The sequence below is a fragment of the Terrabacter sp. R4-6 genome (assembly GCF_057529065.1).
The window spans coordinates 2149515-2204068 of record NZ_CP197224.1 but is presented as its reverse complement, the minus strand read 5'-3'; the positions used below and the strand labels follow the sequence as shown (position 1 = coordinate 2204068).

59 protein-coding genes (2 of these 59 cut by a window edge) are annotated in these 54554 nt (G+C 72.6%); 35 read left to right on the top strand and 24 right to left on the bottom strand.

Annotated features, from left to right (window positions below; translation table 11 throughout):
• Nucleotides 1–877 carry the 5' portion of a metallophosphoesterase gene (locus tag ACSSS0_RS10420; RefSeq protein ID WP_487231098.1) on the bottom strand. 248 nt of this gene lie to the left of the window's left edge, so only the first 877 of its 1125 coding nucleotides appear in the window; the start codon lies at nucleotides 875–877; its stop codon lies beyond the left edge, outside the window.
• Between the two features lie 19 nt (nucleotides 878–896).
• A complete protein-coding gene (locus tag ACSSS0_RS10415) occupies nucleotides 897–1172 on the bottom strand; it encodes a DUF2277 domain-containing protein (RefSeq protein WP_020141684.1) in 276 nt (91 codons plus the stop codon).
• Between the two features lie 189 nt (nucleotides 1173–1361).
• On the opposite strand from ACSSS0_RS10415, the gene ACSSS0_RS10410 reads away from it, so the two are divergent.
• From ACSSS0_RS10410 to ACSSS0_RS10365, 10 genes are all read left to right on the top strand, one after another.
• Nucleotides 1362–1493: a hypothetical protein gene (locus ACSSS0_RS10410; RefSeq protein ID WP_435984051.1), complete on the top strand. Its 132-nt coding sequence runs from the start codon at nucleotides 1362–1364 to the stop codon at nucleotides 1491–1493.
• A gap of 253 nt (nucleotides 1494–1746) precedes the next feature.
• Nucleotides 1747–2883, top strand: coding sequence for an ROK family transcriptional regulator (locus tag ACSSS0_RS10405; RefSeq protein ID WP_487231097.1), 1137 nt, complete (start codon nucleotides 1747–1749; stop codon nucleotides 2881–2883).
• A 153-nt stretch (nucleotides 2884–3036) separates the two neighbouring features.
• Nucleotides 3037–4395 carry an extracellular solute-binding protein gene (locus tag ACSSS0_RS10400; protein ID WP_487231096.1) on the top strand — a complete coding sequence of 453 codons (1359 nt, stop codon included), beginning with the start codon at nucleotides 3037–3039 and terminating at the stop codon, nucleotides 4393–4395.
• An 81-nt stretch (nucleotides 4396–4476) separates the two neighbouring features.
• Nucleotides 4477–5424, top strand: coding sequence for a carbohydrate ABC transporter permease (locus ACSSS0_RS10395; protein ID WP_487231095.1), 948 nt, complete (start codon nucleotides 4477–4479; stop codon nucleotides 5422–5424).
• A complete protein-coding gene (locus tag ACSSS0_RS10390) occupies nucleotides 5421–6284 on the top strand; it encodes a carbohydrate ABC transporter permease (protein ID WP_435984055.1) in 864 nt (287 codons plus the stop codon). The genes ACSSS0_RS10395 and ACSSS0_RS10390 overlap by 4 nt, the downstream gene beginning before the upstream one ends.
• Before the next feature lies 1 nt (nucleotide 6285).
• Nucleotides 6286–7716, top strand: coding sequence for a beta-N-acetylhexosaminidase (nagZ, locus tag ACSSS0_RS10385; protein ID WP_487231094.1), 1431 nt, complete (start codon nucleotides 6286–6288; stop codon nucleotides 7714–7716).
• Nucleotides 7713–8870, top strand: coding sequence for an ROK family protein (locus ACSSS0_RS10380; protein ID WP_487231093.1), 1158 nt, complete (start codon nucleotides 7713–7715; stop codon nucleotides 8868–8870). Before nagZ ends, ACSSS0_RS10380 begins: the two co-directional genes overlap by 4 nt.
• Nucleotides 8870–9649: a glucosamine-6-phosphate deaminase gene (locus ACSSS0_RS10375; protein ID WP_487231092.1), complete on the top strand. Its 780-nt coding sequence runs from the start codon at nucleotides 8870–8872 to the stop codon at nucleotides 9647–9649. Before ACSSS0_RS10380 ends, ACSSS0_RS10375 begins: the two co-directional genes overlap by 1 nt.
• A gap of 436 nt (nucleotides 9650–10085) precedes the next feature.
• Nucleotides 10086–12752, top strand: coding sequence for a replicative DNA helicase (locus ACSSS0_RS10370; RefSeq protein ID WP_487231091.1), 2667 nt, complete (start codon nucleotides 10086–10088; stop codon nucleotides 12750–12752).
• Between the two features lie 85 nt (nucleotides 12753–12837).
• Nucleotides 12838–13272 carry a VOC family protein gene (locus ACSSS0_RS10365; protein ID WP_487231090.1) on the top strand — a complete coding sequence of 145 codons (435 nt, stop codon included), beginning with the start codon at nucleotides 12838–12840 and terminating at the stop codon, nucleotides 13270–13272.
• 68 nt (nucleotides 13273–13340) lie between these two features.
• On the opposite strand, the gene ACSSS0_RS10360 is transcribed toward ACSSS0_RS10365, so the two are convergent.
• From ACSSS0_RS10360 to ACSSS0_RS10335, 6 genes are all read right to left on the bottom strand, one after another.
• Nucleotides 13341–13577: a DUF1059 domain-containing protein gene (locus ACSSS0_RS10360; protein ID WP_487231089.1), complete on the bottom strand. Its 237-nt coding sequence runs from the start codon at nucleotides 13575–13577 to the stop codon at nucleotides 13341–13343.
• 98 nt (nucleotides 13578–13675) lie between these two features.
• Nucleotides 13676–14449: a MerR family transcriptional regulator gene (locus ACSSS0_RS10355; protein WP_487231088.1), complete on the bottom strand. Its 774-nt coding sequence runs from the start codon at nucleotides 14447–14449 to the stop codon at nucleotides 13676–13678.
• A 4-nt stretch (nucleotides 14450–14453) separates the two neighbouring features.
• Nucleotides 14454–14792, bottom strand: coding sequence for a DUF1048 domain-containing protein (locus ACSSS0_RS10350; RefSeq protein ID WP_487231087.1), 339 nt, complete (start codon nucleotides 14790–14792; stop codon nucleotides 14454–14456).
• Nucleotides 14793–14833: 41 nt separating this feature from the next.
• Nucleotides 14834–15595, bottom strand: coding sequence for an ABC transporter permease (locus ACSSS0_RS10345; RefSeq protein WP_487231086.1), 762 nt, complete (start codon nucleotides 15593–15595; stop codon nucleotides 14834–14836).
• Nucleotides 15592–16374: an ABC transporter ATP-binding protein gene (locus ACSSS0_RS10340; RefSeq protein WP_487231085.1), complete on the bottom strand. Its 783-nt coding sequence runs from the start codon at nucleotides 16372–16374 to the stop codon at nucleotides 15592–15594. The genes ACSSS0_RS10345 and ACSSS0_RS10340 overlap by 4 nt, the downstream gene beginning before the upstream one ends.
• A gap of 78 nt (nucleotides 16375–16452) precedes the next feature.
• On the bottom strand, nucleotides 16453–17349 hold the full coding sequence (locus tag ACSSS0_RS10335) for a hypothetical protein (RefSeq protein ID WP_487231084.1): 897 nt from the start codon (nucleotides 17347–17349) through the stop codon (nucleotides 16453–16455).
• A 172-nt stretch (nucleotides 17350–17521) separates the two neighbouring features.
• Here ACSSS0_RS10335 and ACSSS0_RS10330 point away from each other — a divergent pair, with 172 nt between their 5' ends.
• From ACSSS0_RS10330 to ACSSS0_RS10305, 6 genes are all read left to right on the top strand, one after another.
• Entirely contained in the window at nucleotides 17522–18202 is a 681-nt protein-coding gene (locus tag ACSSS0_RS10330) for a DUF4396 domain-containing protein (RefSeq protein ID WP_487231083.1), read from the top strand.
• 162 nt (nucleotides 18203–18364) lie between these two features.
• A complete protein-coding gene (locus ACSSS0_RS10325; RefSeq protein ID WP_487231082.1) occupies nucleotides 18365–19147 on the top strand; it encodes a metal-dependent transcriptional regulator in 783 nt (260 codons plus the stop codon).
• A gap of 247 nt (nucleotides 19148–19394) precedes the next feature.
• Nucleotides 19395–19961 (top strand): TMEM165/GDT1 family protein, encoded by a 567-nt coding sequence (locus ACSSS0_RS10320; protein WP_487231081.1) that lies wholly within the window; start codon nucleotides 19395–19397, stop codon nucleotides 19959–19961.
• Between the two features lie 110 nt (nucleotides 19962–20071).
• A complete protein-coding gene (locus ACSSS0_RS10315; protein WP_487231080.1) occupies nucleotides 20072–20908 on the top strand; it encodes a DinB family protein in 837 nt (278 codons plus the stop codon).
• 167 nt (nucleotides 20909–21075) lie between these two features.
• Complete coding sequence (locus ACSSS0_RS10310) at nucleotides 21076–21423, top strand: twin-arginine translocase TatA/TatE family subunit (RefSeq protein ID WP_487231079.1); 348 nt, start codon at nucleotides 21076–21078, stop codon at nucleotides 21421–21423.
• A 9-nt stretch (nucleotides 21424–21432) separates the two neighbouring features.
• Complete coding sequence (locus tag ACSSS0_RS10305) at nucleotides 21433–21870, top strand: cupin domain-containing protein (protein ID WP_487231078.1); 438 nt, start codon at nucleotides 21433–21435, stop codon at nucleotides 21868–21870.
• A gap of 22 nt (nucleotides 21871–21892) precedes the next feature.
• On the opposite strand, the gene ACSSS0_RS10300 is transcribed toward ACSSS0_RS10305, so the two are convergent.
• The gene (locus ACSSS0_RS10300; RefSeq protein ID WP_435984073.1) at nucleotides 21893–23086 is read right to left on the bottom strand and encodes a RimK family alpha-L-glutamate ligase; all 1194 of its coding nucleotides are present in this window, start codon (nucleotides 23084–23086) and stop codon (nucleotides 21893–21895) included.
• A gap of 24 nt (nucleotides 23087–23110) precedes the next feature.
• On the opposite strand from ACSSS0_RS10300, the gene ACSSS0_RS10295 reads away from it, so the two are divergent.
• A complete protein-coding gene (locus tag ACSSS0_RS10295; RefSeq protein WP_435984074.1) occupies nucleotides 23111–23587 on the top strand; it encodes an ATP-dependent zinc protease family protein in 477 nt (158 codons plus the stop codon).
• A gap of 70 nt (nucleotides 23588–23657) precedes the next feature.
• Here the strand turns inward: ACSSS0_RS10295 and ACSSS0_RS10290 are convergent, their stop codons facing one another.
• Both ACSSS0_RS10290 and ACSSS0_RS10285 read right to left on the bottom strand, forming a co-directional pair.
• Nucleotides 23658–23858, bottom strand: a complete 201-nt coding sequence (locus ACSSS0_RS10290) for a hypothetical protein (protein WP_487231077.1) — start codon at nucleotides 23856–23858, stop codon at nucleotides 23658–23660.
• A 47-nt stretch (nucleotides 23859–23905) separates the two neighbouring features.
• Complete coding sequence (locus tag ACSSS0_RS10285) at nucleotides 23906–25165, bottom strand: MFS transporter (protein WP_487231076.1); 1260 nt, start codon at nucleotides 25163–25165, stop codon at nucleotides 23906–23908.
• A gap of 69 nt (nucleotides 25166–25234) precedes the next feature.
• Here ACSSS0_RS10285 and ACSSS0_RS10280 point away from each other — a divergent pair, with 69 nt between their 5' ends.
• Nucleotides 25235–25801, top strand: coding sequence for a CGNR zinc finger domain-containing protein (locus ACSSS0_RS10280; RefSeq protein WP_487231075.1), 567 nt, complete (start codon nucleotides 25235–25237; stop codon nucleotides 25799–25801).
• A 288-nt stretch (nucleotides 25802–26089) separates the two neighbouring features.
• Here ACSSS0_RS10280 and ACSSS0_RS10275 read toward each other — a convergent pair whose 3' ends face one another.
• A complete protein-coding gene (locus tag ACSSS0_RS10275) occupies nucleotides 26090–27094 on the bottom strand; it encodes an NAD-dependent epimerase/dehydratase family protein (protein WP_487231074.1) in 1005 nt (334 codons plus the stop codon).
• Between the two features lie 89 nt (nucleotides 27095–27183).
• Nucleotides 27184–27621 carry a MerR family transcriptional regulator gene (locus ACSSS0_RS10270; RefSeq protein ID WP_487231073.1) on the bottom strand — a complete coding sequence of 146 codons (438 nt, stop codon included), beginning with the start codon at nucleotides 27619–27621 and terminating at the stop codon, nucleotides 27184–27186.
• Between the two features lie 107 nt (nucleotides 27622–27728).
• Here ACSSS0_RS10270 and ACSSS0_RS10265 point away from each other — a divergent pair, with 107 nt between their 5' ends.
• The 5 genes from ACSSS0_RS10265 (at nucleotide 27729) to ACSSS0_RS10245 (ending at nucleotide 32458) form a co-directional block, all read left to right on the top strand.
• Nucleotides 27729–28637, top strand: coding sequence for an NAD(P)/FAD-dependent oxidoreductase (locus ACSSS0_RS10265; RefSeq protein ID WP_487231072.1), 909 nt, complete (start codon nucleotides 27729–27731; stop codon nucleotides 28635–28637).
• 19 nt (nucleotides 28638–28656) lie between these two features.
• On the top strand, nucleotides 28657–29256 hold the full coding sequence (locus ACSSS0_RS10260; RefSeq protein ID WP_487231071.1) for an ATP-binding protein: 600 nt from the start codon (nucleotides 28657–28659) through the stop codon (nucleotides 29254–29256).
• Nucleotides 29257–29385: 129 nt separating this feature from the next.
• Complete coding sequence (locus tag ACSSS0_RS10255) at nucleotides 29386–30720, top strand: C1 family peptidase (protein WP_487231070.1); 1335 nt, start codon at nucleotides 29386–29388, stop codon at nucleotides 30718–30720.
• A gap of 195 nt (nucleotides 30721–30915) precedes the next feature.
• Entirely contained in the window at nucleotides 30916–31467 is a 552-nt protein-coding gene (locus tag ACSSS0_RS10250) for a hemerythrin domain-containing protein (RefSeq protein ID WP_487231069.1), read from the top strand.
• A gap of 46 nt (nucleotides 31468–31513) precedes the next feature.
• Nucleotides 31514–32458 carry an amidohydrolase family protein gene (locus ACSSS0_RS10245; RefSeq protein WP_487231068.1) on the top strand — a complete coding sequence of 315 codons (945 nt, stop codon included), beginning with the start codon at nucleotides 31514–31516 and terminating at the stop codon, nucleotides 32456–32458.
• A 24-nt stretch (nucleotides 32459–32482) separates the two neighbouring features.
• Here the strand turns inward: ACSSS0_RS10245 and ACSSS0_RS10240 are convergent, their stop codons facing one another.
• The 3 genes from ACSSS0_RS10240 to ACSSS0_RS10230 all read right to left on the bottom strand — a co-directional run bounded on the left by ACSSS0_RS10240 (nucleotide 32483) and on the right by ACSSS0_RS10230 (nucleotide 35928).
• The gene (locus ACSSS0_RS10240) at nucleotides 32483–33301 is read right to left on the bottom strand and encodes a hypothetical protein (protein WP_487231067.1); all 819 of its coding nucleotides are present in this window, start codon (nucleotides 33299–33301) and stop codon (nucleotides 32483–32485) included.
• 175 nt (nucleotides 33302–33476) lie between these two features.
• Complete coding sequence (locus ACSSS0_RS10235) at nucleotides 33477–34595, bottom strand: alpha/beta hydrolase family protein (protein WP_487231066.1); 1119 nt, start codon at nucleotides 34593–34595, stop codon at nucleotides 33477–33479.
• Between the two features lie 181 nt (nucleotides 34596–34776).
• Complete coding sequence (locus ACSSS0_RS10230) at nucleotides 34777–35928, bottom strand: glycoside hydrolase family 76 protein (protein WP_487231065.1); 1152 nt, start codon at nucleotides 35926–35928, stop codon at nucleotides 34777–34779.
• 140 nt (nucleotides 35929–36068) lie between these two features.
• On the opposite strand from ACSSS0_RS10230, the gene ACSSS0_RS10225 reads away from it, so the two are divergent.
• From ACSSS0_RS10225 to ACSSS0_RS10205, 5 genes are all read left to right on the top strand, one after another.
• Nucleotides 36069–36464, top strand: a complete 396-nt coding sequence (locus ACSSS0_RS10225; protein ID WP_487231064.1) for a YciI family protein — start codon at nucleotides 36069–36071, stop codon at nucleotides 36462–36464.
• Between the two features lie 13 nt (nucleotides 36465–36477).
• Nucleotides 36478–37716: an RNA polymerase sigma factor gene (locus tag ACSSS0_RS10220; protein WP_487231063.1), complete on the top strand. Its 1239-nt coding sequence runs from the start codon at nucleotides 36478–36480 to the stop codon at nucleotides 37714–37716.
• Nucleotides 37713–38696, top strand: coding sequence for an alpha/beta fold hydrolase (locus tag ACSSS0_RS10215; RefSeq protein WP_487231062.1), 984 nt, complete (start codon nucleotides 37713–37715; stop codon nucleotides 38694–38696). The genes ACSSS0_RS10220 and ACSSS0_RS10215 overlap by 4 nt, the downstream gene beginning before the upstream one ends.
• 118 nt (nucleotides 38697–38814) lie before the next feature.
• Complete coding sequence (locus tag ACSSS0_RS10210) at nucleotides 38815–39639, top strand: SDR family oxidoreductase (protein ID WP_487231061.1); 825 nt, start codon at nucleotides 38815–38817, stop codon at nucleotides 39637–39639.
• A gap of 151 nt (nucleotides 39640–39790) precedes the next feature.
• Complete coding sequence (locus ACSSS0_RS10205; RefSeq protein WP_487231060.1) at nucleotides 39791–40897, top strand: SGNH/GDSL hydrolase family protein; 1107 nt, start codon at nucleotides 39791–39793, stop codon at nucleotides 40895–40897.
• Between the two features lie 141 nt (nucleotides 40898–41038).
• On the opposite strand, the gene ACSSS0_RS10200 is transcribed toward ACSSS0_RS10205, so the two are convergent.
• Entirely contained in the window at nucleotides 41039–41494 is a 456-nt protein-coding gene (locus tag ACSSS0_RS10200) for a GNAT family N-acetyltransferase (RefSeq protein ID WP_487231059.1), read from the bottom strand.
• Nucleotides 41495–41531: 37 nt separating this feature from the next.
• The gene (locus ACSSS0_RS10195) at nucleotides 41532–42455 is read right to left on the bottom strand and encodes a DUF429 domain-containing protein (RefSeq protein ID WP_487231058.1); all 924 of its coding nucleotides are present in this window, start codon (nucleotides 42453–42455) and stop codon (nucleotides 41532–41534) included.
• 90 nt (nucleotides 42456–42545) lie between these two features.
• Between ACSSS0_RS10195 and gndA the strand changes: the two genes are divergently transcribed.
• From gndA to ACSSS0_RS10165, 6 genes are all read left to right on the top strand, one after another.
• Nucleotides 42546–43997: an NADP-dependent phosphogluconate dehydrogenase gene (gene gndA, locus ACSSS0_RS10190; protein WP_487231057.1), complete on the top strand. Its 1452-nt coding sequence runs from the start codon at nucleotides 42546–42548 to the stop codon at nucleotides 43995–43997.
• 186 nt (nucleotides 43998–44183) lie between these two features.
• Complete coding sequence (locus ACSSS0_RS10185) at nucleotides 44184–44630, top strand: hypothetical protein (RefSeq protein ID WP_487231056.1); 447 nt, start codon at nucleotides 44184–44186, stop codon at nucleotides 44628–44630.
• Between the two features lie 98 nt (nucleotides 44631–44728).
• Nucleotides 44729–46126, top strand: a complete 1398-nt coding sequence (locus ACSSS0_RS10180; RefSeq protein ID WP_487231055.1) for a sigma 54-interacting transcriptional regulator — start codon at nucleotides 44729–44731, stop codon at nucleotides 46124–46126.
• Nucleotides 46127–46135: 9 nt separating this feature from the next.
• On the top strand, nucleotides 46136–48136 hold the full coding sequence (locus ACSSS0_RS10175) for a vWA domain-containing protein (protein ID WP_487231054.1): 2001 nt from the start codon (nucleotides 46136–46138) through the stop codon (nucleotides 48134–48136).
• A gap of 47 nt (nucleotides 48137–48183) precedes the next feature.
• Nucleotides 48184–48774 carry a dihydrofolate reductase family protein gene (locus tag ACSSS0_RS10170; protein WP_487231053.1) on the top strand — a complete coding sequence of 197 codons (591 nt, stop codon included), beginning with the start codon at nucleotides 48184–48186 and terminating at the stop codon, nucleotides 48772–48774.
• A gap of 49 nt (nucleotides 48775–48823) precedes the next feature.
• Nucleotides 48824–49588 (top strand): GNAT family N-acetyltransferase, encoded by a 765-nt coding sequence (locus tag ACSSS0_RS10165; RefSeq protein WP_487231052.1) that lies wholly within the window; start codon nucleotides 48824–48826, stop codon nucleotides 49586–49588.
• A gap of 300 nt (nucleotides 49589–49888) precedes the next feature.
• Here the strand turns inward: ACSSS0_RS10165 and ACSSS0_RS10160 are convergent, their stop codons facing one another.
• Nucleotides 49889–50869, bottom strand: a complete 981-nt coding sequence (locus ACSSS0_RS10160) for a thermonuclease family protein (protein ID WP_487231051.1) — start codon at nucleotides 50867–50869, stop codon at nucleotides 49889–49891.
• Nucleotides 50870–51014: 145 nt separating this feature from the next.
• Between ACSSS0_RS10160 and ACSSS0_RS10155 the strand changes: the two genes are divergently transcribed.
• Entirely contained in the window at nucleotides 51015–51401 is a 387-nt protein-coding gene (locus ACSSS0_RS10155; protein ID WP_435984106.1) for an iron chaperone, read from the top strand.
• A gap of 16 nt (nucleotides 51402–51417) precedes the next feature.
• Here ACSSS0_RS10155 and ACSSS0_RS10150 read toward each other — a convergent pair whose 3' ends face one another.
• The 5 genes from ACSSS0_RS10150 to ACSSS0_RS10130 form a co-directional block, all read right to left on the bottom strand.
• Nucleotides 51418–51699: a DUF427 domain-containing protein gene (locus tag ACSSS0_RS10150; protein ID WP_487231050.1), complete on the bottom strand. Its 282-nt coding sequence runs from the start codon at nucleotides 51697–51699 to the stop codon at nucleotides 51418–51420.
• A 90-nt stretch (nucleotides 51700–51789) separates the two neighbouring features.
• A complete protein-coding gene (locus ACSSS0_RS10145) occupies nucleotides 51790–52491 on the bottom strand; it encodes a class I SAM-dependent DNA methyltransferase (protein WP_487231049.1) in 702 nt (233 codons plus the stop codon).
• Nucleotides 52488–52745, bottom strand: a complete 258-nt coding sequence (locus ACSSS0_RS10140; protein WP_487231048.1) for a DUF4287 domain-containing protein — start codon at nucleotides 52743–52745, stop codon at nucleotides 52488–52490. Before ACSSS0_RS10140 ends, ACSSS0_RS10145 begins: the two co-directional genes overlap by 4 nt.
• A gap of 89 nt (nucleotides 52746–52834) precedes the next feature.
• Nucleotides 52835–54151: an NAD(P)/FAD-dependent oxidoreductase gene (locus ACSSS0_RS10135; protein WP_487231047.1), complete on the bottom strand. Its 1317-nt coding sequence runs from the start codon at nucleotides 54149–54151 to the stop codon at nucleotides 52835–52837.
• A protein-coding gene (locus ACSSS0_RS10130) for a saccharopine dehydrogenase NADP-binding domain-containing protein (protein WP_487231046.1) crosses the window boundary here: on the bottom strand, nucleotides 54148–54554 show its 3' portion. The gene runs 694 nt beyond the window's last position; 407 of the gene's 1101 nt are visible here — the last part of the coding sequence; the start codon falls outside the window, past its right edge; it ends in the stop codon at nucleotides 54148–54150. The genes ACSSS0_RS10135 and ACSSS0_RS10130 overlap by 4 nt, the downstream gene beginning before the upstream one ends.

The window sequence follows — 54554 nt, the reverse complement described above, 5'->3', positions numbered from 1 at the left end:
CGGCGAGCATCGTGAACGTCGAGGCGGGGACGCCCGAGAGGGCCCGGTCGATGTTGGGTGCGTCGGGGCCCCGGCCGGTCTCGTCGTGGATGCCGGCCATCCGGATGGTCGCGGAGCCCTGTGTCAGCGTGACGTTCTCGTTGCGCAGGACGTCGATGCCGAGGGTCTCCCAGTGGTCCATCCACGCGTCGGCCTCCTGCGAGATGAACTCGTGGTTGCCGCTCACGGCGAAGACCCCGAGCGGGGCCTCGAGGTCGGCGAGCGGGGCGAGCGCGTCGGACACCTGGCTCACCTTGCCGTCGATGAGGTCGCCCCCGAGCACGACGACGTCGGGACGCTGCGCGTTGACCTGGTCGACGACGCGGCGGGTGAAGGAGGCGTCACGGATCGGGCCGACGTGGAGGTCGGTGACGAGCGCGACGCGCAGGCCGTCGAACTCGGCCGGGAGCTCGGCGTCAGTGACCGTGACCGGAGTGACCGTCGGTTCGGACGCCTCGTGGAGGCCGTATGCCGTCGTGCCGAGTGCCAGGGCGACGACGAGCGGGGTGCCCACCCGCAGCACCGAGCGCCGGGCCTGTGGGCGACGCGCGAGTCTCGTTGCGAGAGCGAGGATCCCGAGCACGACGGCGAGCAGGAGGTACCACGCCAGCGCGAGCCACGTCATGCCCGCCCAGGCGAGCCATCGGGTGCCGCGCGGGTCGATGACGCCGCTCTGGACGGCGAAGGCGCACAGGGTCGCGGCCCAGCCGAGCGTGAGCACGACGGCGACGGCGCGCCGGGCCCCCGTGGGCCAGCCGGGCGCCACGGCGAGGCGACGGTGGAGGACGAAGGTGAGCAGCGCGAGGAGCGCCGCGACGACGGCGACGAAGAACGACAAGGAGGTCAGCCGGCGCGGTTCAGGCGGGGGTGCCGAAACGGACCGCGTTGCGCTCGCGCGCCTTCTGGCGCTCGATCTCGCGGTCCTTGGGCGGAGCGGTCGTCGTCAGGTGCTCGAGCAGGTGGGCCGTCGCGTGGGCGACCGCCTCGACCGCCTCGTCGAACGCCTCCTGGTTGGCCTGGCTGGGCTTGGTGCTCCCGCTGACCTTGCGGACGTACTGCAGCGCGGCGGCACGGACCTCGTCGCTCGTCGCGGGCGGCTCGAAGTTGTGGAGCTGTCGGATGTTGCGGCACATACCTCGACTGTAGGCCGACTCGGCACCGGCCGGGTTGCAGCAACCTGCAGACGCCGCGCGCCTCGCGGTCGTCGGCCGTTCGATGGAGGCACGGGACACCTCCCGAGCGTCGCCCGTCGCCGGGAGGCGCACGACACGGGGCCCCGACCGACCGGTCGTGGCCCGCCCACTCGCAACCCAGGAGTACTCATGCGCAACGCACGCCGCTACATGATCGGTCTCGCTGTCGCCGCCTTCGCCGTCGTCGGCCTTGTCGGTGCCCCCGGGGCCCAGGCGGTCGACGGCCCGCAGCAGATGTGCGCCGGCAAGTCCTTCTGCTGACGCGCTGATGCGCCGTCGCTGACGCGTGGGCCTCGGGCCCCGCGGTCCACGACGGCCGGCCCCGGGAACCGCTGGTTCCCGGGGCCGCTTGCTGCCGCCGCCGACCCGGCGGGCCGCGCGCCGGGGCCGAGGTGATCGGTAGGCCCACGGCGGTGCCGGGATCACCTCGGAGCGACGACGGGTGCGCACGGACGTGAACATTTCCCGACCAGGGGGTTGCCAAAGTGAGAGTTAGTAAACTTTACTAACTCTCGTGACCACCGCACTGCCGCGAGCCCGCCGCGTCTCCCCCCGCACCGCCGTGCTGCCTGCCCACGGCCGGCGGCACAACCTCTCGCTCGTGCTCCAGATGCTCTACTCCGTCGGCGCGATGAGCCGCGCCGACCTCGCCCGTCGCCTCGGGATGAGCAAGGTGACCGTCTCCGACCTCGTCTCCGAGCTCATGGACAGCGGCCACGCCGTCGAGCTCGGACCCTCCGAGGTCGTGCGCCCCGGCAAGCCCGGCACCCTCGTCGACGTCAACCGCACCGGGCTGCAGGCCATCGGCGTCGACCTCGCCGCCCACGAGGTGCTCCGCGCCGCGGTGCTCGACCTCGACGGCAACATCCTCGTCCGCGCCGAGCGCCCGATCGGCGACGACTCCGGCCAGGCCGTCGTCGACACCGTGCTCGACCTCGTCCACGAGGTCATCGGTGCCGCCACTGCGCCGCTGCTCGGGATCGGCGTCGGCACGCCGGGCATCGTCGGGCCCGGCGGCGTCGTCGACACGGCCCCCAACCTCGGCTGGAACGACGTGCCGCTGCGCGACATCGTCGCCGACGCGACCGGCCTGCCCGTCTTCGTCGTCAACGACGCCGACGCCGCCGTCCACGCCGACTACACGCTCGGCGACGGCGGCGACGACCTCGTCCTCGTCAAGATCGGCCGCGGTGTCGGTGGCGGCCTCATCGTCGGCGGCCAGCGCGTGCGTGGTGCACACTTCGCCTCGGGCGAGATCGGCCACGTCACCGTCGGCACCGACGGCGGTGCCATGTGTCGCTGCGGCAAGGTCGGCTGCCTCGAGACGTGGATCTCGGCCCCCAACCTCGAGCGGGCGCTCGCCTCGGCACCCGCCGACGACCCGCAGGAGCCGCTGCGCGAGGCCGGCGAGCGGCTCGGGATCGCCCTCGCCCCCGTCGTCGCGGCCCTCGACCTCTCGGAGGTCGTCCTCAGCGGACCCGAGCACCTCCTCGGCGGGGTCCTGCGCGACGCCGTCGAGGAGACCCTCCGGGCCCGCCTCCTCGCTCGCACCACGACCGACCTCACGGTGCGCCTCGCGCACCGCTCCGACGACATCGTCCTGCGCGGCGCCGCCGTCCTCGTCCTCTGGGACCAGCTCGGGGTCGCCTGACCCCGCCGTCCACCCCGACCCGGCCGGACGGCATACGCCCTCGGTCCACGACAGCGCACCACCCCCTCGAACTCCCCTCCACAGGGACACCCCTCCACTCGCGTCCAGCGAACAACCGGTCCGCACCGCGGCCCTTCGAAAGGAAGACAAGGAATGAAGAAGACCCTGGGTCTGGCCGTGGCCACGACCACCGCGGCGCTCGTCCTCACCGCGTGCGGTGGGGGTGCCACCGGCTCGACGACCGACCCGTCCGCGGGAGCGTCGGGCAACGCCGGCAAGACGATCACCCTCTGGCTGGCGGGCACCGACACCCCGAAGGAGCTGCGCACCTACCTGCAGGACACCTTCAAGACGAAGACCGGCGCCACCCTCAAGATCGAGGAGCAGAGCTGGGGCGACCTCGTCACCAAGCTGACGACGTCGCTGCCCGACCCGAAGAACACGCCCGACGTCACCGAGATCGGCAACACGCAGAGCCCGACCTTCACCAACGTCGGCGCCTTCAGCGACGTGTCGGACCTGTACCAGGAGCTCGGCGGCAGCAAGCTGCTCCAGTCGTTCGTCGACGTCGGCTCGGTCGACGGCAAGCAGTACGCCCTGCCCTACTACTTCGGCTCGCGCTACATGTTCGCGCGCAAGGACCTCTGGCAGGAGGCCGGTGTCGCCGCGCCGAAGACCCTCGACGAGTTCAACGCCGCCGTCACGACGATCACGACGAAGAACCCCCGCAACATCAAGAACTTCTCGGGCTTCTTCCTCGGTGGCCAGGACTGGCGCAACGGCATCTCGTGGATCTTCGCCAACGGCGGCGAGCTCGCGAAGCAGGAGAACGGCCAGTGGGTCTCGACCCTCGCCGACCCCAACACGGTCAAGGGCCTGACCCAGCTGCAGGACCTCTACAAGAACGCGTCGAAGGCCCCGGCCGACGCCAAGGACCAGACCCCCTGGCTCTACGTCAACGACGCCGACGAGATCCTCGACGAGTCCGGCAACGTCACCGGCAAGACGTCCCTCGCCGCCGCGACGATCATGGCGCCGGGCTGGGCGCACTGGTCCATCGGCGACCTCGTCGAGAAGGACGGCAAGAAGGTCCGCGAGTGGAACGACAAGAAGTTCAGCGCCTTCGTCCTGCCCGGCAACGACGGCAAGCCCGCGCCGGTCTTCGCCGGCGGCTCGAACATCGCCATCTCCAAGGCCAGCCAGAACCAGGCCCTGTCCAAGGAGCTGCTCAAGATCATCTTCTCCGCCGACTACCAGAAGAAGCTCGGCGGCGCCGGCCTCGGCCCGGCCAACACCGACTACGTCAGCTCGCTCGGCGACGACCAGTTCGCCAAGGCGCTCATCGACTCCGCGACGAACTCCAAGCTGACGCCGGCCGCCCCGGGCTGGGCCACCGTCGAGTCGAAGATGGTCATGGAGGAGTTCTTCTCCAAGATCCGGGACGCCTCGGACCTCACGGCCCTGGCCACGGAATACGACGCGAAGATCACGCCGCTGCTCAACCTCAAGTGACCTGACCCTCGCGTGAACCACGTCCGGCGGTCGGGTGCCCACCCACCCGACCGCCGGCCGTCACGTTCGAAAGGCCCGCCCATGACCTCCACGGCGACCGCTCCCCCCGAGACCGCCCCCGCGCCCGAGCCCACGGCTCCCGCCCGCCCGGCCCGACGGCATACGCCCGCCTGGCTCGTGCTCCCCTCGCTCGTCCTGCTCGTCGCCGCGCTCGGCTACCCCGTCGGGTGGCAGATCGTCACGAGCTTCCAGCACTTCGGGATGATGCAGCAGTTCGGCCAGCCGCCCGAGTGGGTGGGCCTCGCGAACTACGCGTCGCTCGTGACCGACCCCGAGCTGTGGGTGATCGTCGGGCGCTCCCTCGTCTTCTGCCTCGTGTGCGCCCTGTCGACGGTGGCGATCGGCCTCGGCCTCGCCCTGCTCATGGGCGCGGTCAGCCGCGCTGGCCGCCTCGTGCTCCAGGTCGCGCTCCTGCTCGCCTGGGCCATGCCCGTCGTCGCCTCGATGACCGTGTGGACGTGGATCGTCAACTGGCGCAACGGCCTGCTCAACTGGGCGCTCGAGCGCCTCGGCGTCGACGCCCAGGGCCACAACTGGCTCGTCGAGCCGCTCTCGTTCCTCGTCGTCGCGGCCGTCATCGTCGTGTGGATGAGCGTGCCCTTCGTCGCCCTGTCGATCTACGCCGGCCTGACCCAGCTCTCCCCGGAGGTGCTCGAGGCGGCCGAGATCGACGGAGCCGGAGGCTGGAAACGCCTGCGCCACATCATCCTTCCCCTCGTCGCGCCGGTCATCTCGATCGTCCTGCTGCTCCAGCTCATCTGGGACCTGCGGGTCTTCACGCAGATCAAGCTGCTCCAGGACGCCGGCGGCGTGGCCAACGAGACCCACCTGCTCGGCACGTACATCTACCAGCTCGGCACGGGCGCAGGCGACTTCGGGATGGCCAGCGCCGTCTCGATCCTCATGCTCCTGCTCACCGTCGCCGTCAGCTGGTACTACGTCCGCTCGCTCATGAAGGAGGAGTCGTGAGCCGCATCCTCGGCCCCGCCAGCTCCCGTCGCTCGACCCGGCGCGCGGTCCTCACCGTCGTCGCCGTCCTCCTCGCCCTCGTCTGGGCGTTCCCCGTCTACTGGATGATCAACTCGGCCTTCCTCGACAAGGTGACCCTCCAGTCGAGCACCCCGACCTTCCTGCCCTTCGGCGGCTCTTTCGACAACTTCGCGACCGTGTTCGGGGACGCGGGTTTCATTCGAGCACTGGGGATCTCGCTCGCCGTCACCCTCGTCACCGTGGCAGCAGCGATCGTCATCGCCTTCCTCGGGGCGCTCGCGATCAGCCGCTTCCGCTTCCGCGGCCGGCGCTCGTTCATCCTCGCCCTGCTCCTCATCCAGATGCTGCCGGCCGAGGGCCTCTTCATCGCGCAGTACAAGATGATGAGCTCGGTCGGGCTGCTCAACAACGTGCTCGGTCTCGCGCTGCTCTACACCGCGGCCGTCGTGCCATTCACCGTGTGGATGCTGCGCGGCTTCGTGGCCGGCGTGCCGGTCGAGCTCGAGGAGGCGGCCATGGTCGACGGCCTCTCGCGCACCAAGGCGTTCCTGCGGATCACGTTCCCGCTGCTGGCTCCCGGGCTCGTCGCGTCGGGCGTCTACGCCTTCCTCCAGGCGTGGAACGAGTTCACCGTCGCGCTGGTCGTCATGACGGAGGAGCAGTCACGCACCCTGCCGCTGTGGCTGCGCGGCTTCGTCCAGGCGAGCGCGACCCGCGAGACCGACTGGGGCCAGGTCATGGCCGCCTCGACCGTCGTCGCCGTGCCCGTCATCATCTTCTTCCTCGTCGTCCAGGGACGCATGAGCAACGGCCTCGTCGGCGGGGCGGTGAAGGGCTGACATGAACACGTCACGAGAGGCGCTGCGGCGCCTCGCTGTCGGCACGCTCATGCCCGGTTTCGTCGGCACCTCCGTCCCTGCCTGGGTCGAGCGGGAGTATGCCGCCGGGCTGGCCTCCGTCTGCCTCTACGGCGCGAACGTCGTCGACCCGGACCAGCTGGCGCGGCTGTGCACGTCGCTGCGGTCGGTGGCTCCGGACCTCCTCGTCGCCGTCGACGAGGAGGGCGGTGACGTGACGCGGCTGCACTACCCGACCGGGTCGACGCAGCCCGGGAACGCGCTGCTGGGTCGCCTCGACGACACCGCGCTGACGCGGGCCTCGGCCGCGGCCATCGGGCGCGAGCTCGCGGCATACGGCATCAACCTCGACCTGGCGCCCGTCGTCGACGTCAACTCGGCCGACGAGAACCCCGTCATCGGGGTGCGCAGCTTCGGGGCCGACGCGGCGCACGTGGCCCGGCACTCCGCGGCCTACGTCGACGGCGTGCAGTCGGTCGGGGTCGCGGCCTGCGCCAAGCACTTCCCGGGGCACGGTGACACCGTGACCGACTCGCACCACGCACTGCCGCGGGTGCACGTCGAGGCGCACGTGCTCGACGCCCGCGAGCTCGAGCCGTTCCGGGCAGCGATCGAGGCGGGGGTCGCGTGCATCATGACCTCCCACGTCGTCGTCAGCGCCATCGACGCCGAGCGTCCCGCGACGTTCTCGCCGACCGTGCTCGGTGACGTGCTGCGCGGGCGGCTCGGCTTCGAGGGGGTCATCGTCTCCGACGCCCTCGACATGGCCGGGGCGTCGGCGGAGACCGGCATCCCCGAGGCGGCCGTGCGCGCTCTCGTCGCCGGGTGCGACCTGCTCTGCGTCGGCTCCGAGACCACGGAGGAGTGCTACCTCGCGGTCGTCGAGGCCGTCGTCGAGGCGGCTGCGGCCGGACGACTGCCGCTCGAGCGTCTGGAGGAGGCCGCGGCGCGGGTCGCGTTGCTGTCCAAGGGTTTCGACGTCGGAGCGGTGGGCGCGGAGCGTGAGGACGGCGACGCGGTCGTGCCCGCCTGGGCCAACGGCGCGCTCGTCCGGGGCTTCGCCGTCGGTGACGCCGTGCGCGCGTGGCTCGACGCTCCCGGTGACCCCGTCATCGTCCAGGTCGCGTCCGACCCCAACCTCGCCGTCGGGCGGGTGGCCTGGGGGCCGGATGCCGCCGGGCTGACGACACCGGAGGGCGACGTGCCCGACGGGGCCCGGGTTGCCGTGGCCGGTCGAGGACTTGCTGCGGGTCATCCGCTCTGGGAGGTCGCCGATCGCCTTCGCGCGCAAGGCCACCCGACGATCGTCGTCGACTGCGGCTGGCCGCGCGGCGGCGCCGACCTCGTGACCTTCGGCGGCTCGGTCGTCGTGGCCCAGGCCCTCGGCCGCTACCTCGGGGTGCCGGCGCGATGACGGCCGGGCCACGGCTCGGCATCGACATCGGCGGGACCAAGACGGCTGTGGCCCTCGTGGTCGACAGCACCGTGCTGGCGCTGCGGTCGGCACCGTCCGGCCGGGGCTCGGCCGGCGTCGTCGACGTCGCGGTGCGGCTGGCGCAGGAGGTCCTCGCCACGGAAGCGGGGGGAGTCGTGCCGGTCGGGGCGTGCATGCCCGGGCTCGTCGACCCCGTGAGGGGGCGGGTCCGGCACGCGGTCAACCTCGAGGTCGAGTCCCTCGACCTCGCGGGCGAGCTCTCCGAGCGCCTCGGCGTGCGGGTCGCGGTCGAGAACGACGTCAAGGCGGCGGCCCTCGGTGCCTGGCGCCTGCGTGCGCCGTCGGGCGTCGGGTCGAGGTCGGCCGCCGCACCCGTGACCGCCGGCGCGGGCACCGGGAGCGACCCTGGGCTGGACCGTGCGTCGGACCGCGCTTCGGGCCCTGTATCGGACGCGGCGCTGGCCTACCTCAACCTCGGGACGGGGCTCGCCTCGGCCGTCGTGCGCGATGGAGCCGTGGTCCGCGGCATCGACGGTGCGGCGGGCGAGATCGGGCACCTGCCCGTCGGTGGGGACGCGCCGTGCACCTGTGGCCAGGTCGGCTGCCTCGAGACGGTGGCCTCGGGATCGGCCCTCGCTCGTCTCTGGCCGGCACCGAGCCGCCGGACGACGGACCCCTTCGCGGCGGCGGCGGCCGGCGACCCTCTCGCGGCCGCGGCCGTCGACGTGCTGTGCACCGGGGTGGGGCTGGCGGTCCAGGTGCTCGCCCTCGCCTCCGGTGCCGAACGTGTTGTCGTGGGTGGTGGCCTGGCCGGGCTCGGCGCCCCGCTGCTCGACGGGATCCGTGCGGACCTCGAGCGCCGCGCGCGCAGCTCGAGGATGATCGCCGCCCTGGGCCTGCCCGACCGCGTCGAGCTGCTGCCGGCCGACGTGCCCGTGGCGGCGCTCGGAGCGGCGTGGCTCGCCCTCCCAGACGCCCCGCGCCTCGCAGCGGTCGGGTCTGCGGTCGGGTCTGCGGTCGTGGCTGGGGTCGGGGCTGGGGTCGGGGCTGGGGTCGGGGCAACGACCGGGTCAACGGTCGCGACCGCGGACGCGCTCCCCGGTGCCACCGTGCCCGGTGAGAAGGTGGGCTGATGGAGGTCCTCGTCCTGCCCACGCCCGCCGACGTCGCCCGCCGGGCTGCCGAGGTCGTCATCGACGGCCTGTCCGCCGCCCGCCGCGCCGATCCGGTCATCGGGCTCGCGACCGGGTCATCACCCCTCGGCCTGTACGCCGAGCTCTCGCAGGCCGTGGCGAGCGGTCGGCTCGACCTGCGCGGCGCCAGCGGGTTCGCGCTCGACGAGTACGTCGGGCTGCCGGCCGGGCACCCGCAGTCGTACCGCGAGGTGCTGCTCCGCGAGGTGTGCGGGCCGCTCGGACTGGCTCCGGACCGGCTGCACGTGCCCGATGGCTCCGGCCGCGACGAGGACGAGCTCGTCTCCGGCGCAACGGAGTACGAGCGAATGATCCGGGAGGCGGGCGGGGTCGACGTGCAGATCCTCGGCATCGGCGCCAACGGTCACCTCGGCTTCAACGAGCCCGGCTCGGCGCTGTCGTCCCGAACGAGGGTCAAGCGGCTGTCGGACCGGACGCGGCACGACAACGCGCGGTTCTTCGACGGCATCGACGACGTGCCGACCCACTGCGTCACCCAAGGCCTCGGGACCGTCCTCGACGCGCGACGCCTCGTGCTCGTCGCGTCCGGACCGGGCAAGGCGGAGGCCGTGGCGGCCGCCCTCGAGGGCCCGCTGTCGGCCTCGTGCCCGGCCTCGGTGCTCCAGTGGCACGCCGACGCGACCGCCGTGCTCGACGAGGCCGCCGCCTCGGGGCTGCGCAACCGGGACTACTACGACGCCTCGGCAGCCGGGCTCTGAGCGTGTCCGCGCGCCCCAGCCGGACGGCTTACCCCACGGTCGGGCGTGTCGCGACCGGTTGTGGACAACGCACAGGGGTGAGGAACTTGTTCTCCACACCCCGTGGACAGGTGTTTGCGCAGGTCACCGAGCACGACGTCCTGTGACCGGCGCCACATCCCCACAGTTGTGCACACATGTTGTCCACACCTGTTGACGGCGTGTCGGGGGTGTCCGTCCACCGGTTGTCCACAGGGGGACGGACGCGGAGGGCCGTTGAGGTTGTTGTCGGTGGAGCCCCGCACCTACGGTGGGGCGGGTGCTCCTCGGGGAGGTGCGCGACGGGCTGGGTAGGTCTCGTCGGCGCCGTCCTGCCAGGCGCTGTCAGCGCCACGTTGTCTACTGGTGTGGACCGGGTTGCACCGATGTCATTCATCACTCAGGGGAAGGGGAGCACGTGTCGCTCGCTGAGCTGAGCACGAGCGCGTTCGCGTCGTCGTCGACCCGTGACGGGGGGCCACCCGACGACCGCCTCCCGCCCCAGGACGTCGGGGCCGAGCAGTCGGTCCTCGGCGGCATGCTCCTGTCCAAGGACGCCATCGCCGACTGTGTCGAGCAGCTCAAGGGCACCGACTTCTACCGGCCCGCGCACGAGCTCATCTACGACGCCGTCCTCGACCTCTACGGCCGCGGCGAGCCCGCCGACGCCATCACCGTCAGCGACGAGCTGACCAAGCGCGGCGACCTCGGACGCGTCGGGGGGCAGGCCTACCTCCACCAGCTCATCGCGTCGGTCCCCACCGCGGCCAACGCCGGCTACTACGCCCAGATCGTCGCCGAGCGCGCCGTGCTGCGCCGCCTCGTCGAGGCCGGCACCCGCATCGTCCAGCTCGGCTATGCGCAGGGCGGAGGCGACGTCGAGGACATCGTCAACGCGGCCCAGGCCGAGGTCTACGCCGTCGCCGACAAGCGCGGCGGCGAGGACTACCACGCCATCGGCGACATCATCGAGGCCACGGTCGACGAGATCGAGGTCGCGTCGGGCCGCTCGGGCGAGATGACCGGTGTGCCAACGGGATTCACCGACTTCGACGCCTTGACCAACGGCCTGCACCCCGGCCAGATGATCGTCATCGCCGCCAGGCCGGCGATGGGAAAATCGACAATTGGTCTGGACATCGTGCGGTCGGCCGCGATCAAGCACAAGATGGCCGCCGTCGTCTTCTCGCTCGAGATGAGCCGCACCGAGATCACCATGCGTCTGCTCTCGGCCGAGGCCGGCATCCAGCTGCAGCACATGCGCAAGGGCACGATGCGCGAGGAGGACTGGACCCGCCTCGCCTCCACCATGGGCCGTGTCTCCGATGCGCCGCTCTTCATCGACGACTCGCCCAACATGTCGCTCATGGAGATCCGCGCCAAGTGCCGCCGGCTCAAGCAGCGCGAGAACCTCAAGCTCGTCGTCATCGACTACCTCCAGCTCATGAGCTCGGGCAAGCGCGTCGAGTCGCGCCAGCAGGAGGTCTCGGAGTTCTCCCGTGCCCTCAAGCTGCTCGCCAAAGAGCTCGAGGTGCCGGTCATCGCGATCTCGCAGCTGAACCGTGGTCCCGAGCAGCGCACCGACAAGAAGCCCGCGATGAGCGACCTCCGTGAGTCGGGTTGCCTCACCGCCGAGACGCGGGTCATGAGGGCCGACACCGGTGCTGAGGTCTCGCTCGGCCAGCTGTATTCCGACGGTGCGACGGACGTGCCGGTCTGGGCCCTGGACGAGAAGCTCCACTACGTGACGCGGCACCTGACACACGTCTTTCCCACCGGCACGAAGCCGGTGTTCAAGCTGACCCTTGCCTCCGGCAAGACCGTCCGGGCGACGGAGAACCATCCCTTCCTGGGCTACGACGGGTGGACTGCGCTGGGCGACCTGCGCACCGGCTCAAGGATCGCTGTGCCCCGCCATGTGCCTGCGCCTGAGCGGCACGAGCCGTGGGAGGACTCGCGGATCATCCTGCTCGCCCACATGCTCGGCGACGGGTCGATGGTGGCGCGGCAGCCGATCCGCTACGCGAGCATCGACGAGGCGAACCTCGAGGCCGTCACCAAGGCAGCGCTCACTTTCGGTGTCGCTGCTCAGCGCGACGACTACCCAGCATCCCGCGTCAGCACGCTCCGGCTGCGCGCGCCGTTTCGGCTGACGCACGGCAAGCGCAACCCCATCGCCGAATGGCTCGATGGGCTCGGTCTGTTCGACAAGCGCAGCCACGAGAAGTTCGTGCCGGAGCCGGTCTTCCACGTCTCCAAGCGGCAGATCGCCCTCTTCCTTCGCCACATCTGGTCGACCGACGGTTCGGTCACCGTCAACAAGAACGGACGCGGAGGCCGCGTCTACTACGCCTCCACCTCACGACGCCTCGTCGACGACCTGTCCCGACTGCTCCTCCGCTTCGGCATCTCCACGCGGGTGCGCACGGTCCGGAAGGCCGGCTATCGACCGGGCTACACCCTCGACGTCTCCGGCAGCGACAGCCAGCGTCGCTTCCTCCAGGAGATCGGTGTCCACGGGGACCGAGGTGTCCAGGCCGAACGACTGCTCGAGATCGTCCGGGAGACGAAGTCGAACACGAATGTCGACACCGTGCCGGTGGGCATCTGGGACACGGTGCGCGAGGTCATGTCCGAGCAGGGCATGACGACGCGGGCCTTCCAAGCTGTCATGGGCGTCCAGTACAACGGGTCCGCGATCTACCGGCACAGCCCGTCGCGGGAGCGGCTCGCGCAGGTCGCCGCCGTCCTCGACAGCGCCGAGCTCGAGCTCTACGCCGTCAACGACGTCCTCTGGGACAGCGTCGTCTCGGTGGAGCCGGACGGTGTCGAGGAGGTCTTCGACGCGACGGTGCTCGGCACGCACAACTTCATTGCCAATGGCATCGCCGTGCACAACTCGATCGAGCAGGACGCCGACATGGTGATCCTGCTCCACCGAGAGGCCGCCTACGAGAAGGACTCTCCTCGAGAGGGCGAGGCCGACCTCATCGTGGCCAAGCACCGAAACGGCCCCACCGACACGATCGTCGTCGCGTTCCAGGGCCACTTCAGCCGCTTCACCAACATGGCCAACAACTTCTGACCCGGATCCCTTGGCAGCAGAGGCCGCTCGAGCCCGCGGAGATCTGGCGTGGTCGCCTCCGGGGCCGCGCCCGTAGGCTGGGCGCATGGCGACGGTGAGGCAGGTCCAGGTCACGTTCGACTGCGCAGATCCCGAGCGCGTGGCCCGCTTCTGGTGCGAGGTGCTCGGCTACGAGGTGCCGCCGCCGCCCGAGGGTTTCGCCTCGTGGGACGAGTTCGACCGGTCGCTGCCGCCCGAGCGGCAGGGCTCGGCCTTCGCGTGCTCGGACCCGACGGGGGCGGGTCCGCGACTGTTCTTCCAGCGCGTCCCCGAGGGCAAGGTCGTCAAGAACCGGGTCCACCTCGACGTCCGGGTCGGCACCGGGCTCGTCGGTGACGAGCGCCTGGCGGCCCTCGAGTCCGAGTGCGCCCGGCTCGTCGCGCTCGGCGCCACCCGGGGGACGCTGCTGCGGGCCGACGGCTTCAACGAGTCGTGCCAGGTGATGCAGGACGTCGAGGGCAACGAGTTCTGTCTCGACTGACCGCGGGGCTGGCCCGGCCACCCTCCACCAGCTGCACGAGCGGCGGGTGACCGGACCGGCGGCGGGTCTCAGTCGTCGGCGAGGGCCGCGAAGGTCTGCTTGGTCTCGGTGTACCAGGCCATCGACTTCTTCGGGTGCCGCCACCGGCTCTTCATTGCCTCACGAGCCTCCTGGTGGGTGGCGTCGCCGGCCTTCTCCGCCTCCTTGAGGTGGCGGTCCTGGGCCTTGATGATCTCGTCGGCGGTGTCCGCCTGGTGCGCGAGGTCGCAGGGTCCGCCGAGGGCTCGGCAGGTCATGGTCTTCATGGTGTCTCCTTCTCGTGTGGTGTCCCGCTCTACTGACGATCGGGACGCGGCACATGTGACACGGCCTCTTGCAGGCCGACCGCGGATGGTGCGAGCGTTCACACCGCGGGCTCGAGGCGCCGGATGTCGGTCCATCCCGTCCAGCCCCGCTCCTCGAGCAGCTCGAGCAGCCGCCCAGCGCACGCGAAGGACTCGATGAACGCCGCGTCGAGCAGCGCGATGAGGTCGTCGCTCACGGGGTGCACGTCCTCGATGCCCTCGGCCTCGGCGGAGGCAGCCTCGATGAAGGCGGCCACCCGGTCCGCGAGCGCGGGCAGCCGGGGGTCGTCGGGGGCACAGTCGACGAGGTCGCCGATGTCGAGGTAGAGCCGGCGCAGCACCTCGTGCTCGATCTGGGTCTGCTTGATCTCCATGAAGGCCGCGACCTCGTCGGGCATCTGCGCCGCGATGAGGATCCAGCTGTCGCGCTCGACCTCGATGACCCGCTCCGGGAAGCCGAGCTCGCGCATCCGGTCGATGTAGGCGACCGCCTCGCGAGGCAGGGCCAGGCTGTCGCCGGCCGCGAGCTTGGCGATGCGCTCCCGGTGCCGTTGGAGCTCGCGGATCTCGGCCCGCAGGCGGCGGTCGATCTGCTCGACCGCCGCCGCGAACTCCGTGTCGTCCGCCTCGAGCAGCTCGTGCACGCGGGACAGGGGCACGCCCGCGTCGGCCAGGGTGCGGATCCGGACCAGCTGGACGACGGCGGCCGCGTCGTAGCGCCGGTAGCCCGAGTGGTCGCGCTCGGGCTCGGGCAGCAGCCCCTTGGCGTGGTAGTGCCGGACGGTGCGCACGGTGACGCCGGCGTACGCCGCGAGCTGGCTGATGGTCAGCATGGCCCTATTCTGCGACCTGCGCGGCGACCGCGCGGTTCAGCGCGGACCGCCACGTGTCGGCATACGTCGTGACGCCGCGCAGGCGCCCGTCGCAGAAGGCTGCGACGTCGCGGCCGGTGACGTCGAGGACGCGGCGGCCCTCGGCCGCGCTGACCTCGAAGAGCTCGAGGACGTCCTTCAGGACCGCGACGACGTCCATGCCGTCGCCCGAGGTGAAGCGCCACATGTAGGACTTCATCTCGCCGTAGACGACCCGGTAGTCGCGGGGCAGCGCGCGCGCCCTCGCCTCCATGGCCTTCCACTCCCTCTTGTCGCCGATGATCGTGCTCAGCAGGTTGTTCATGTCGGTCTCCTTGACGAGTCGGGCCGGGGGCGTACGCGGTGTCAGGCGAGCTTCTTGCGGTAGGTCCGCATCGCGAGCGCGTAGGCGAGGACGAGGAGCCCGACGCACCAGGCCAGGGCCACCCAGCCGTCGCTGCCGACGGGCTGCTGCTCGAAGAGGCTGCGGAGGGTGTTGACGATCGAGGTGACCGGCTGGTGCTCGGCGAACCACTGGACCGGTCCGGGCATGCTGTCGGTCGGCACGAACGCCGAGCTGACGAACGGCAGGAAGATCAGTGGGTACGAGAACCCGCTCACGCCGTCGACCGTCTTGGCGGTGAGACCCGGGATGACGGCGAGCCAGGTGAGCGCCAGCGTGAAGAGCAGCATGATGCCGAGGACCGCCAGCCAGGCGAGCACACCGGCGCCCGTGCGGAAGCCCATCGCCAGGGCGACGAGGACGACGAGGACAAGCGAGGTCAGGTTGGCCACGACCGACGTCAGCACGTGCCCCCACAGGAAGGCCGAGCGGGTGATCGGCATCGACTGGAAGCGCTCGAAGATGCCGCCCGAGACGTCGGTGAAGAGCCGGAAGGCGGTGTAGGCGATGCCGGACGCGACGGTGATGAGTAGGATGCCGGGCAGCAGGTAGTTGACGTACGAGGCGCCCCCGACGTCGATGGCGCCGCCGAAGACGTAGACGAAGAGCAGCAGCATGGCGATCGGCGTGACGGCGGTCGTGATGATGGTGTCCGGGCTGCGCAGGATGTGGCGCAGGGACCGCCTGAGCAGGACGTCGGTGTCGTGGAGGACGTAGGTGGTCATCGCTGGGCTCCTTCGTGGGTGGCGCCGCCGTGTCCGACGATCGCGAGGAAGATCTCTTCGAGGGACGGCTGCTTCTCGACGTACTCGACCGTGGCGGGCGGCAGGAGCGCCTTGAGCTCCGCGAGTGTGCCGTCGGCGATGATGCGGCCGTCGTGGAGCACCGCGATCCGGTCGGCGAGATGCTCGGCCTCGTCGAGGTACTGCGTCGTGAGCAGGACGGTCGTGCCCTGGCCGGCGAGCTCCTGCACGGTCTTCCACACCTCGATCCGCGACTGCGGGTCGAGTCCCGTCGTCGGCTCGTCGAGGAAGAGCACGGGCGGGTTGCCGATGAGGCTCATGGCGATGTCGAGACGTCGGCGCATGCCCCCGGAGTAGGTGGCGACCCGCTGCCCTGCGGCGTCGGTCAGCCCGAACTGCGACAGCAGGGCGTCGGCGATCGCACCGGGACCCTCGAGCCGTCGCAGCTGGGCGACGAGGACGAGGTTCTCGCGCCCGGTGAGGACCTCGTCGACGGCGGCGAACTGCCCCGTGAGGCTGATCGACTCGCGCACCTTCCCGGGCTCGGTGGCGACGTCGTGGCCGGCCACGGACGCGGTCCCGCCGTCGGCCTTGAGCAGTGTCGACAGGATCTTCACTGCCGTGGTCTTGCCGGCGCCGTTCGAGCCGAGCAAGGCGAAGATGGTGCCCGCGGGGACGCTCAGGTCGACACCCTTGAGCACTGCGTGGTCGCCGTAGGACTTGGTGAGCCCGGCGATGTCGATGGCTGGTTTCGTGGTCATGACTACAGCGTGCAACCCTGACGCAGCGTCAAGGTCAAGCCGTATTCCGGACCGATGTCCCGGCAGGCCGCGGACCTGTCACCGGGCCTCGGCGAGGATGCGCTGACGCACGCTCAGCAGCCGGGTCCTGGCGCTCGCGTCGGACCGCTCCTGGTCGGTGAGCCAGCCCACCAGAGCCCGGTCGTCGCGCGTCACCCCGGCGCGCTCGTCCGCGACCGCGGCAGCCATGAGGGCACCCGCGCGCGGCACCGGCAGGGCGTCGCCGAGCGCCTCGTCGGCCCAGCTGTCCGCCGAGCGGAGGAGGTCGTCGCCGACGTGGCGCCGGCGGGCCCGACCCAACGCGTCCGCCGCCACCGGCAGCGAGCCCTCCGCACCGGCGCCCGCGGCCGAACGCACTTCCGACACCAGCGCGTCGAGGTGGATCTCGAGCAGCCAGGACGGCATGCCCCGAGCGGCGAGGACCCTCGCCAGCCACTCGACCTGGTGCACCGCGCGGTCCTCGGCCAGGGTCGCGAGCGAGACGAGCCACGCCGAGTCGGTCGTGGCGAAGCGCGAACCCCGCTCCCCGTAGCGGAGGCCGTAGTAGGGCATCGCGTCGATCGACCCCTGCGCAGCGCGGACGGCTGCGCGCAGCAGCGTCGCGTCGGTCGTGATCTCGTAGCCGCCGGAGGCCGGGTTGACGACGCCCGCGTCCACGGCCTGCCCCGTGGAGCGGCGGAGGAGCCCGGCCACGACGTGGCCCCTCGCCTCGGCGACGAGGGCAGCGACACGGTCGGGGTCCGCGCCCGCGACGACGCCACCGGTGAGCGCTGCGCGCAGCACCTGCTCGTCCGTGGATCCCGTTGCGACGACGAGGCGCTCGACCCCGACGACGGCGGCGAGGATCGCGGGGTCCACGAGCGGACCGGTCACCTGACGGTTCGCGTGGTCGAGCAGGATCCGGCGCGCGTGGTCGGCGTCGACGGGCTGTGTCACGCGTCAATCCTTGTGCATCCAGCCGCGGCGGGCGACCGGAACCCGCGACTTCGGAGCGACGGGAATGCCCGACCGGGCGCACGCGTTGACTCCACCGGACGGCATACCCATGGGGGGTATGCTGGATGGCGGGCCCAGCGGATCCCGTGACCCCCGGACCGGAAGGACGACCATGAACGACGCAGCGACCTCAGCGCCCACGCACCACGACGCCCACGGTGCGCACCAGGCCCACGGTGCCCGCCATGCCCACGGCGCCCACCATGCCCACGGCGAGGACGACGGTCACGGCGGGGGCCTCGCCTCCATGGCGGCCAGTGCCACCCTGCACTGCCTCACCGGCTGTGCGATCGGCGAGATCCTCGGCCTCATGATCGGCACCGCCGTCGGGCTCGCCGCCGGGGCGACCATCGCGCTCTCCGTGGCCCTCGCGTTCCTCTTCGGCTACGCCCTCTCGAGCCTTCCCCTGCTGCGCAGCGGCCTGTCCCTCGGCGTGGCCCTCAAGCTCGTCCTGGCCGCCGACACCGTCTCGATCCTCACGATGGAGGTCGTCGACAACCTCGTCATGGCCGTGATCCCCGGCGCCATGGACGCGGGTCTCGTCAACGCCGTCTTCTGGGTCGGCATGGCGATCTCCCTCGTCGCGGCGTTCCTCGCCGCCTACCCGGTCAACCGCTACCTGCTGGCGCGCGGCCGGGGTCACGCCCTGACCCACGAGCACCACGGGACGAACGGCCCGGTCACCGGTGCGCGGCGGTTCATCCCCGACCTCCCGGCGCCGGCGCTCGCGGCGACCATCGCCGCCTTCATGCTGGGCGGGCTCGTCGTCGCCGTCGCCGACGGCCTCGGGTGACGCGCCTCTCGTCGGGATCCGGGCCGCCGCTAGGCGCGCCCATGATAAAAGTTGGGCATGCCGAACTTCCCGACCAGGCGCCTCGTCACGGGGACCCTCACGACGGTCCTCTTCGTCGGTTGCTTCGTGCTGCTGGCCTGGCTGCTCACGTAGTCTCTGGCGGTGGCCAAGACCGAGAACCGCACCGCCGTCGAGGACTACCTCAAGGTCATCTTCTCCCTCGGTGAGTGGCAGGAGGAGACGGTGAGCAACGCCGCCGTCGCCGCTCGGCTCGGGGTCTCGACGTCGTCGGTCTCGGAGATGGCGCGCAAGCTCGCCGACAGCGGGCTCGTCGCCCACAAGCGCTACGGCGGGATGCGGCTCACCGAGGAGGGTCTCCGGCAGGCCCTGCGGATGGTCCGCCGCCACCGCCTCGTCGAGACCTTCCTCGTCCGGTCCCTCGGCTACTCCTGGGACGAGGTGCACGACGATGCCGAAGTGGTCGAGCACGCCGTCTCGACGCTCATGGTCGACCGCATGGACGACCAGCTCGGGCACCCCTGGCGCGACCCGCACGGCGACCCGATCCCCACGCCCGACGGCGTGCTCCACCAGCCGACCGCCGAGCCGCTCGCGGCGAGCCCCGTCGGGGAGCGCCGATTCGTCGCCCGCATCGACGACGACGACCCGGCCCTGCTCCGCTGGTTCGCCGAGACCGGCATCGCCGTCGACGCCGAGGTCGTCGTCCGCGAGCGCAAACCCTTCGGAGGGGCCACCCGGCTCGAGGTCAGCCCTCCGGCCGCGCCGACGGGGACGCCGCACGTCGCCGAGCTCGGCGACCAGGCCGTCGCCGCTCTCCTCGTCAGCGCCGAGCCGGCATCGCCGGATCCGTTGAACGACAAGGGCTGTCACTACGCCGAATGTCGGCACATCGGCACCCCAAGGGTTTCCGAGAAGAATCGCTAGGCACACCGAGACGTTGCACGACCTGCTGCGCGACGCCTACGGTCGGGGCATCGAAAGGGAGTAGTCCCCAACGACCGCATCGACACACTGGCTCCGGCCCGGTGCGGCCGGCCCTGATCGCGACGCCGACACGGCAGGCGCGGACCCGCGGCGGACGAGACTTTCGACCTCGTGCCGACCCACCGACGGGCGCGCCAGGTCGAGGCTCCCTGCGGTGCCTCGTGGCTGCGCCGAGGAGACCGATCCGATGTCCGCCTTCCTGCTCAGTGCAGCAGTCATCTTCGTCGCCGAGCTCGGCGACAAGAGCCAGCTCATGGCGATGACCTTCGCCACCCGCTTCACGATGCTCCACGTCCTCGCCGGCATCACGATCGCGACGGCCGTGGTCCACCTCGGCTCCGTCGCCATCGGGGCCGCGATCGGCGACAACCTCCCGCGCGACGCCATCTCGGTCACCGCCGGCGTCGCCTTCCTCTTCTTCGCCGCCTGGACGCTCCGCGGCGACTCCCTCTCCGACGAGGAGGCTGCCGTCGCGCGCACGACGCGGCGCACGGCGATCATCGCCGTCACCATCGCCTTCTTCCTCGCCGAGCTCGGCGACAAGACGATGCTCGCGACGATCACGCTCGCGACGCAGCACGGCTGGTTCGGCACGTGGCTCGGCAGCACCGTCGGCATGGTCGCCGCGGACGCGCTCGCCATCGTCGTCGGGGCGGCCCTCGGCAAGCGCCTGCCCGAGCGCGTCATCACGTGGGGCGCGGCCGCGGCGTTCGTCGCCTTCGGGGTCCTGCTCATCGTCGAGGGTGTGCGCTGACCGGACGCCGAACGTCCGGGATCGCCCCTAGGCTGCCCCTAGGCGCCCCGAGCAGTGCACGCCGTCGACGCCACCAGGGGCGACGGCGCCTCGGGGAGAAGGGGACTGCGATGACCGACGCGAGGTATGACGACCAGGCGGGGACCCGCTTCGAGCGGGTGCGGCTGACCGGTGCCACCTTCGAGGACGTCTACCTCGACGGGGCGCAGCTGCACGACGTCGACCTGCGGGGCGCCTCCCTGCGCATGGTGGACCTGCGCGGGCTGCGAGCCCGTGACGTCTGGCTCGAGGACGTCGACATGACCGGCGACGTGGAGAACCTCGTCATCAACGGCGTCGACGTCGCGCCCCTCGTCGAGGCCGAGCTCGACCGACGCGACCCCGACCGGGCCAGGATGCGACCGACGGATGCCGACGGCTACCGCGAGGCGTGGGACGTCGTCGAGCGGCGGTGGGGCCAGACGGTCGAGCGCGCCCGCACCTTCACGCCGGAGCAGCTCCACGCGAGCGTCGACGGGGAGTGGTCGTTCATCGAGACCCAGCGCCACCTCGTCTTCGCCACCGATGCCTGGGTGTGCCGTGCCCTCCTCGGGGACCCCGAGCCGTGGGACGCCCTCGACCTCCCGCACGACGACATGCCCGACAGCCCGCCCGTGCCCCGCGACCGCGACGCGCGCCCGTCGCTCGACGAGGTGCTCGCCCTCCGCGCCGACCGGATGGCCACGGTGCGCCGGGTCGTCGACGGGCTCACCGACGACGACCTCACCGGCACGACCGAGCCCGTCACCGCCGCCGGCTACCCCGAGCCCGAGTCGTATGCCGTGACCCGGATCCTGCGCACCATCCTCAACGAGGAGTGGCAGCACCGCCTCTACGCCGAGCGGGACCTCGACGCGATCGCCGCGATCTCCGCCGGCGCGGGTGACCCCGACCCGGCCGCGGGCTGACCACGACGCTCGGCGACCTCACAGCGGGCTCCCGGCCGTCTCCCACCCGCGGCTCCTACCGTGCCCCATCACCATCACCATCATCATCACCGGGCGCGCGCGGGCGCCGGGAGTCCCCGACCGCGTCGACGCGCCGACGCGCCGACCCGCGACACCAGGAGGTTCCCGTGGCAGATCTCGGGTGGCCGGAGCTGAGCATCATCGCCCTCGCCGTCGTGCTCCTCTTCGGCTGGAAGCGGATGCCCGACATGGCTCGCAGCCTCGGGAGGTCGGCGCGCATCTTCACGTCGGAGGTCGACCAGATGCGGTCCGCGCCCGGGGCCCGTGACGACATCGACAGCCCGGCCGATCCGGCCGATCCGGCCGATCCGGCCGATCCCGCCGGTCCCGCGACGAGCGCCCTCGCCGAGGCGGACGGCCGCGTGGCGGCTGCCGACGCCGAGGTCGCCCGGCTGCGGGCCGAGCTCGAGACCCGCACGCTGGAGACCGGGAAGCACACGAGCGGCTCGCACTAGCCTGCGGGTGTGACGACCGACCCCTCCGCCCTCCCCGAGACCACCGCCCCACCCGCGACCGAGCCCGCACCCGAGCCCGCGTCCGAGCCCGCGTCCGAGCCCGCCGCTGTCGCGCTCCTCGTCGGCGACGTGCGCACCGAGCCCCTGGACGAGCAGGTCGCCGCCGGGGTGGACGTCCTCGACGGGTTTCCGACGGCCGCCGTCACGACGCTGGCAGAGGTCGCGGGTGCCGAGGTCGGGGTGTGGGAGATGAGCCCGGGCACGGTCACCGACGTCGAGGCCGACGAGGTCTTCGTCGTGCTGTCCGGCCGGGCCACGCTCACCGTCGAGGGCGGTGCGACGCTCGAGCTCGGCCCCGGCTCCGTCGTGCGGTTGCCCGAGGGCGCTCGCTCGACGTGGACGGTCACCGAGACGCTCCGCAAGGTCTACGTCACGCCCCGCGCCTGACGGCATACGCCATCGGGCGCCGTCAGGCGACGGTGTGGATCGGGTCGCTCGGCAGCTTGCGCACCTTGGCGCGGCGGCGGCGGCGCTCCGGGATCATCGAGCGCATCTCCTCGAGGCGGCCGAAGCACAGCAGCCGGTCCTCGGCCTCGAGCACGACGCGGCGGCGCGGGTTGGGGATGACGCTCGTGCCGCGGTGCAGGGTGAGCACCTGGAGGTCGCGCTCCTCGAGCCCGGAGTCGCCGATCGTCTTGCCGATGATGTCGGCGCCGGCGTGGACGACGAGCTCGGCGACGCCGTAGCCCGTCGAGACCGTGAGGCGCTGGCGCACGTCGATCTCGGGGAAGGCGACCTGGCCGGCGATGTGGTCGATGATCGCGCCGGCGACGTCGAGGTTCGTCGCGGTCTCGATGCCCTCGAGGCCGGGGGAGGAGTTGACCTCCATGACGAGCGGCCCGTCGTTGCCCTCGAGCATGTCGACCCCGGCGACGCGCAGACCCATGATCTGCGCCGAGCGCACGGCGGCCTGCTCGTACTCCGGCGTCAGCTCGACCGCCTCGACGGTGCCGCCGCGGTGGACGTTGGAGCGGAACTCGTCGCCACTGGCGCGCCGCCGCATCGCCGCCACGACGCGGTCGCCGACGACGAGGGCGCGGATGTCGCGTCCCCGGCTCTCGGTGACGAAGCTCTGGATGAGGACGTTCTGCTTCGTGCTGTGCAGCGTCTCGATGATCGCCTCGGCGATCTTGATGTCGGGCGCGAGGATGACGCCGATGCCCTGGGTGCCCTCGAGCAGCTTGATGACGACGGGGGCCCCGCCGACGCGCTCGATGGCCGGCATGACGTCGGCGCGGTTGCGCACGAACGTCGTTGCAGGCATGCCGATCTGGTGGCGCGAGAGGATCTGCGCGGCGCGGAGCTTGTCGCGGGCGTTGGAGATGCCGTTGGCCGTGTTGGGCGTGTAGACGTCCATCTGCTCGAACTGCCGCACGACGGCCGTGCCGAAGTAGGTGATCGAGTTGCCGATGCGTGGCAGCACCGCGTCGTAGTCGGAGATCGGGCGCCCGCGGAACTGCAGGTCCGGCTCCGGGCCCGACAGGTCGATGGCGAAACGGAGCGTGTTGAGCACCCGCACCTGGTGCCCGCGGTCGAGCGCGGCGGTGCGCAGGCGCTGCGTCGAGTAGGCACGCGGCGCGCGGGAGAGGATCGCGAGTTTCATGCAGGGTCCTGCCAAGATGGGCGGGTGTCTGGGCCGGCCTATTCAAGCACTCCCGTCGGGTGGAGGGAGTGGGTCGGTATGCCCGGAATCGGCCTGCCGTGGCTCAAGGCCAAGATCGACACCGGCGCCCGCACGTCGTCGCTGCACGCGGCCGACGTCGAGGAGTTCGACCGCGACGGTCAGCCGTGGGTGCGCTTCACCGTCCACCCGTGGCAGGACTCGGACGACGACGCTCGTGTGCTCGAGTGCCCGGTCCACGACCGCCGCAGCGTGCGCAGCTCGTCGGGCCACGTGACCAAGCGCTACGTCGTGCGTCTCGACCTCTCGCTCGCCGGCCGCACGGTGCCCGCCGAGGTGACGCTGAGCAAGCGCGACCGGATGGGTTTCCGGATGCTCGTCGGGCGTGAGGCGCTGCGCCAGGGCTATGTCGTCGACCCGTCGCGGTCGTATGCCGGGGGCAAGCCGCCCAAGGACGTCCGCCGCCGCAACCGCGGCCGCTGACCCACCTCACGAGGCCGCCGGCCGGGCCGCCGGCCGGGCCGACCGTGGCGGCCGACCCGGGCGTCGTGACCTACGACCGCGCGCGGGCCCTGGCCTTCGACCGGCCGCGGTCGAGCAGGCGGCTGCCCGCACGGAGGCCGCGGCTGAAGGTGTTCGGGCCGTTGCGCCTCTCGAGCGCGGTCCCGAGCCGGCCGAGGACGAGGCTGGCCACGGGGGCGACGAGCACGGTGATGAGCCACAGCCGGGCGCGGCGGGAGAAGAAAGCCCACATGGGGAAGGTCCTTTCGACGGGGCGCGTCGTCTGACGTCGCCCAGCCCTCATGCCCGATGGGCCGGCATCCCTGACTCGCTGACGCGAGCGCTTGCGCCCCGGACCGCGGCCGTCCCGAGCAGGAGCGCCGCGGCTGCACCGAAGGGCGCGCCGGGGCCGTATGCCGTCCCGAGCGTCGTGAGGACGAGCGGCGCGACCGACGTGGCGAGTCCCCACGTCAGGCCCAGCAGCGCGAGGTAGGTGCCGCGGGACCCATCGGGTGCGAGGGTGCCGGCGCGGGCCATCGTCGTCGCGATGACGAGGAGGCTGCCGACGTCGAACGCCACGAGCCCGACGGCCAGCCCCGCCGCCTGGCTCGACAGGGCGATGGTGCCGAGGCCGGCCGCGGCGGTCACCTCCCCGATGAGGAGGACGCCGGTGTCGTCCGTCCGGCGGCGCAGGACGGCGGCCAGCCAGGCGCCGGGCACGCTGGCCGCGGCACCGGCGGCGAGCACCCATCCCGTGACGGCCGGCGTGAGCCCGCGCTGCTCCACGAGGAGCGGCACGCCGAAGACGACGACCATGGTCACGGTCGCCACGACGGTGCCGAAGCCGACGACCGGGTACAGCCGCCGGTCCCGGAGCGCGGCGGCCCACCGTCCGCGCGCGTCGGGTGTGCGCGGTCGGTCGGGCGAGCCGCCGGGGCCTTCGATGCGGTCGGCGCGGTCGGCGCGGTGGGCGACGGGTGCGGTGGCGGGTGTGGGGACGCGCAGGCGCGCGGCGACGAGGGCGGCGCAGGCCAGGCACGTCGCGGCGTCGACGACGAAGAGCCATCGCAGACCGAGGCCGGAGACGGTGGCGGCGATCAGGCCCGCGAGGACGCCGGCGACCGCGAGGGAGGCGTTGAGCGTGGAGTAGCCGAAGGCGCGGGCGTCCTCGGGCATGAGGTCCGAGACGAGGGCCTGGGTCGGCGGCTCGACGACCTCGTAGGCGAGGCCGAGCAGCACGGCGCCGACGAGTGCCCACGACAGGTCCGGCGCGACGGCGACGACGAGCTGGGCCAGGGCGCAGCCGACGAGTCCGAGGAGCATCGTCGGCTTGTGCCCCCAGGCGTCGGCGAGGTGACCGCCGAGGACGCGCGACGGGATGGTCGCGACGCCGAAGCAGGTGAGGACGAGCGCCGTCTCGGCCGCCCCCGCGCCCAGCTCCCGGACGAGGAGCACGCCGAGGAAGGCCATCGAGAAGCCGCCGAGCCGGTTGACGCACCGGGCCAGGACGAGGAGGCGCAGCTCCGGCGGCAGCATGGTCGTCGCGCTCGTGGTCCGCACCCGGGCTCCTGACTGTCGAAGTAGTCTTTGACGGTCATGAACCTAATCGCGGACGGAGTGACTGGTCAAATGCGTTTCGACAGTCACATCGAGCGACTGCTCGACACGACGGTGCTCCTCGTCAACCTCGCGTCCCCCGGGGACGCGCACGGGACGGCATACGCCCCTCCGGTCGGCGACGACCTCGTGCGCGGCGTGGCCGACGCGACGTCGTCGGCGGACCGGCGCTCCCGGCCGACGGCGGCCGAGGCGGTGGCGCTGCTCGGTGTGGTGCCGCGAGCCCGGGCCGTCTTCGAGGCGGCCGACCGCGGCGACCTGGCCGCGGCGGCCCGCGTCGTCAACGACCTCCTCGAGGTGACGGCGGCACGGCCGAGGCTCGACCCCGACGATGAAGGCCGCCACCAGCTGCACTTCCACGGGCCCGGCGACGGCTACGTCCGCGGCTGGCAGGCCGGGATCGCGTCGGGGCTCGCCGTCGCGCTCGGCAGTGACCTCGGCGGTCGGCTCGGGGTCTGCGAGGCCCCCGCGTGCGACCGCGTCTACGTCGACGGGTCCAAGAACGGCACCCGCCGCTACTGCTCGCCGCGCTGCCAGAGCCGGGTCAAGGCTGCCGCCCACCGCGCCCGCGCCCGCTGACGCCCACCCACCCGCCGGCTCCCCTCACTCGAGTGGCCCCGTCGTCACACGCCCAACCAACTCCAGACCGTCGAGTGGCCCCGTCGTCACACCCTCCCGGCTGTGACGACGAGGCCACTCGACGGTGAACCAGCGCTCAGGGTGGGGCTGGTGGGGCGGCGGGGCCACTCGACGGTGAACCAGCGCTCAGGGTGGGGCCGGTGGGGCGGCGGGGCCACTCGACGGTGATCTAGGGCTCATGGGTGGGGCTGGTGGGGCGGCGAGGCCACTCGACGCGGGTGGGATCGCTCAGGTGGTGGGGGTGTGGGCTTCGTGGGCGGCCCAGAGGCGGGCCTCGGCGTCGGCGTCCATGGGACCTCCGCCACGGTTCGTCGGTCGTTCGGGCAGGCCCTCGCGCTGGAGCCAGGCCCACGTGTCGGCGACGGTCTCGGGCATCGGCCGGCACCGCAGCCCCGCCGTCCGGGCCGCCGAGACGTCGAGGGCGTGCAGGCCGGCGAGCTCGCCCGTCGGTGGGACCCAGATCGGGAGCTCGGTCCAGGGCTCGACGCCGGCTGCCTCGATCGTCTCCGGGTCGAGCCAGACGAGCTCGGCGTCGCTCCCCGTCACGGCGCGCACCTCGTCGAGCAGGGCGCCGATCGTCGTGTGGCCGGGCTCGCTCACCATGTTGAAGGTGCCGACCGGCAGTGACCCCAGAACCCAGTCCGCGATGTCCCGGCAGTCGACGTACTGCAGCGGTCGGTCCCGTGGCCCCGGCGCCGGCACGCGCCCACCCGCAGCGATCCGTCTGAGCCAGAACGGCATCCGGCCGACCATCTCGTACGGTCCGAGGATGAGGCCGGCCCGCGCGATCGCCACGTCACCGTCGAACTCGGCCAGGGCCGCGAGCTCGCCGCCGCGCTTGGCCGCGGCGTAGTCGGAACCGTCCGCCGAGGCCGGGTCGCCGTCCACGACGGGTGCGCTCTCGTCGGAGCCGACGGCGATGGGCCACGTGTAGACCGAGCACGACGAGATGTAGGTGTAGTGCGGAGCCCGGCCACGCAGCAGCCGTGCCGACGTCTGCACGGCGACCGGAGCAGCCGACCACGTGTCGACGACGGCGTCCCACTCGTCGTCCCCGAGTGCCGCGCGCAGGGCGTCGGGGTCGAGGCGGTCGGCGTGACGGGCCTCGGCGCCGTCGACGGGGGTGCCGCTGACCCCGCGGGTCACGGTGGTGACCTCGTCGCCTCGGGCGAGCGCGGCCTCGACGAACGCGCGGCCGACGTGGTGGGTGCCTCCGAGCACGAGAAGTCTCATGGGCTCGATCCTCGCCCGCGCGGGCCGCCGCGCCAAGGCCCCTTCGCTGACGACGTAACAGCAGCGAACCAGCGGCGTCGACGTCGGCCTTACTCCCAGTCGGCGATGCGCGCCGTCGCGGCCCGCCCCTCGGTCAGGTCGGCGACGTGCTGCGAGAAGCGCGGGCAGGCGACGATGTCGTGCGCCCGGCAGCGCAGCGCGTGCTCGGTCATCTCGCGTGACCGCTCGATGGCCCGCGCCCGGTCGTCGAGGTCGCGCAGGTGGGCCTCGAGCACCTCGTGGCGACCGGCCGCCTCGCTGTCGAGCAGCACGCCGATCTGCTCGAGCGTCATCCCGGCCGCCTTGTTGCGCAGGATGACCGCGACCCGGACGAGGTCGGCGCGCCCGTAGCGCCGGTAGCCGGACCCGTCGCGCTCCGGCGTCAGCAGCCCGAGCGTCTCCCAGTGGCGCAGGACGTTGGTCGGCAGGTCGAAACGTGCCGCCAGCTCACCGACGGTCCACGTCTCGTCACGGTGTCTTGCCTTCATGTCGACATGAAGGTACACGCTGGATCGCAGCAGGCACAGAGCCGCCCGAGCACTCGCGACCACATCACCACAACCAGACGACAACCAGACCCCTCCAAGGAGCCACCATGACCGCAAGCGCACACACCGACGTCGCCGTCATCGGCGGAGGCCCCGCCGGTCTCCAGGCCGCCCTGACCCTCGGCCGCATCCACCGCGACGCCGTCCTCTTCGACGACGGCACCTACCGCAACGCCACCGTCCGCCACATGCACAACGTCGTCGCCCAGGACGGCACCCCGCCGGCGGAGTTCCGCGCCGACGCGCGGAGGCAGCTCACGGCATACGACACCGTCACGGTGCGGGAGGAGCGCGTCGAGACCGTCGAGGAGCTCGACGGCGCCTTCCTCCTGACGCTGGCCGACGGCACGACGCTCACCGCGTCCGCCGTCATCCTCGCCACGGGTGTCCGGGACGCCCTGCCGCCCGTGCCCGGGGTCGACGCGCTGTGGGGCGACCTCGTCGCGCACTGCCCCTTCTGCCACGGCCACGAGCTGAGCGGCCGGCGCGTCGGCATCCTCGGCGCCGCGAACGCGCCCCACCTGTCGGCGCTGCTCGGGCGCATCGCGTCCGAGCTCGTCGTGCTCGCCGACGGTGCGGACGCCCCGGACGGCCTTCCGACGGGGACAACCGTGCGCGCCGAGCGGGTCGTCGCGCTCGAACGGCACGACGGGGGCGTACGCGTGGTGCTCGAGGGCGTCGACGGTGCGCAGGTGCACGAGCAGGTCGCAGGCCTCTTCGTGAGGCCGGAGCTCCACCAGTCGGCACCCTTCGCCGAGCAGCTCGGCCTCGAGCTCAACCCGTCCGGGGCGGTCCGGGTCGACGAGTTCGGGCGGTCGAGCCGCGAGCGCGTCTACTGCGCCGGCGACATGGCACACCTGCCGGCCTACCCGATGCCGATGTCCTCGGTCGTGTCGGCCATGGCTGCCGGGCAGCTCGCGGCCTCGGCGGCGATCATGGCGTTGCTGTCGCGCTGAGGTCTGGCAAGGTGGGGCTGTGGGAGCGACGCACAGCTGGAGCAGCCAAGTCGACACCGACCATCTCGACGAGATCCGGCGCAACGCAGGCGAGTTCACGTCGGCGGGCCCGTTGCGACTCGTCCTGGAGGTGCTTGCCTACCCGGTCGACGAGGCCGTCGACGGGTCGACGACCCGGATCCGGGTCGTGCTCCACGCGGACGGCTCCGTGTCCGTCGCGGACGACGGGCGCGGCACCGAGACGCGCGTCGACGACGACGGTGTCGCGCGCGTCAAGCCGATCATGGCGACGAGGGACCTGCGCTTCTACGGCCGTGACGACGCGCCCCTGCTGCCCGACGGCTCGCCGCGGGCCGGCATCTCGGTCGTGGCAGCGTTGAGCGAGTGGGTCGTCCACACGAACCGCCGTGCAGAGGGTGGGTGGAGCCAGCGTTTCGAGCGCGGCCTGCCGCAGGGCGTCCTGGAGGGCCTGCCCGGTCAGGCGTCGACGGGCACGGTCGTCCACTTCCGCCCTGACCCGGCCCTCGTCCCCGGCTCCCTCGCTGCCGACGAGGTCCGGGCTGCCGCGCAGGCGTATGCCGGCGTCGTCCCGATCGAGGTCGTCGCCGAGAGCGTGTGACGATCCGGCCCGACCCGTGTGGCGGGGCGCTGACTCGACGCGGGGCGCTCAATGGAGTGAGGTGGGGCCGGGGGGCTCAGGCGTGCGGCATACGATGCTGGGATCCCGAGAAGCTCGAAGGAGTGGCCCATGCCGCGCGACCTCGCCCCCGACCTCGTCGAGCGCCTCACGAAGGCGTTCGAGGCCGACCCCACCGCCCGCATGCTGCAGAACGCCGTCACGACGACGTCCGTCGACGACATCGCGCTCGACCGCAGGGTGGTGACGGGCATCGACCACTCGGTGTCGAACCTCCTCGACGACTGGAGCGCGACGTCGCAGGAGAAGAGCGGCCGCTGCTGGCTCTTCGCCGGCACCAACCTGCTGCGCGCGAGCGCGCGCGAGAAGCTCAAGGTCAAGGACTTCGAGTTCTCGCAGAACCACCTGCTCTTCTGGGACAAGTTCGAGAAGGCCAACCACTGGCTCGAGTCGGTCATCGCGACGGCCGACCGCGACGTCGACGACCGCACCGTCGCGCACCTGCTCGCCACGCCGGCCGAGGACGGCGGCCAGTGGAACATGTTCGTCGCGCTCGTCGTCAAGCACGGCCTCGTGCCCAAGGTGGCGATGCCCGAGACGAAGAGCTCGAGCAACACCGGCCAGATGAACCGTGACCTCAGCACGATCCTGCGCCAGGCTGCGCGCGACCTGCGCGCCCGGGCCGCCGACGGCGCCGACGTCGACGACCTCCAGGACGCCAAGGAGCAGGTGCTCGCGACGGTCCACCGTCTGCTCAGCATCCACCTCGGTACCCCGCCCGAGTCGTTCGTGTGGCAGTGGAAGGACACCGACGGCGGCTTCCACCGCGACGGGACCATGACGCCGCTCGAGTTCGCCGAGCGCTACGTCACCGTGCCGCTCGAGGACTACGTGTGCCTCGTCAACGACCCCCGCGCGAGCAGCCCTTACGGGCACACCTTCACCGTCGAGCACCTCGGCAACGTCGTCGGCGCCCCGCCCGTCACGTACCTCAACGTCGAGCCCGACCTCATGAAGTCCCTTGCGGCGCAGGCGATCGTCGGCGGCGAGCCGGTGTGGTTCGGCTGCGACACCGGGCAGATGTCCAACGCCACCCTCGGGCTCTGGGACGCCGGCCTCTTCGATCGGGCCGCGATCTACGGCACCGAGCCGAGCCTCGGCAAGGCCGACCGCCTGCTGCACCACGAGTCGCTCATGACGCACGCCATGCTCTTCACCGGCGTCGACCTGCTCGACGACGTCCCGCGGCGCTGGCGCGTCGAGAACAGCTGGGGCACCGAGAAGGGCGACAAGGGCTTCATGACGATGAACGACTCCTGGTTCGCCGAGTTCGTCTTCGAGGTGGCCGTCAGGCGCGACGCCCTGCCTCCCCAGCTGCAGGAGGCGCTGACCCGCGACCCGATCGTCCTGCCCGCATGGGACCCGATGGGCGCCCTCGCCGGCTGAGTCCTGCCTCGCTCCACGTCGAGCGCGCCGCTGCCGGTCAGGCGGCGGCGCGCTCGTACGTCAGGAGGACCGCGCCGCCGCCGGCAAGCCAGAGACCGCGGCCCCCTCCGTCCTGAGCCGGCGAACCACCCTGTCGTCGCTCGGGTGAACCACCCTGCCGCACCGGCCGTTCCGCGTGATGGACTGGCTTGCACCATGACCCCGACCCCGAATCCGACCCCGAATCCGCGCGACCCACGTCGTGACGACCAGGACCGAGCAGCAGCACTGTCGGCCCAGCTGGCCGCCGTGCACGACGACCTGCGGGCGCGGGTGCGCGTCATCCGCGACGGTCTCGCCGGAGGCGATGCACCGACGGACGGCTCGGACCCGCCGGTCGCCGGGCTCCTCGAGCACTGCCTCGGCTTCTGCCGCGCGCTCCAGTCGCACCACACCGGCGAGGACGACGGGCTCTTCGCCGCGCTGCGCGACCAGCGTCCCGACCTCGGCCCGATGCTCGACAAGCTCGCCGAGGACCACCACCTCGTGGCGGGCATCCTCGCCCGGGTGGGCGACCTCGCCGTGCAGGCCTCGGCGGCGCCGAAGGCTCGCCGGACCCGCCTCGTGGGTGAGCTCGACGGCCTCATGGCGATCATGGACTCCCACTTCGCCTTCGAGGAGCGCAGCATCGGCGCCGCGCTCGACGGGCTCGACGGGCACGACGACCGCTCGTGGGTCGGCGACGTCCTGACGGTGCGTGGCACGTGAGCACCCGACCGGGACGGCGGGGTGGTCTGACCTACGCTGCGAGGCGATGACGACCTCTGACGCGCCCCGCACGACACCGGGCCCGGCGACGGACGCCGACGTGCCGGCATACGTCCGCTCCCTCGGGCTGCCGGGCCTCGCCGACGTGCACGTGCACTTCCTCCCCGACGCCATGCAGCGCAAGGTGTGGGCCTACTTCGACGAGGCCGAGAGCCACTACGGCGCGCCGTGGCCGATCACGTACCGCGACGACGAGCAGACGCGCCTCGCGACGCTGCGCGCCATGGGGCTGCGCGCGATCCCGGCCCTCGTCTACCCGCACAAGCCCGGCATGGCGACCTGGCTCAACGAGTGGTGCGCCGACTTCGCCCGCCGGGTGCCCGATGCGGTGCACTGCGCCACCTTCTACCCCGAGCCGGGCGTGGGCGACACGGTCGCGGCAGCGCTCGACGACGGTGCCCGCCTCTTCAAGATGCACGTGCAGGTCGGGGACTTCACGCCGGACGACGACCGGCTCGACCCGGCGTGGGCGCGGCTCGAGGCTGCCCGCGTGCCTGTCGTCATCCATGCCGGGTCGGCGCCGATCCGCGGCACCCACACCGGCCCGGGCGCCGTGCGTGAGGTGCTGCGCCGGCACCCGGACCTCGTCCTCGTGATCGCGCACCTCGGCATGCCGGAGTACCACGAGTTCGCTGACCTCGCACAGGAGTTCGCGGGCGTCCACCTCGACACGACGATGAGCGGCACCGACTTCACGAACCGCTTCGCCCCGTTTCCCGACGGCTACGTCGAGCGGCTCGGCGCCCTGCGCGACCGCGTCGTGCTCGGGTCGGACTTCCCGAGCATCCCCTACCCCTACGCCCACCAGCTCGACGCCTTGGCCCGCCTCGGTCTCGGCGACGACTGGATGCGAGCCGTCCTGTGGCACAACGGCACCCGCCTGCTCGGCCTGCCACGGGCAGGCGAGACCGAGCGGCCGGCGCCGGAGTGACGCCGGCCGGTCGGGTCGCTGGTCTCAGCGGGTCCGGCCCTTGAGCTGGACGGTCTGCTCGTCGAAGTACTCGCCGCACGCCAGGGCGCCGCACGCGAACGCGGAGGTCACGCTGGCGGCCTTGCCTCCCTTGAAGATGCCGTTGTCGCCGACGACGAGGACCGTCCAGGACTCGGGCTCTCCGGTGCAGGCCACGTCGGTCGAGCCGGAACCGCTGATGAGCAGGCGACCGACCCGCTGCGTCAGGCCGACATTGACGAAGGCCGACTCGGCGTTAGCCGGGCAGGTGACGGTGCCCGACACGTAGGCGCTCCCGGTCTTGCGGTCGAACCGGGCTGTGTGGTCGACGGTGGCGACGAGGTCCAGGGTCGGGGCGGCATCGACCGTGAGGGCGAGGCTTCCCCCGTTGCCGCCCCCGTCGGTCTGGTCGTCGAAGGCGAGGATCGTGTAGGTCTCCCCGGCGACAGCGGTCCACCCGGTGCCCTGGGCGCCGCAGGAGACGACCGTGGCCGAGCCTCCGGTGCCCTGTGCCACGATGACACCGGCGGTGAAGTCGGAGCCGGACACGTCGGCGAACAGGTCGCCGTCCTTCGTCGGCGTGACGGTGAACCAGACGCTGGCGTCGGTCGCGGGTGCCCCGCACTGTCCGTTGAGCGCGGCGTCGTCCGCGTCGGTCGTGGCCTCGCTCGTGTCGATGGTCGTCGTGAAGGGCAGAGTGCCGATGGCGACCGGGCTGCTGCTGACGTCGTTCGTCGGTGCTGCGGCCAGCGCCGACCCTGCCGACATGATGACTCCGGTGACGGCTGCGAGCGCTGCCGCGCTCCACCGCTGTGTGCGTCTCATCTTTATCCCCTTGCCTTGGCGTGCTCGCCGCGGCCCCCGCACCGGGCCGAGCCCGGATCGTCCTGCAGAAGGTGCAGGACATCCTTCGATGGTGGCCTGCCGACTGGCGACGCCGTGCCCGTTCCGAGAGGTCGAGAGGCCCTCCGGATACGTCGCCTCGACTGTGCGCCGCCGGTCAGCCCAGGTGCTCGGCGAGGAAGGCCTCGGTGCGCCGGATCGAGGTGTCCCACTGCGGCGACGTCAGCGTGTGCCGGCCGTCCGGGTAGACGCGCAGCTCGACGTCCTTGCCCTTGGCCTTCAGCGCCGCGACCGACTCGCGCGACCACGACAGCGGACAGTCCTCGTCGGCGGTGCCGTGGTGGATGAGGAGCGGCTCTGTGACGCGGACGAAGTAGGTGCGTGGGCTCGTCGCCGCCCACGCGGCCGGCTGCGCCTCGGGTGTGCCGAGCCGACCGATGACCGCGCGGGCAGCGCCCGACCGGGAGGCGTCGCGCCGCACCCACTTGTCGAAGTTGTCGACGCTGTCGGAGCTCACCGGCGCGTAGGCCACGGCCGCGCGGAAGAGCCCCGGGCGCACGACCAGGGCGTTGTAGACGACCCCGCCACCCATCGAGCGGCCGATGAGCGCGACGCGGTCGGGGTCGACGACCTGCGCCTTCTTCAGCGCCAGTCCGGCGTTGATGGCGTCGGCCGTGTAGCCCGCGCGGAGGTTGGCGTCGTTGCGCGGGTCCCGGTCGGACTGCGCGTGGTTGCGGTAGTCGATGTGCAGCGTGACGTAGCCCTGCCGGGCGAGGTAGTCGCGCTCGCGGAGCATCGTCTCGCCGTTCGTGTAGACGGCGGGGTCGACGTAGCCGTGCGCGAGGACGACGGCGGGGAAGGGCCCCGTGCCGCGCGGGATGTTGATCCGCCCCGAGATCGTCAGGCCGTTGCTCTCGTAGGTCGCGAAGTACTGCCGGTAGGCGTCCGTGCTGCCGCGCTCGCGGCCGAGCTTGAGGTTGCCGCCGTCGTACTGCGTGGCGATGAGCGCCGCGATCGACGCCGGGTCGGGCGCGGGCTTCGGCCGGCTTGACGTGCTCGGCGTGGGAGTCGGCTGAGTCGCCGTCGTGGAGGGCACCGTCGAGGAGGGCGCCGTCGTGGAGGACGCCGTCGCGGGCGGGCCCGACGTGCCTGCGTATGCCGTCGGGCCGGCCCCCGTGGTGCCGCCCGCCCGGTCGTCGGTGGGCCCCGCCGTCGAGCAGGCGCCGAGCAGCAGCCCGGCGGTGAGGCCGGCGGCGAGGGCTCGTGGGGTGCGCACGTCTCGAGTCTCACCCGGGAGCGGCGCGATTCCCAGCCCGCTCCCAGCCTTCGTGCCCGATCCGAGACCTTCGCCGACCGACGACCGTTGGTCGACCTCGCCCGCCGACTCGCCGCACGACACGCCGCGAACGGCCGACACGGCATACCAACGGTCGTCCGTCGGCCGCGCCCGACCGGGGTCAGGTGAGGGTGGCTGCGGCCTCGAGGACGGTCCAGGCCTGCAGCTGCGGCGACAGCTCGAGCGGCGGGGTGGGCGCGGGCCCGCCCGGCTCGACGGGGAAGACCGTGGGGTCGCGGCGACCCGGGACCGGAAGGCTGCCCTGACCGCGCCACAGGGCCTCGGCCGTGTCGGCGACGAGCCGCCGCGCGGTCTCCCGTGTCGCCTCGTCGAGCGCCGGAGCGTTCGCCGCGGATGCGAGATGGCGCACGAGGATGCCGGTGAAGAGGCCGCCGTCACCGCCACCGTGCGTCCGCAGGACGCGCGCGCCGCCGACCTCGGTCGTCAGCCGGGCATCCACCGCCGTGACGAGCGCGGCTGCCCGCTCGAGGCTCTGCTCGTCCCCGAGCGCCCCGAGCGCCCCGAGCGCCACGAGCGCGCCGAGCACCGTGCCCTGGTTGTAGGACCAGACGTCCGGGACGAGCACCTCCTCGCCGCCGCGGAGCCGTATGCCGTCCATCACGAGTCCGCTCTCCGCCGACCACAGGCGCGCGTAGAGCCAGTCGACGAGCCGGCGGGCCTCGTCCGTGTCACCGAGCCGGGCCAGGTGCAGGGCGGCCGGCCCGGTCGCGGGACTGTTCTTGAAGTCGCGGTCGCGGCTCCAGAAGAGGCCGCCACCGAGGTCGTCCGTGTGCGCCGACCGCAGCTGCGCCGTGAGGTGTCGGCCGGCCGAACGGAGGCGTCGGCTCCGCGCGGTGCGCCCGATCTCCTCGTGCAGGTCCTGCAGCCGTCCCGAGGCGAGGGCGAGCCAGGCCATGTCGTCGTAGAAGTCGTTGACCCAGCGCACCCGGTTGCGCAGCCGGATGGTCGAGAGCAGCCGGTCCCCCTGTCGGGCACGGGCGTCGGCGCCTGCCGGGTCACCGGTGCGCAGGGACCGGAGGCCGGCGTCGACGACCGCGTCGAGGTAGTGCGCCTGCCACCAGTAGTGCCACGTCCCGCGGAGCCCGCCGAACGTGCGTGACCCGGCCGGCGCGGGGTGCACGATGCGCGCGAGGTGGGTCAGTGGCACACGCCCGAGCCGGCCGGCGAAGAGGGCTGTGACGGACCGCTCGGCCTCGGCGGCGCGGTCGTCGAGGGCCGTCGGGGGAGTGGTCGGGCGGCTGGCGGCGGACACGCTGCGACGCTACCGCGACGCCCGCCGCACCGGTCTGTGGAAGGGTCGGGGGCGCGGTGTCGAGATCGCGGCCCCGGCTCCGACGTCCCTGACGAGTGAGGAACCGGTCGCCGTGACGGCGCCAGGACGAAGGAGTCGACGTGAAGTACCTGCTCACGATCTGGAGCAACCCGCAGACGTGGGGGCACCCGATCTTCCTCCGCACGCCCGAGGCCGCGGCCATGACCGACGACGAGCGTGCTGGTCTGCTGCGCGACTTCGAGGAGCTGATGGGCGAGATCAGCGACTCGGGCGAGCTCGTGACCGCCCAGGCGCTCGCGGACCCGTTGACCGCCCGGAGCGTGCGGGTGCGCGACGGCGAGAGCCTCGTGACCGCCGGACCCAACGCCTCGTCGAAGGAGCAGATGGCCGGCTACTTCATCGTCGACTGCGCGACGCCCGAGCGGGCCGAGGAGATCGCGGGGCGCTTCCCCGACGCCCGCTTCGCCGCCGTCGAGGTGCGCCCGCTCATGGGCGGCTCGGCCGAGGACCTCTGAGAAGGCTTGTGACATGGGCGGATCCGTGGTGACCGACGAGCTGTGGCGCAGCGTGACGCCGCAGGTCATCGGGGCGCTCGTGCGCCGCTACCGCGACTTCGACCGCGCCGAGGAGGCCGCCCAGGAGGCGTTGCTCGCCGCGGCCGCGCAGTGGCCCGAGGAGGGCGTGCCGGACGATCCCAAGGCGTGGCTCATCCGGGTCGGCTCCCGTCGCCTCATCGACGGCCTGCGCAGCGACGAGGCGCGGGCACGTCGTGAGCTCGCCGACGCGAGCCGCGCGCCGGACGACGAGCTCACCGCTCCGCCTGCGTATGCCGCCGGGCCGGCTGACCACGACGACACCCTGACGCTCCTCCTCCTCTGCTGCCACCCCGCGCTCGCCCCGGCCGCGCGGATCGCCCTGACCCTCAGGGCAGTCGGTGGTCTGACGACGGCTCAGATCGCCCACGCGTTCCTCGTGCCGGAGGCGACGATGGCGCAGCGGATCAGCCGCGCCAAGCAGCGCATCCGTGAGTCGGGCGCCGAGTTCCGGATGCCACCGCCCGACGACGTGCCCGAGCGGCTCCGCGAGGTGCTCCACGTCCTCTACGTCGTCTTCACCGAGGGTCACACGGCGAGCAGCGGTGACTCCCTGCACCGGATCGACCTGACCGCAGAGGCGATCCGCCTCGCGCGCCAGGTGCACACGCTGCTGCCGGACGACGGCGAGGTCGCCGGGCTGCTCGCCCTCATGCTGCTCACCGAGGCGAGACGACCGGCCCGCACGAACGAGGCGGGTGAGCTCGTGCCGCTCGCCGAGCAGGACCGCTCACGGTGGGACACGGCCTACGTCCGGGAGGGCGTCGCCCTCGTGACCGACGCCCTGACGCGGACCCGGCTCGGGCCCTACCAGGTGCAGGCGGCCATCGCGGCCGTGCACGACGAGGCCCCGAGCGCGGCCGAGACGGACTGGGAGCAGGTGCTCGCGCTCTACGGGCTGCTCGAGCAGCTCGCTCCCGGACCGGTCGTGACGCTCAACCGCGCCGTCGCCCTCGCCATGGTCGATGGGCCCGCGGCAGGGCTGGCCGTGCTCGACGACCTCGAGCAGGACAAGCGGCTCGCCCGGCACCACCGCCTCCACGCCGTGCGTGCGCACCTGCTCGAGATGTCCGGCGACAGCGACGGGGCTCGTGACAGCTACCTGCTCGCGTCCCGCCTCACGACGAGCATCCCCGAGCAGGACCATCTCCGACGAAAGGCCGAAGCCCTGTGAGCGACTCCCCAGCCGCCCCGAATGTCGTCACCGAGAGCGTCGTCACCGAGAGCGTCGTCACTGAGAGCGTCGTCACCGAGAGCGACGTCACTGAGAGCGTCGTCACCGAGAGCGACGTCGACCTCGGCGACGGGCACGTGCTGCACGTCTACGACACCGGCGACCTCGGGGCCCGCGCGGTCGCCGACGTCGAGCCGCTCGTCGTCGTGTGGCACCACGGCACGCCCAACATCGGCGCCCCGCCACGACCGCTCTTCGACGCCGCGGCGCGGCTCGGCATCCGCTGGGTGTCCTACGACCGGCCGGGCTACGGCGGGTCGACGCCACGGCCGGGCCGGGACGTCGCGTCGGCCGCCCGGGACGTGGCTGCCGTGGCCGACCACCTCGGCGTGGGGTCCTTCGCGGTCATGGGCCACTCGGGCGGGGGCACGCACGCCCTCGCGTCGGGCGCGCTGCGCGGCGACCGGGTGCGTGCCGTCGTCAGCGTCTCCGCGGTCGCACCGTTCGGTGCACCCGGCCTCGACTGGTTCGCCGGCATGGCTCCCGGAGGTGAGGCCTCGCTGCGTGCCGCCGCTGCCGGCCGCGAGGCCAAGGAGGCCCACGAGGTCGCTGCGGCACAGGTGCCCGCGGGCGGGGTCGACGTCGGCTTCGTCGAGGCGGACGAGGCGGCCTTCGCCGGACCATGGGGCTGGTTCGGCTCCGTCGTCGGGCCCGCTCTCGCCGCTGGTCCCGCGGCGCTCATCGACGACGACCTCGCCTACGTCTCCGACTGGGGCTTCGAGCCCGGCGCCGTCTCGGCACCCACCCTCGTCGTGCACGGCGGGTCCGACCGGATGGTGCCGGCCTCGCACGGCCAGTGGCTCGCTGCCGCCGTGCCCGACGCCGACCTCTGGCTCCAGCCCGGCGACGGCCACATCTCGGTGCTCCGCACGGCCGAGGACGCGCTCACCTGGCTGGCCCGGACCGCCCGACGCTCCTGAGTGCCCGACCCCAGCTGGTGCGAGGTGGTCGCGGGCGTCACGTGCGTGCCGGCATCACCTCGCCTCGCCCCTCGCCGGGCTTGCGTTGGAGCGCACTCGAAGTCATAGCGTCGAGCGCATGACGAAAACGTGGTTCATCACCGGAACGTCCCGTGGGTTCGGTCGCGAGTGGGCGATCGCCGCACTCGAGCGAGGCGACAACGTCGCCGCGACCGCCCGCGACACCGGGGCCCTCGACGACCTCGTCCAGACCTACGGCGACCGCGTGCTGCCGATCGCCCTCGACGTCACCGACCGCGACGCGGACTTCGCGGCGGTCGCGCAGGCGCACGAGCGCTTCGGCCGACTCGACGTCGTCGTCAACAACGCCGGCTACGGCCACTTCGGCTTCGTCGAGGAGCTGAGCGAGGCCGACGTGCGCGACCAGCTCGAGACGAACTTCTTCGGCGCCCTCTGGGTCACCCAGGCGGCGCTGCCGATCATGCGCGAGCAGGGCTCGGGCCACATCATCCAGGTCAGCTCGATCGGTGGCATCTCGGCGTTCCCCATCGTCGGCGCCTACCACGCGTCGAAGTGGGCGCTCGAGGGCTTGAGCCAGTCGCTGGCCCAGGAGGTCGCGCCGTTCGGCATCACGGTCACCCTCATCGAGCCGGGCGGGTTCTCGACCGACTGGGCCGGCCCGTCGGCCAAGCACTCGGAGCCGTCGTCGACCTACGACGACATCCGCGAGCGCACGCACCGCGAGCGCGCCGCCCGCAACACCTCCGGCCCCGGCGACCCCAAGGCGTCCGCGGCAGCCCTGCTCGAGGTCGTCGACGCGGACGAGCCGCCGCTGCGCGTCTTCTTCGGCGCGGCCCCGCTCTCGATCGCCAAGGCGGACTACGCCTCGCGGATCGAGACGTGGGAGAAGTGGGACGACGTGTCCCAGCTCGCCCAGGGCTGACGCCCGCCACGACCGGAGGAGGTAGGCCGTCACGCCCGTTAGAGACGGCATACCTCCTCTGTAGGTGGGTGAGGGCCACGGCACCCGCGTGACCTCGGCCGGAGCGGCGTCGTTCTCCTCCGAGACCGACACCGGACGAAGGAGTCCCGCCGTGCCCCGTTCCTCCCGCACCACCCGCCGAGCCCGACCGGCCGCAGCGCTCGTCGCGGCGCTCGCCACGGCAGCGGCCCTCACGACCGGTGCCGTCACCGCTCCGTCCGCCACGGCGACCGGTGCGCCGCACGTCGTCCAGCTCGGCGACTCCTACTCCGCCGGCAACGGCACGGGCAGCTACGAGGAGCGCAGCTGCTACCGCTCCCCGGACAACTACGGCTCCCAGGTCGCGGCCTCGATCGGCGCGACCTTCACCGATGTGGCGTGCAGCGGCGGCGTCGTCGCCGACATCCTCGAGCCGCGCGAGCTCGGTGACGCGTCCACCAAGACCGCCACGTACACGATCGACCCTGCGCGCCACCCCGACCAGAAGGCTGAGTGGCAGAGGCGCGCGCAGACGGCGCGCCTCTGTGGTGTCCCCGCCCAGCCCGACTTCTCCTACACGTACACGTTCGTCGCGGGCGTCGGCGTGGGCAGCCTCTACACGGGCACGGTCTCGTGCCAGCTCGTGACCCGGCCGCAGGTCGACGCGGTCACCCCCGACACCGACTACGTCTTCCTCACCATCGGCGGCAACGACATCGGCTTCTCCACCATCGTCGTCAACTGCCTGACGCTGCGCGACCCGTCGAGCTGCCGCCAGTCGCTCGAGGCGGCGTCGGCGAAGGCGCCCGAGATGGTCGACCGCACCAAGGAGGCCCTGCGGGCCGTCGTCGCGCGCTCGGGCGGTCACGCGCAGGTCTACCTGCTCAGCTACCCCTTCCTCATCGACACCGAGAGCTACGCCATCCCCGAGGTCGCTCCCGTCTACGATGCCGGCGCGGTCCTCAACGACCTCCAGCGCCTCGGCGACGACCTGCAGGCGCGCGGCATCGCCGAGCTCAACGCCGAGGACGCGACGACGCAGTACCACTTCGTCGACACCGTCAAGGCGGCCTGGGGTGGCCGCGTCCACGGCCTCGACCCCCACCTCGTCGCCGACAGCTCCAGGGCGTGGCTCGTGCCCGTCGGCACGCCGGGCCGTGACGTCGCCGAGTTCGTCCACCCGACCCAGCCCGGCTGGGACGCGACCGCCGGAGCCCTCCGGGTCGCCGTCACCGGCTGAGGTGCGCGGGGGGTCCGGGACGCCGGCCCCGCTGGGACGAGGTATGCCGTCGCGCCCGGTCGCGACGGCATACCTCGATCGCGTCGTGGCACCGTGCGCGCACGTGGTGCGCTGACCCGTGAGGGGCACGTGGCGGCCGGGTCAGAGCGGGAGCGTCATGAAGGTGCTGTGCGGGTCGGAGCGGTAGGTGCCGAAGGGCTCGCACTCGGCGAAGCCGTGCGCGGCGTAGAGCGCCCGCGCTGGCGCGAAGAAGTCGGCTGACCCCGTCTCGAGGCTGAGCCGTGAGAGGCCCCGGCGTCGGGCCTCGGCGAGGATCTCGGCCAGCACGGCCCTGGCGACACCGCGGCGCTGGGCGGTCGGCGCCGTGCGCATCGACTTGACCTCACCGTGACCGGGAGCGATCTCGGTCAGCGCGCCGCAGCCAAGCACCTCGTCCCCGTCGCGGGCCACCCAGAAGGTGACGCCGGGTGCCCGCAGCCCGTCGAGGTCGAGGGCGTGCGAGCTCTCGGGCGGCGAGATCGACCGCAGCTGCGCCACGTGCCCGTCGAGGAGCGCGATGACGGCCGGGTCGGTGAGGTCGTCGAGCGTGATCCGCATGCGCCCATCCTCGGGCACCCTTGGGCGCGTGTGACCCTCAGGCCCAGATCGCGGCCGGGATGCCGTCGGAGAAGACCTCCGGCGGGTCGGGCAGGGGTCGGGCCAGGCCTGCCGCGTGACGCGCCGCCGACCACGCGACCGCGCAGGCGTCGAGGACGTCGTCGGCGGCATACCCCTGGCCCTGGAGCACGGACGGGCGGGCGATGCCGGCGGCTGCGAGGGCTGCGAGCCGCTGGTCCCGGCCGCCGTCCGTCTTCTTGCTCGCGGTGATGGGTGCGCCCGCCATCGTCGCGAAGGACACCTCGGGGTGCACCTCGAGGACGGTGACGGTGGGGCGACTGCGAAGCCACGCGTCGACCTCGACGATCTTGTCGCGGAGGGCGAACGCCTGCGCGCCGACGCCCTGGCCGACGAGGCCGCGGTTGACGGCATCGGCCTCGAGGCGCGTGGCCGCGGCATAGGCGGGACGGGTCAGCGTCGTGAAGATCGACGACGCCTTGCCGGGCAGCGCCTGGCGCGCGAGGACGTCCGCCTGGCGGATCGTGCTGTCGGGCAAGCCGATCGGGATGTCGATACCCACGACACGGATGCCGGTCGACTCGCGCACCATGGCGACGAGATCGGCGATCGTCGGCGCGACGACGATGCGCGGACGTGGGGCTCCCGGCTCGAGGAGAGCGCCGACCCAGCCGGCCCTGCACCCGTCGACCCCGAGGACGGGCGCGACGACCTCGACCGGAGCGAGCCGTGCCTGACCGCCGGACGCAGGCTGCCGCTCGAGCACGTTGGCGAGCCGGCGCAGGGACGCGACGGCCTCCGCAGCCGCGTCGCCGACCTCGTCGCTCACCCCGCCGACCCTGCCGACGTCGCCGACTCCGCCGACGACGGTGGTCGGCGCGCCCCACAGCCCGGCCTCCAGTCCATCGGCGAGCTCGCGGATCCGTTGCGCGTCCGTCTGCATGGCACCACTCAACCCCATCGGTGACCGGCGGGAGGGACCGGTGGGTGGACGGCGCGGAATGGACCGGTCGCGCCGGAGGTTGCCGCCTGCATGGAGACACGCGCAACGATCGGCGTCACCGGCCTCGCGACGATGGGCCGCAACCTCGCCCGCAACATCGCCCGGCACGGCCACACGGTGGCGGTCCACAACCGCACGACCGCCCGGATGACGAGCCTCGTCGAGCAGTTCGGCGATGAGGGCGACTTCGTCGGCGCCGAGACGGTGGAGGACTTCGTCGCGGCGATCCAGAAGCCGCGGGCCATCATCGTCATGGTCAAGGCCGGCGACCCGACCGACGCCGTCATCGACGAGCTCGTGCCGCTGCTCGACGAGGGCGACATCGTCGTCGACGCCGGCAACGCGCACTTCGCAGACACCCTCCGCCGCGAGAAGGCTCTCTCCGACAAGGGGATCCACTTCGTCGGCATGGGTGTCTCGGGCGGCGAGGAGGGAGCCCTCAACGGCCCCTCGATCATGGTCGGCGGCTCGGACCACGCCTACGAGCGGCTCGCCCCGGTCGTCGAGTCGATCGCCGCGCAGGTCGACGGCACTCCCTGCGCCGCGCACCTCGGCCCCGACGCCGCCGGCCACTTCGTCAAGATGGTCCACAACGGCATCGAGTACGCCGACATGCAGCTCATCGCCGAGTCCTTCGACCTGCTCCGCAGCGTCCTCGGGCTCGAGCCGTCCGAGATCGCCGACGTCTTCCGCGAGTGGAACGAGGGCGACCTCGAGTCGTTCCTCATCGAGATGACGGCCGACGTACTCGCCCACACCGACGCCTCCAGCGGCAAGCCGTTCGTCGACGTCGTCGGCGACGCGGCCGAGCAGAAGGGCACCGGCCGCTGGACGGTCCAGAGCGCCCTCGACCTCGGCATCCCCGTCACGGGCATCGCCGAGGCGACCTTCGCCCGCAGCCTGTCGGGCCACACGAGCCAGCGCGCCGCGGTGCGCGAGACCTTCGCCGACCTCGCCGACCTCGACCCCTCGACGCAGCGCGAGGTCGACCGGGACGCCTTCGTCGACGACGTCCGCGCCGCGCTCTACGCCTCGAAGATCGTCGCCTACGCCCAGGGCTTCGACCAGCTCGCCGCCGGGTCGAAGGAGCACGGCTGGGACCTCGACCTCGGTGAGGTCGCGACGATCTGGCGCGGTGGCTGCATCATCCGCGCCCGCTTCCTCGACCGCATCAAGGAGGCGTATGCCGCCGAGCCCGGTCTCGAGACGCTGCTGACCGCGCCGTGGTTCGCCGACGCGATCGGCAACGGCGTGCAGGCCTGGCGCCGCGTCGTCGCCGTGTCGGCCGAGCGCGGTGTGCCTGCGCCCGCCTTCGCGTCCTCGCTCGCCTACTTCGACGGCCTGCGCCGCGACCGGCTGCCGGCCGCGCTCATCCAGGCCCTCCGCGACAACTTCGGCGCGCACACCTACACGCGCACCGACCGCGAGGGCACCTTCCACACCGACTGGGCTGGCGACCGCGCGGAGTCCTCGACCGACTGAGCCGACCGGCACGTCGGGGCCGCGTCGTCAGCCCCTCCGTGCGGGAGTGACTCGACCGTGGGAGCCGCCCGTGGGAGCCGCCCGTGGGAGCTGCCCGTGGGCGGTTTCGCGTTGCGGTACTCGCGGAGCGCTGTGACGCTGTGCGTGTCCGCACCACCGCGGACACCGAGTCAGGGGAGCTCCACCATGAAGAAGTTCGTCTCGTCATCGCTCGCGGCCGGCGCCATGATGGCGGCGGTCATCGCCACCGCAGCGCCCGCTCACGCGGCCTGGGTCAGCCAGTCGTGCACCGGCACCAAGGTCAACAGCAAGTACCTGACCCACACGTTCTCCAACGGCGTCGTGTCCCGAGACGCGATCCTCGACTCCTGGTACAACGACAGCACCAACGTCGCCTGCGCCAAGGTCTGGGTGCTCTATCCGGAGCAGGGTCCCTACACGGCGGCGAACATCTACCGGATCAACGCCGACGGCAGCAAGACCCGCATCGCCCGCGACGCCGGCTACTTCGAGGTCCACGCCGGTGCCGTCAACGTCACGGTCAGCTCGGGCGTCAAGCTCCAGTTCGAGGGCACCTCCAAGCTGCCCGACGGCACCCTCTTCACCGCGCGCTACACCTTCACGTCCCACTGACGCGACCCGGCCGCCCGCGACCCGCACCGCCTGGGCCGTGGGCGGCCCGGCACGGACGACCCTTCGACAGGGTCGGGAGTCGGACGTAGCGTGAAGCAATGACCCACCCCGACACCGGTCGTGCCACCACCCTCGGCCAGCTGCGCGCCTCCGGCCACGTCCACCGCAGCGTCAAGAGCGAGATCCGCGAGAACCTCCTGGCCCGGCTGCGCGCCGGCGAGGACGCGTTCCCCGGGATGGTCGGCTTCGAGGAGACCGTCCTGCCCGAGCTCGAGACGGCCCTGCTCGCGGGCCACGACCTCGTGCTGCTCGGCGAGCGCGGCCAGGGCAAGACCCGTCTCATGCGCACCCTGTCCGGGCTGCTCGACGAGTGGAGCCCCGTCGTCGAGGGCTGCGAGATCGGCGACGACCCGCACGCACCGTCGTGCACGCGCTGCCGTCGCCTCGCCGCTGAGCTCGGCGACGACCTGCCCGTCGCGTGGCGCCACCGCAGCGAGCGCTACACCGAGAAGCTCGCGACGCCCGACACGAGCGTCGGCGACCTCGTCGGCGACGTCGACCCCGTCAAGGTCGCGCAGGGCCGCACGCTCGGCGACCCCGAGACGGTGCACTACGGCCTCGTCCCGCGCAGCAACCGCGGCATCTTCGGCCTCAACGAGCTGCCCGACCTCGCCGAGCGCATCCAGGTCGCCCTCTTCAACGTGCTCGAGGAGCGCGACATCCAGATCCGCGGCTACTCGCTGCGCCTGCCGCTCGACATCCTGCTCGTCGCGACGGCCAACCCCGAGGACTACACGAACCGCGGCCGCATCATCACGCCGCTCAAGGACCGCTTCGGTGCCGAGATCCGTACGCACTACCCGCCCGAGGTCAGCGACGAGGTCGCCCTCATCGCTCAGGAGTCCGCGCTCGTCGCCGACGTGCCCGAGCACCTCCTCGAGGTCGTGGCGCGCTTCACGCGCGGGCTGCGTGAGTCGGCGGCCGTCGACCAGCGCTCCGGTGTGTCCGCGCGGTTCGCCATCGCGGGGGCCGAGGGCGTGGCCGGCTCCGCGCTCCGCCGGGCCGCCCGCTCCGGGGAGGCGTATGCCGTCGCGCGGGTCTGCGACGTCCCCACCGTCGTGCCCACCCTCCTCGGCAAGGTCGAGTTCGAGATGGGCGAGGAGGGTCGCGAGCGCGACGTGCTGACGCACCTGCTGCGCCTCGCCGTCGCCGAGACGTACCGCTCGCGCCTGTCGGGCCTCGACCTCACCGGCTTCACGAACCTCTTCGCCGAGGGCGCCGTCGTCGAGACCGGCGAGCTCGTGCCGGGGGCCGACCTGCTCGCCCAGGTGGGTCCGGTGCCGGGCCTGTCCAAGGTGCTCGACCGGCTCGGGCACGGCGACGATGCGACGCCCGGGCAGGTCGCTGCCGCAGTGGAGTTCGTGCTGGAGGGTCTGCACCTGACGCGTCGCATCGACAAGGACTCCGTCGCCGGCCGCACCGTCTACGGGGCCTAGGTCGTGCCGATGACGCCACGCGACGGGGGTGAGCAGCACGGGCGGTTCCGCTACGCGCCGTGGTCGGGTGGGCCCGACCCGCTCGCGCCGCCCTTCGACGTGCGCTCGGTCCTCGACGAGGTCGGGCAGGACGTCCTGTCCGGCGGGTCGCTGCGGGAGGCGCTGCGGGAGCTGATGCGCCGCGGGATGGACGGGCGTCGCGGGCTCGACGACCTCGCCGAGCGCGTCCGCCGCCTGCGGGAGGCCGCGCGTCGCCGGGGTGACCTCGGCGGCACCCTCGACCAGGTGCGCGCCATGCTCGACCAGGCGCTCGCCGAGGAGCGCGACGCCCTCGCCGGCGAGGACGGCGACGACGCCCGGCTCGCCGAGATGGACCTCGCGACGATCCCCGACGACGTGGCCGGGGCGGTGCGGGCGCTCGGCGACTACGCGTGGCACTCGCCGAAGGCGCGCGAGACGTACGAGCAGATCCAGCAGATGCTCCAGCGCGAGGTCGTCGGGGCGCAGTTCGAGGGCCTCAAGCAGGCGCTCTCGGGCAACGACCCGCAGGCCCAGCAGGCGATGCAGGCCGTCAAGGACATGCTCGCCGACCTCAACCGGCTGCTCGCCGCCCACGCTCGCGGCGAGGACACCGAGGACCAGTTCCGCGACTTCATGGACAAGCACGGCGACCTCTTCCCGGAGCAGCCCGAGAACGTCGACGAGCTCATCGACGCCCTCGCCCGGCGCCAGGCCGCGGCTGACCGGCTCATGGCGTCGCTGACCCCCGAGCAGCGCGAGCAGCTCGGTCAGCTCATGTCCGACGCCCTCGGCGACCCGGACCTCGCGTCGCAGATGGCGCAGCTCTCCGACAACCTCCGTGCCCTCCGGCCCGGGCTCGACCGGCGCAGCCCGGTGCAGCCGGGCCAGGGTGGCGAGCCGATGGGCTACGGCGACGCCGTCGGGGCGGTCGCGGAGCTCGCCGACCTCGAGCAGCTCGGCGAGCAGCTCGGTCAGGGCTACTTCGGCGCGACTCTCGACGACGTCGACGTCGAGCGGCTCGAGCAGTACCTCGGCGCCGACGCCGCCCGCGACATGGAGGCGCTGCGCCAGCTCGAGCGTGAGCTCGAACGCCAGGGCTACGTCTCCCGCGGCGACGACGGGCTGCGCCTCACCCCACGCGCCGTCCGGCGCCTCGGCGAGACTGCGCTCAAGCGGGTCTTCGAGCGGGTCGAGGCCGGGGGTCGCGGTGACCACGACGACCGCGCAGCCGGCCAGGCGGACGAGCCGACCGGGCTGACCCGGCAGTGGGAGTTCGGCGATGAGCTGCCCATAGACACGGTCCGCACCGTCTCGAACGCCTTGCAGCGCAACGCGGCCCAGCGGAGTACGGCGTCGGGCGGCGGGGTCGAGCTGCTCGTCGAGGACTTCGAGGTGGCCGAGACGGAGCGGCGCTCGGTGGCGGCGGTCGCGCTGTGCGTCGACATGTCCTTCTCGATGATGCAGGAGGGCCGGTGGGGGCCGATGAAGCAGACGGCGCTCGCGCTCTCGCACCTCGTGCAGACCCGCTTCCGGCACGACGCGCTGCAGATCATCGGCTTCAACCTCGCCGCCCGCACGCTGACCCCGACCGAGCTCACCGAGGCCGAGCCCGAGTGGGTGCAGGGCACGAACCTCCAGCACGCGCTCATGCTCGCGTCGCGGCACCTGCGCCGGCACCCGGACGCCGAGCCGGTCGTCCTCGTCGTCACCGACGGTGAGCCGACCGCGCACATCGAGGTCGACGGGCGGCCCATCTTCCACTGGCCGACGACGCAGGAGACGGTGCGCGCGACGGTGGCGCAGGTCGACGAGCTGCGCCGGTCGGGCGCGCAGCTCAACATCTTCATGCTCGGCGACGACCCGGGCCTGGCTCGCTTCGTCGACGCCGTGGCGCGGCGGGCCGGTGGGCGCGTCTTCACGCCCGACATTGCGCGGCTCGGTGAGTACGTCGTCGCCGACTACCTGCGCACCCGACGAGGCCGCCGCTGAGCACCGGAATGGACTGACGGACAAGGACGTCCGAGAGGGAGGGCACCATGGGCAGGGTCGTGTCATCGGCATCGATGTCGCTGGACGGGTTCGTCGCCGGACCGAACGACGAGGTCGGACCGCTCTTCGACTGGTACGAGGCGGGGGACGTGCCGTGGGAGTCGGCGGACGGTGATACCTTCCAGCTGACGCAGTCCGACGCCGACTACTGGCGTGCCTGGGTCGGCAGGCTCGGGGCGCTCGTCGTCGGTCGCCGCCTCTTCGACATCACCGACGGGTGGAAGGGCACGCACCCGCTCGGCGTCCCGGTCGTCGTGCTGACCCACGAGCCCCCGGACGGGTGGGGCTACCCCGGAGGCACCGTCGAGTTCGTGACGGGCGGCGTCCACGACGCGGTCGCCCGGGCACGGGAGCTGGCCGGCGACGCTGACGTGGGTGTCGCCGCCGGCGAGATCGCGAGCCAGTGCCTGGCCGAGGGGCTGCTCGACGAGGTGGCGGTCGACCTCGTGCCGTGCTTCCTCGGGGTGGGGCGGCCGTACTTCACCGAGGCCGCCGGCCAGGTCGTGCTCGGCGACCCGACGACCGTCGTCGAGGGCGATCGCGTGACGCACCTCGTCTACCCCGTGGAGCGCCGCTGACGCCGTAAACCGGTCGCTCGCCCGTGCCGCCGACTGTCATGGTGGCGCCATGGGGCGAGCACACGACGCGCGGCTGGACCGCATCGAGGCGTACTACGACTGCGTCCCGCGCGCCGTCGCGAGCGTCGAGCAGGTCGGGCCCTTCACGCTCTTCGTCGCCGAGGAGGGCACGGGGTGGCAGTTCTACGCGCGGCCCCGGCTGGGTGGGCGGGGCGTCTTCACCGCCGATGACGTATGCCGTGTGCTCGAGTCCCAGCGCGAGCTCGACGTGCCGCGGGCGGTCGAGTGGGTCGACGAGGTGACGCCGTCGCTGCTGCCCGCCGTGCGTGAGGCCGGCTACGAGCCGCACCGCTACCCGCTGCTCGTCATGCCGTCGGACGTCGCGGTGTCTCCCGATCCGCGGGCGCGGACCCTGCACCCCGCCGAGCCGCACCTGTCGCTGGCGATGGGCGCGGTGTCGGCGGGTTTCGCGGGGTGCGACGAGGTGGAGCCGAAGGACCCGGGCAAGCGTCCCGAGCTCATGGAGCGCGGCGATCTCCTCGTCGTCGCCTCGTTCGAGGGCAACCGTCTCTGCGGCGCCGGGTCGGCCGCGCCGCGCGGCGACGTCGCCGAGCTCATGGGCATCGCCGTGCCCCCGGGCCACCGGGGTCGCGGTCACGGCACGGCGATCACGAGCACCCTGGTCGCCGCGTGCCGCGAACAGGGCGTCGAGGTCGTCTTCCTGTCGGCCGGGTCCGATGCGGCCGCCGACATCTACCGCCGCATCGGCTTCGTCGACGTCGGGACCGCCTGCATCCTCGAGCTCGACGACTGAAGGACGAAACCGTCACCGGGAAAGCCCTGCGTCAGTGCCCCGCTGGGTGGGGCAGTGACGTAGCGGGCGTCGTGAGGTCGGTTGGAGCCCTGCGTCAGTGCCCCGCTGGGTGGGGCAGTGACGTAGCGGGCGTCGTGAGGTCGGTTGGAGCCCTGCGTCAGTGCCCCGCTGGGTGGGGCAGTGACGTAGCGCGCGTCGTGAGGTCGGGGGGAGGCGTACGTCACTTCTCCCTTGAGTGGACCATCGGGCGAGCATGCCGAGTGGGTCGAGATGGCTCACGTCGACGAGCGCGCGAGGACGTCAGACCTTGGCGGGGCGGAAGCCGGCGGCCTCGGCGTCGCCCATCGTCGCGAAGCACTGCTCCGGCTTCGTCACGTTGTAGTACCGGTCGTCCGGCTCGTGGGCGATCATCGAGTCCTCGTTGCCCTTGACCGGACGCGCCTGCGGGCAGGGGTACCGGTCACCCGCCACCGGCCACGAGCTGGTGAACCCGCTGCCACCCGTGCCGCCGGACGTGCCGGCACCGGGGTCGGCGCACGCGGCCCTGGGGCTCGCGGCGTCGGCCCGGACGTAGGCCGCCTCACGGGTGTGGGAGCCGTAGCCGTCGCGCGAGTCGTAGCGGGCGACGGCATACCCCTGCTTGATGAGGCGCAGGCCGGCGTCGACACCGTTCACGTCGACGTAGCGCAGCGCCCGGCCGTAGCGGTCGACGTCGTCCCGGGCGCCGGCGGTCAGCGTGACGCGCTGGCCGCCGATGATGCCCCGCAGCGCGTTGCGGGCCTCGGTGAAGCCGCACTGACCCGTCTCGGGAGTGTCGATGCCGATGAAGCGGACCTTGCGGGAGACCCCCGCGCGCGAGACCCAGATCGTGTCGCCGTCGACGACCTTCGTGACGGTCCACAGGGCAGCCGCGGCCTTGGCCTTCGCGTCGGTCGCAGCCTTCGCCCGCGCGGCCTTCTCGGCCGCGGCCTTCGCCGCCGCAGCCCTCGCAGCGGCGACCTTGGCGTCGGCAGCCGTCTTCGCGGCAGCTGCCTGGTCGGCGGCGGCCTTGGCGGCCACGGCCTTGGCAGCCACGGCCTTCGCCTCTGCCGCCCGGCGGGTGGCGTCGGCGTCGGTCGTCTCGACGACGGGCTCCGGGGTGCGCGTCACGGTCACGACGGGCGCAGTCCCCGCGCGGACGAGCGCGGTCTCGTCCGCGCCCCGTGCAGCGTTGCCGCCGACCGCGGCGAGCGCGACGAGGGCGGCGAGCGTGACGAGTCCCTTGGTCCTGCGGCTGCGCATCGTGCTCCCTGATCCCCTGGTGATCGGCTCACCGTAGGTGATCGCCACCGCCCTGTCCGGCGAATGGGCCATGGTCGCGCAGGCCGCCGTGGGTCACACTGGCAAGGAACGGCGCACCAGCCACGAAACGCCACGAGGGGGACCGATGAGCGAGCCGGAGACCACGCCCGACGCGAAGGCCACGAGCGCACCGACGACCGTGGACGCATACGTCCAGGGCTTCCCCGACGGGCCCCGGCAGGTGCTCGAGCAGGTGGCCGCGGCGCTGCGCCGGGCGGTGCCCGGCGGCGAGGAGAAGATCCGCTACGGCATGCCGGCGATCATGTTCGCCGACCGCTACGGCATCCACTTCGCGGGATGGAAGAAGCACGTCGGGCTCTACCCGATCGGCGAGCTGGAGCCCGACCTCGAGGCGGAGGTGGCGCCGCACCGGGCCAAGAAGGACACGGTGCAGTTCTTCTACAAGGACCCCGTGCCCTACGACCTCATCGAGCGGGTCGCACGGGCGCTCGCGGCCCGACACTCGGGGTGAGCCGTGAGCGCCGACCTCAGTCGGTCACGGTGACGCCGCGCCAGAAGGCGACGCGGTCCCGGATCTGCGCGGCCGCGCTCTTGGGCGTCGGGTAGAACCACGCCGCGTCGCGGTTGGTGTCGCCGTCGACGGCGAGGGAGAAGTACGACGCCTCGCCCTTCCACGGGCACGTCGTGTGCGTGCTGCTGTCGACGAGCACGCTGTCGTCGACGGACTCGCGGGGGAAGTAGTGGTTGCCCTCGACGACGACGGTGTCGTCGCTCTCGGCGATGACCTTGCCGTTCCAGATCGCACGCACGCTGTGCTCCTCATCGTTCGGGTCCCGGGGTGGGGACGTCCTCACCGACAACTCCCGAGCGGGTCGAATCCTTCCGAACGTTGGACAGCCTCAGGTGCGGCGGGCCAGGAGGAAGGCCTGCGGCGTCTTCTCGTAGTCCTGCGGGACCCGCTCCGTGCGGACCGTGACGCGGAAGCCGGCGTCGGCCAGCTGCGCGGTGACGGCGTCCGGGTCGTGCCGGTGCGCCTCGAAGGTGACCTCGTGGCCGTAGGCCTGCTCGTGCCGCACCGTGAAGCCGCCCGCCTGGAAGGCGAGCAGCAGCAGCCCGTTCGGCCGGATGACGCGGTGCAGCTCGGCGAAGACCTCGGGCAGCAGCGTGGCAGGTGTGTGGATGATCGAGTACCACGCCACGACGCCGGTGACCGAGGCGTCGGCGAGGTCGAGCGCGGCGAGCGACCCGACCGTGAAGTCGAGGTGCGTATGCCGTCTGCGCGCCTCCGCGACCATGCCCGGTGAGAGGTCGACGCCGCTGACGTCGAGCCCCAGCGTCGCGAGGTGGCCGGTGATGCGGCCCGGCCCGCAGCCGACGTCGACGACCGGGCCGCCGCCGTCCAGGCCGACGAGCTCGGCGAAGTGCCCGAGCAGCGCCCGGTCGAGCGGGCTGCGCGCGAGCTCCCCCTCGAGGAGGCTCGCGTAGTCGACCGCGACCGTGTCGTAGGCCGCCCGCGTCTGCGTGACATGGACGGGCTCGGTGACATGGACGGGCTCGGTGACATGGAATGGCTCGGTCGCACCGGGGTCGGTCGCCCTCACACCTCTGCCTCGAGGAGACCGAGGGTGTGGGCGACGACAGCGTTCGCGTGGCCGTGCCCGAGGCCGTGCTCGGTCTTGAGCCACGTGACGAGCTCGAGGTGCCTGACCGTGCCGGCGGCGTGCTGCTCACGGACGAGGCCGATCCAGTGGTCGATCGGCTGTCCGTAGTTCTTCTCGATCGACGGGAAGTAGGACGCCGGGCCCTTGACCGGGACTGCGGCGCCGGTGGCGGGGCTGATGGGCTGCGTGGTCATGGCTCCTCCTGAGGTGGTCGTCATGCCACCACGTCGAACGGCGCGACCGGGTCTCGACACTCCGGTGGCAGTCGACCCCCCAGGGACGGCTACGCGGTCCGGGCCGAGGCGAGGTCGGCGACGGCGGCCTCACCGGGTGCCGCGACCGGCACGCTGCGGCCGTGCGCCGCGTGGCGGGCGAAGTCGGCCACGACCTGGGCCGCCTTGCGCCGCGACGGCATGAACCGGAGGAAGAAGGTCAGCCGCAGCACCCACGCGACCCAGCCGGTGAAGGGGATGCCGTAGAGCTCGGAGATCGAGCGACCCACGCCGAAGGAGGCCGCCTGGCCGAGCCCGCGGTACGCGAACGGCCGGGCCGGGCGACCGCGCAGCCTCCGCGCCACGGTGCGGCCGACGTGCTCGCCGCCCTTGATCGCCCACAGCGCGTTGGCGGGGACGGGCTCGCCGCTCGTCGGGTGGACGACGCACGCGGCGTCACCGGCCGCCCAGACGCCGTCGACGACGGAGAGGTCGGGTCGGGTCACGAGCCGACCGCGCGGGTCTCGGTGCGCGTCGAGTCCCGGGACGTGCACCGGCCGCTGGCCGATGGTCGCGATGACGGTGCTCGCCGGGAGGCTCGTCCCGTCGGAGAGGTATGCGTGGTCCTCGGTCACCGACGCGAGGCGCACTCCCAGCCGGACCCGGACCCCGAGCCGGCGCAGCTCCTGCTCGGCGCGCCGGGCCAGGCGCGGCTGGTCGTCGCGCAGCTCGGGCAGGATCGCGTCGCCGGAGTGGACGAGCTCGACGCGGATGCGCGCACCACCGAGGTCGGCGACGGCCGCGGCCATCTCGACCCCGGCCATCCCGCCTCCGGCGACGACGACCGTGTGGCGGCGGAGGCCGCGGTGCGCCGCTGCCTCGCGCACGCGGTCGGTGAGGACGGCGATGTCACCGGGCGCTCGCAGCGTGAAGCCGTGCTCAGCGAGGCCCGGCACGGTGGCCGCGGGCTCGCGGCCGCCCGTGCCGACGACGAGGGCGTCGTAGTCGAGGACCCGCTCGGAGCCTCCGCCGTGCTGCGGGTCGGAGTGCCGATGCGGCTCGTCGTCGGCGAGCACGTAGCGCACGACGCGGCGCTCGGCGTCGACGGCGGTGGCGCGGCCGAGGACGACGTGGGCGTGCGGCATCGCCTCGGCGAGCGGCGTGCGGGTGCGGTCGTAGGGGAGCAGGCCGGCCAGCACCTCGCCGGTGAAGCCGTGGAAGCTGTGTGCGTCGTCGGTGCTGATGACGACGACCTGGACGTCGCCACGGCGGACCGCGCGGCCGACGTGGCGCATGAGGCCGGCATACGCGTGGAGGGTGACGTAGCCGCCGCCGAGGAGCACGACGCGGTGCTGGGCGCGGTGGCCGCCGCGGACGAGCGTCGTCATGACGCCATCCCCAAGGCTCCGGTGCTCCCGGCGCGGCTGACGGCGCGGCTGACGGCGACGGCGCTGCCGACGGTGACGGGGCGGCCGAAGCTCGTCGGCTCCGCGGCCCGGAAGCCGAGGTGGGCGAGGTCGGCGGCCATGCCCCGGGTCCGGTCGACGAGCTCGAGCGTCGGGACGCCGATCGAGAAGTGGCCCCGGTGGCCGGTGAGGGCGAGCAGGGCGGTCTCGGCGAAGCACGCGTAGGAGCGGCCGTCGGGCAGACCGATGTTGCCGCCGACGAGGCGCAGGCTCGGGATGTCGACGACCCCGCCGTCGACGACGAGCACGTCGGGCCTCTCGTCGACGAGCGTCGGCGAGGTGTTGCGCGGCTGGGTCGCGTCGAGCACGACCGCGCCGGGCGCGA

Bases quoted from the DNA above. Each gene is read 5' to 3' on its own strand.
- ACSSS0_RS10290 (WP_487231077.1), bottom strand. From the start codon at position 23,858: ATGTGGGCTTTCTTCTCCCGCCGCGCCCGGCTGTGGCTCATCACCGTG.
- ACSSS0_RS10245 (WP_487231068.1), top strand. From the start codon at position 31,514: ATGACGACCTCTGACGCGCCCCGCACGACACCGGGCCCGGCGACGGAC.
- ACSSS0_RS10155 (WP_435984106.1), top strand. From the start codon at position 51,015: ATGAGCGAGCCGGAGACCACGCCCGACGCGAAGGCCACGAGCGCACCG.
- ACSSS0_RS10170 (WP_487231053.1), top strand. From the start codon at position 48,184: ATGGGCAGGGTCGTGTCATCGGCATCGATGTCGCTGGACGGGTTCGTC.
- ACSSS0_RS10185 (WP_487231056.1), top strand. From the start codon at position 44,184: ATGAAGAAGTTCGTCTCGTCATCGCTCGCGGCCGGCGCCATGATGGCG.
- ACSSS0_RS10380 (WP_487231093.1), top strand. From the start codon at position 7,713: ATGACGGCCGGGCCACGGCTCGGCATCGACATCGGCGGGACCAAGACG.
- ACSSS0_RS10360 (WP_487231089.1), bottom strand. From the start codon at position 13,577: ATGAAGACCATGACCTGCCGAGCCCTCGGCGGACCCTGCGACCTCGCG.
- ACSSS0_RS10160 (WP_487231051.1), bottom strand. From the start codon at position 50,869: ATGCGCAGCCGCAGGACCAAGGGACTCGTCACGCTCGCCGCCCTCGTC.
- ACSSS0_RS10415 (WP_020141684.1), bottom strand. From the start codon at position 1,172: ATGTGCCGCAACATCCGACAGCTCCACAACTTCGAGCCGCCCGCGACG.
- ACSSS0_RS10400 (WP_487231096.1), top strand. From the start codon at position 3,037: ATGAAGAAGACCCTGGGTCTGGCCGTGGCCACGACCACCGCGGCGCTC.
- ACSSS0_RS10240 (WP_487231067.1), bottom strand. From the start codon at position 33,301: ATGAGACGCACACAGCGGTGGAGCGCGGCAGCGCTCGCAGCCGTCACC.
- ACSSS0_RS10200 (WP_487231059.1), bottom strand. From the start codon at position 41,494: ATGCGGATCACGCTCGACGACCTCACCGACCCGGCCGTCATCGCGCTC.
- ACSSS0_RS10315 (WP_487231080.1), top strand. From the start codon at position 20,072: ATGACCGACGCGAGGTATGACGACCAGGCGGGGACCCGCTTCGAGCGG.
- ACSSS0_RS10265 (WP_487231072.1), top strand. From the start codon at position 27,729: ATGACCGCAAGCGCACACACCGACGTCGCCGTCATCGGCGGAGGCCCC.
- ACSSS0_RS10395 (WP_487231095.1), top strand. From the start codon at position 4,477: ATGACCTCCACGGCGACCGCTCCCCCCGAGACCGCCCCCGCGCCCGAG.
- nagZ (WP_487231094.1), top strand. From the start codon at position 6,286: ATGAACACGTCACGAGAGGCGCTGCGGCGCCTCGCTGTCGGCACGCTC.
- ACSSS0_RS10165 (WP_487231052.1), top strand. From the start codon at position 48,824: ATGGGGCGAGCACACGACGCGCGGCTGGACCGCATCGAGGCGTACTAC.
- ACSSS0_RS10355 (WP_487231088.1), bottom strand. From the start codon at position 14,449: ATGCTGACCATCAGCCAGCTCGCGGCGTACGCCGGCGTCACCGTGCGC.
- ACSSS0_RS10175 (WP_487231054.1), top strand. From the start codon at position 46,136: ATGACGCCACGCGACGGGGGTGAGCAGCACGGGCGGTTCCGCTACGCG.
- ACSSS0_RS10375 (WP_487231092.1), top strand. From the start codon at position 8,870: ATGGAGGTCCTCGTCCTGCCCACGCCCGCCGACGTCGCCCGCCGGGCT.
- ACSSS0_RS10250 (WP_487231069.1), top strand. From the start codon at position 30,916: ATGACCCCGACCCCGAATCCGACCCCGAATCCGCGCGACCCACGTCGT.
- ACSSS0_RS10270 (WP_487231073.1), bottom strand. From the start codon at position 27,621: ATGAAGGCAAGACACCGTGACGAGACGTGGACCGTCGGTGAGCTGGCG.
- gndA (WP_487231057.1), top strand. From the start codon at position 42,546: ATGGAGACACGCGCAACGATCGGCGTCACCGGCCTCGCGACGATGGGC.
- ACSSS0_RS10320 (WP_487231081.1), top strand. From the start codon at position 19,395: ATGTCCGCCTTCCTGCTCAGTGCAGCAGTCATCTTCGTCGCCGAGCTC.
- ACSSS0_RS10255 (WP_487231070.1), top strand. From the start codon at position 29,386: ATGCCGCGCGACCTCGCCCCCGACCTCGTCGAGCGCCTCACGAAGGCG.
- ACSSS0_RS10275 (WP_487231074.1), bottom strand. From the start codon at position 27,094: ATGAGACTTCTCGTGCTCGGAGGCACCCACCACGTCGGCCGCGCGTTC.
- ACSSS0_RS10195 (WP_487231058.1), bottom strand. From the start codon at position 42,455: ATGCAGACGGACGCGCAACGGATCCGCGAGCTCGCCGATGGACTGGAG.
- ACSSS0_RS10350 (WP_487231087.1), bottom strand. From the start codon at position 14,792: ATGAACAACCTGCTGAGCACGATCATCGGCGACAAGAGGGAGTGGAAG.
- ACSSS0_RS10365 (WP_487231090.1), top strand. From the start codon at position 12,838: ATGGCGACGGTGAGGCAGGTCCAGGTCACGTTCGACTGCGCAGATCCC.
- ACSSS0_RS10300 (WP_435984073.1), bottom strand. From the start codon at position 23,086: ATGAAACTCGCGATCCTCTCCCGCGCGCCGCGTGCCTACTCGACGCAG.
- ACSSS0_RS10140 (WP_487231048.1), bottom strand. From the start codon at position 52,745: ATGACCACGCAGCCCATCAGCCCCGCCACCGGCGCCGCAGTCCCGGTC.
- ACSSS0_RS10280 (WP_487231075.1), top strand. From the start codon at position 25,235: ATGCGTTTCGACAGTCACATCGAGCGACTGCTCGACACGACGGTGCTC.
- ACSSS0_RS10210 (WP_487231061.1), top strand. From the start codon at position 38,815: ATGACGAAAACGTGGTTCATCACCGGAACGTCCCGTGGGTTCGGTCGC.
- ACSSS0_RS10340 (WP_487231085.1), bottom strand. From the start codon at position 16,374: ATGACCACGAAACCAGCCATCGACATCGCCGGGCTCACCAAGTCCTAC.
- ACSSS0_RS10410 (WP_435984051.1), top strand. From the start codon at position 1,362: ATGCGCAACGCACGCCGCTACATGATCGGTCTCGCTGTCGCCGCCTTC.
- ACSSS0_RS10135 (WP_487231047.1), bottom strand. From the start codon at position 54,151: ATGACGACGCTCGTCCGCGGCGGCCACCGCGCCCAGCACCGCGTCGTG.
- ACSSS0_RS10220 (WP_487231063.1), top strand. From the start codon at position 36,478: ATGGGCGGATCCGTGGTGACCGACGAGCTGTGGCGCAGCGTGACGCCG.
- ACSSS0_RS10180 (WP_487231055.1), top strand. From the start codon at position 44,729: ATGACCCACCCCGACACCGGTCGTGCCACCACCCTCGGCCAGCTGCGC.
- ACSSS0_RS10330 (WP_487231083.1), top strand. From the start codon at position 17,522: ATGAACGACGCAGCGACCTCAGCGCCCACGCACCACGACGCCCACGGT.
- ACSSS0_RS10345 (WP_487231086.1), bottom strand. From the start codon at position 15,595: ATGACCACCTACGTCCTCCACGACACCGACGTCCTGCTCAGGCGGTCC.